The 57671-nt window shown below is 63.5% G+C and carries 53 protein-coding genes, 1 tRNA gene and 1 pseudogene (2 of these 55 only partly in view); 30 read left to right on the forward strand and 25 right to left on the reverse strand.

What is annotated here, in order from left to right:
• From pabB to SVXhr_RS10470, 3 genes are all read right to left on the reverse strand, one after another.
• Positions 1–704 carry the start of an aminodeoxychorismate synthase, component I gene (pabB, locus tag SVXhr_RS10460; protein WP_275737143.1) on the reverse strand. Its footprint begins 835 nt before the window's first position, so 704 of the gene's 1539 nt are visible here — the first part of the coding sequence; the start codon lies at positions 702–704; its stop codon lies off the left edge, out of view.
• Positions 705–781: 77 nt separating this feature from the next.
• On the reverse strand, positions 782–1360 hold the full coding sequence (locus SVXhr_RS10465) for a helix-hairpin-helix domain-containing protein (protein WP_275737144.1): 579 nt from the start codon (positions 1358–1360) through the stop codon (positions 782–784).
• A gap of 24 nt (positions 1361–1384) precedes the next feature.
• Positions 1385–2182: a shikimate dehydrogenase gene (locus SVXhr_RS10470; RefSeq protein WP_275737145.1), complete on the reverse strand. Its 798-nt coding sequence runs from the start codon at positions 2180–2182 to the stop codon at positions 1385–1387.
• A gap of 153 nt (positions 2183–2335) precedes the next feature.
• Between SVXhr_RS10470 and SVXhr_RS10475 the strand changes: the two genes are divergently transcribed.
• Positions 2336–3703: a sodium:calcium antiporter gene (locus tag SVXhr_RS10475; RefSeq protein ID WP_275737146.1), complete on the forward strand. Its 1368-nt coding sequence runs from the start codon at positions 2336–2338 to the stop codon at positions 3701–3703.
• A gap of 27 nt (positions 3704–3730) precedes the next feature.
• A complete protein-coding gene (locus SVXhr_RS10480) occupies positions 3731–5083 on the forward strand; it encodes a D-aminoacyl-tRNA deacylase (RefSeq protein WP_275737147.1) in 1353 nt (450 codons plus the stop codon).
• Positions 5084–5107: 24 nt separating this feature from the next.
• On the opposite strand, the gene SVXhr_RS10485 is transcribed toward SVXhr_RS10480, so the two are convergent.
• Positions 5108–5491 (reverse strand): DUF2237 domain-containing protein, encoded by a 384-nt coding sequence (locus tag SVXhr_RS10485; RefSeq protein WP_275737148.1) that lies wholly within the window; start codon positions 5489–5491, stop codon positions 5108–5110.
• A gap of 200 nt (positions 5492–5691) precedes the next feature.
• On the opposite strand from SVXhr_RS10485, the gene SVXhr_RS10490 reads away from it, so the two are divergent.
• Positions 5692–5943, forward strand: coding sequence for an AbrB/MazE/SpoVT family DNA-binding domain-containing protein (locus tag SVXhr_RS10490; protein ID WP_275737149.1), 252 nt, complete (start codon positions 5692–5694; stop codon positions 5941–5943).
• A complete protein-coding gene (locus tag SVXhr_RS10495; RefSeq protein ID WP_275737150.1) occupies positions 5944–6378 on the forward strand; it encodes a PIN domain-containing protein in 435 nt (144 codons plus the stop codon).
• Positions 6379–6570: 192 nt separating this feature from the next.
• Here SVXhr_RS10495 and thiC read toward each other — a convergent pair whose 3' ends face one another.
• From thiC to SVXhr_RS10510, 3 genes are all read right to left on the reverse strand, one after another.
• Positions 6571–8016, reverse strand: a complete 1446-nt coding sequence (gene thiC, locus SVXhr_RS10500; protein WP_345799486.1) for a phosphomethylpyrimidine synthase ThiC — start codon at positions 8014–8016, stop codon at positions 6571–6573.
• A 125-nt stretch (positions 8017–8141) separates the two neighbouring features.
• Entirely contained in the window at positions 8142–8723 is a 582-nt protein-coding gene (locus SVXhr_RS10505; RefSeq protein ID WP_275737151.1) for a GNAT family N-acetyltransferase, read from the reverse strand.
• A gap of 50 nt (positions 8724–8773) precedes the next feature.
• On the reverse strand, positions 8774–9082 hold the full coding sequence (locus SVXhr_RS10510; protein WP_275737152.1) for a C2H2-type zinc finger protein: 309 nt from the start codon (positions 9080–9082) through the stop codon (positions 8774–8776).
• A gap of 109 nt (positions 9083–9191) precedes the next feature.
• On the opposite strand from SVXhr_RS10510, the gene SVXhr_RS10515 reads away from it, so the two are divergent.
• Positions 9192–9941: a PHP-associated domain-containing protein gene (locus SVXhr_RS10515; protein WP_275737153.1), complete on the forward strand. Its 750-nt coding sequence runs from the start codon at positions 9192–9194 to the stop codon at positions 9939–9941.
• A gap of 8 nt (positions 9942–9949) precedes the next feature.
• On the opposite strand, the gene SVXhr_RS10520 is transcribed toward SVXhr_RS10515, so the two are convergent.
• The 3 genes from SVXhr_RS10520 to SVXhr_RS10530 form a co-directional block, all read right to left on the reverse strand.
• A complete protein-coding gene (locus SVXhr_RS10520) occupies positions 9950–10438 on the reverse strand; it encodes a metal-dependent hydrolase (protein ID WP_275737154.1) in 489 nt (162 codons plus the stop codon).
• 74 nt (positions 10439–10512) lie between these two features.
• A complete protein-coding gene (locus SVXhr_RS10525; RefSeq protein ID WP_275737155.1) occupies positions 10513–11031 on the reverse strand; it encodes a CinA family protein in 519 nt (172 codons plus the stop codon).
• 64 nt (positions 11032–11095) lie between these two features.
• A complete protein-coding gene (locus SVXhr_RS10530; RefSeq protein WP_275737156.1) occupies positions 11096–12121 on the reverse strand; it encodes a phosphotransferase family protein in 1026 nt (341 codons plus the stop codon).
• 172 nt (positions 12122–12293) lie between these two features.
• Between SVXhr_RS10530 and SVXhr_RS10535 the strand changes: the two genes are divergently transcribed.
• Positions 12294–14735: an ATP-dependent DNA helicase gene (locus SVXhr_RS10535; RefSeq protein WP_275737157.1), complete on the forward strand. Its 2442-nt coding sequence runs from the start codon at positions 12294–12296 to the stop codon at positions 14733–14735.
• A 1145-nt stretch (positions 14736–15880) separates the two neighbouring features.
• The gene (locus SVXhr_RS10540; protein WP_275737158.1) at positions 15881–16168 is read left to right on the forward strand and encodes a hypothetical protein; all 288 of its coding nucleotides are present in this window, start codon (positions 15881–15883) and stop codon (positions 16166–16168) included.
• Between the two features lie 123 nt (positions 16169–16291).
• On the opposite strand, the pseudogene SVXhr_RS10545 reads toward SVXhr_RS10540, so the two are convergent.
• Positions 16292–16405 (reverse strand): annotated as a pseudogene (locus tag SVXhr_RS10545) (type II toxin-antitoxin system PemK/MazF family toxin); the annotation flags it as partial.
• Positions 16406–16548: 143 nt separating this feature from the next.
• Between SVXhr_RS10545 and SVXhr_RS10550 the strand changes: the two are divergent.
• Together SVXhr_RS10550 and SVXhr_RS10555 are read left to right on the forward strand one after the other, a co-directional pair.
• Complete coding sequence (locus SVXhr_RS10550) at positions 16549–17586, forward strand: TRC40/GET3/ArsA family transport-energizing ATPase (RefSeq protein ID WP_275737160.1); 1038 nt, start codon at positions 16549–16551, stop codon at positions 17584–17586.
• Positions 17587–17666: 80 nt separating this feature from the next.
• Entirely contained in the window at positions 17667–18365 is a 699-nt protein-coding gene (locus SVXhr_RS10555) for an SDR family NAD(P)-dependent oxidoreductase (protein ID WP_275737161.1), read from the forward strand.
• A gap of 72 nt (positions 18366–18437) precedes the next feature.
• Here the strand turns inward: SVXhr_RS10555 and SVXhr_RS10560 are convergent, their stop codons facing one another.
• From SVXhr_RS10560 to SVXhr_RS10590, 7 genes are all read right to left on the reverse strand, one after another.
• The gene (locus SVXhr_RS10560) at positions 18438–18950 is read right to left on the reverse strand and encodes a hypothetical protein (protein ID WP_275737162.1); all 513 of its coding nucleotides are present in this window, start codon (positions 18948–18950) and stop codon (positions 18438–18440) included.
• Complete coding sequence (locus SVXhr_RS10565) at positions 18951–19253, reverse strand: hypothetical protein (RefSeq protein WP_275737163.1); 303 nt, start codon at positions 19251–19253, stop codon at positions 18951–18953. It lies immediately after the preceding gene.
• Positions 19254–19554: 301 nt separating this feature from the next.
• A complete protein-coding gene (locus SVXhr_RS10570; RefSeq protein WP_275737164.1) occupies positions 19555–20850 on the reverse strand; it encodes a hypothetical protein in 1296 nt (431 codons plus the stop codon).
• Between the two features lie 275 nt (positions 20851–21125).
• Entirely contained in the window at positions 21126–22445 is a 1320-nt protein-coding gene (locus SVXhr_RS10575; protein WP_275737165.1) for a DUF4147 domain-containing protein, read from the reverse strand.
• Positions 22442–23278 (reverse strand): SDR family oxidoreductase, encoded by an 837-nt coding sequence (locus SVXhr_RS10580; protein ID WP_275737166.1) that lies wholly within the window; start codon positions 23276–23278, stop codon positions 22442–22444. Before SVXhr_RS10580 ends, SVXhr_RS10575 begins: the two co-directional genes overlap by 4 nt.
• 387 nt (positions 23279–23665) lie before the next feature.
• Entirely contained in the window at positions 23666–24475 is an 810-nt protein-coding gene (locus SVXhr_RS10585) for an endonuclease V (protein WP_275737167.1), read from the reverse strand.
• Between the two features lie 3 nt (positions 24476–24478).
• Positions 24479–25459: a rhomboid family intramembrane serine protease gene (locus tag SVXhr_RS10590; RefSeq protein ID WP_275737168.1), complete on the reverse strand. Its 981-nt coding sequence runs from the start codon at positions 25457–25459 to the stop codon at positions 24479–24481.
• Between the two features lie 217 nt (positions 25460–25676).
• Between SVXhr_RS10590 and SVXhr_RS10595 the strand changes: the two genes are divergently transcribed.
• The 3 genes from SVXhr_RS10595 (at position 25677) to polX (ending at position 29713) form a co-directional block, all read left to right on the forward strand.
• Complete coding sequence (locus SVXhr_RS10595) at positions 25677–27425, forward strand: RICIN domain-containing protein (RefSeq protein ID WP_275737169.1); 1749 nt, start codon at positions 25677–25679, stop codon at positions 27423–27425.
• Positions 27426–27524: 99 nt separating this feature from the next.
• Positions 27525–27974, forward strand: a complete 450-nt coding sequence (locus SVXhr_RS10600) for a DUF5788 family protein (protein WP_275737170.1) — start codon at positions 27525–27527, stop codon at positions 27972–27974.
• The gene (polX, locus tag SVXhr_RS10605) at positions 27971–29713 is read left to right on the forward strand and encodes a DNA polymerase/3'-5' exonuclease PolX (protein WP_275737171.1); all 1743 of its coding nucleotides are present in this window, start codon (positions 27971–27973) and stop codon (positions 29711–29713) included. Before SVXhr_RS10600 ends, polX begins: the two co-directional genes overlap by 4 nt.
• Before the next feature lie 59 nt (positions 29714–29772).
• Here the strand turns inward: polX and xylB are convergent, their stop codons facing one another.
• Positions 29773–31332 (reverse strand): xylulokinase, encoded by a 1560-nt coding sequence (gene xylB, locus SVXhr_RS10610; protein WP_275737172.1) that lies wholly within the window; start codon positions 31330–31332, stop codon positions 29773–29775.
• A 180-nt stretch (positions 31333–31512) separates the two neighbouring features.
• Positions 31513–33489 (reverse strand): methyl-accepting chemotaxis protein, encoded by a 1977-nt coding sequence (locus SVXhr_RS10615; protein ID WP_275737173.1) that lies wholly within the window; start codon positions 33487–33489, stop codon positions 31513–31515.
• A gap of 350 nt (positions 33490–33839) precedes the next feature.
• Between SVXhr_RS10615 and xylA the strand changes: the two genes are divergently transcribed.
• From xylA to SVXhr_RS10670, 11 genes are all read left to right on the forward strand, one after another.
• The gene (xylA, locus tag SVXhr_RS10620) at positions 33840–35156 is read left to right on the forward strand and encodes a xylose isomerase (RefSeq protein WP_275737174.1); all 1317 of its coding nucleotides are present in this window, start codon (positions 33840–33842) and stop codon (positions 35154–35156) included.
• 129 nt (positions 35157–35285) lie between these two features.
• A complete protein-coding gene (locus SVXhr_RS10625; RefSeq protein WP_275737175.1) occupies positions 35286–35744 on the forward strand; it encodes a universal stress protein in 459 nt (152 codons plus the stop codon).
• Between the two features lie 247 nt (positions 35745–35991).
• Positions 35992–37386 (forward strand): serine hydrolase domain-containing protein, encoded by a 1395-nt coding sequence (locus tag SVXhr_RS10630; RefSeq protein WP_275737176.1) that lies wholly within the window; start codon positions 35992–35994, stop codon positions 37384–37386.
• 81 nt (positions 37387–37467) lie between these two features.
• The gene (locus SVXhr_RS10635; protein ID WP_345799487.1) at positions 37468–38970 is read left to right on the forward strand and encodes an MATE family efflux transporter; all 1503 of its coding nucleotides are present in this window, start codon (positions 37468–37470) and stop codon (positions 38968–38970) included.
• A gap of 118 nt (positions 38971–39088) precedes the next feature.
• Positions 39089–42136 (forward strand): FAD-binding and (Fe-S)-binding domain-containing protein, encoded by a 3048-nt coding sequence (locus SVXhr_RS10640; protein WP_275737177.1) that lies wholly within the window; start codon positions 39089–39091, stop codon positions 42134–42136.
• 131 nt (positions 42137–42267) lie between these two features.
• The gene (locus tag SVXhr_RS10645; RefSeq protein ID WP_275737178.1) at positions 42268–43614 is read left to right on the forward strand and encodes a hypothetical protein; all 1347 of its coding nucleotides are present in this window, start codon (positions 42268–42270) and stop codon (positions 43612–43614) included.
• 82 nt (positions 43615–43696) lie between these two features.
• A tRNA-Glu gene (locus SVXhr_RS10650) sits at positions 43697–43771 on the forward strand.
• A 297-nt stretch (positions 43772–44068) separates the two neighbouring features.
• A complete protein-coding gene (locus SVXhr_RS10655; protein WP_275737179.1) occupies positions 44069–44602 on the forward strand; it encodes a bifunctional nuclease family protein in 534 nt (177 codons plus the stop codon).
• Between the two features lie 130 nt (positions 44603–44732).
• The gene (locus SVXhr_RS10660; RefSeq protein ID WP_275737180.1) at positions 44733–45893 is read left to right on the forward strand and encodes a permease; all 1161 of its coding nucleotides are present in this window, start codon (positions 44733–44735) and stop codon (positions 45891–45893) included.
• Between the two features lie 38 nt (positions 45894–45931).
• Entirely contained in the window at positions 45932–46174 is a 243-nt protein-coding gene (locus SVXhr_RS10665) for a thioredoxin family protein (RefSeq protein ID WP_275737181.1), read from the forward strand.
• A gap of 84 nt (positions 46175–46258) precedes the next feature.
• Positions 46259–46594, forward strand: a complete 336-nt coding sequence (locus tag SVXhr_RS10670; protein ID WP_275737182.1) for a metalloregulator ArsR/SmtB family transcription factor — start codon at positions 46259–46261, stop codon at positions 46592–46594.
• Positions 46595–46609: 15 nt separating this feature from the next.
• On the opposite strand, the gene SVXhr_RS10675 is transcribed toward SVXhr_RS10670, so the two are convergent.
• Positions 46610–47035 carry a low molecular weight phosphatase family protein gene (locus SVXhr_RS10675; protein WP_275737183.1) on the reverse strand — a complete coding sequence of 142 codons (426 nt, stop codon included), beginning with the start codon at positions 47033–47035 and terminating at the stop codon, positions 46610–46612.
• A gap of 83 nt (positions 47036–47118) precedes the next feature.
• On the reverse strand, positions 47119–47631 hold the full coding sequence (locus SVXhr_RS10680) for a redoxin domain-containing protein (RefSeq protein WP_275737184.1): 513 nt from the start codon (positions 47629–47631) through the stop codon (positions 47119–47121).
• A 167-nt stretch (positions 47632–47798) separates the two neighbouring features.
• Between SVXhr_RS10680 and SVXhr_RS10685 the strand changes: the two genes are divergently transcribed.
• Positions 47799–48383, forward strand: coding sequence for a hypothetical protein (locus SVXhr_RS10685; RefSeq protein WP_275737185.1), 585 nt, complete (start codon positions 47799–47801; stop codon positions 48381–48383).
• Positions 48384–48447: 64 nt separating this feature from the next.
• Positions 48448–49122 (forward strand): HAD-IA family hydrolase, encoded by a 675-nt coding sequence (locus tag SVXhr_RS10690; RefSeq protein ID WP_275737186.1) that lies wholly within the window; start codon positions 48448–48450, stop codon positions 49120–49122.
• Between the two features lie 17 nt (positions 49123–49139).
• Here SVXhr_RS10690 and SVXhr_RS10695 read toward each other — a convergent pair whose 3' ends face one another.
• The 3 genes from SVXhr_RS10695 to SVXhr_RS10705 form a co-directional block, all read right to left on the reverse strand.
• Positions 49140–49463, reverse strand: a complete 324-nt coding sequence (locus SVXhr_RS10695; protein ID WP_049941459.1) for a multidrug efflux SMR transporter — start codon at positions 49461–49463, stop codon at positions 49140–49142.
• A 215-nt stretch (positions 49464–49678) separates the two neighbouring features.
• Positions 49679–51208: a (R)-citramalate synthase gene (locus SVXhr_RS10700; protein WP_345799512.1), complete on the reverse strand. Its 1530-nt coding sequence runs from the start codon at positions 51206–51208 to the stop codon at positions 49679–49681.
• Positions 51209–51381: 173 nt separating this feature from the next.
• The gene (locus SVXhr_RS10705) at positions 51382–51753 is read right to left on the reverse strand and encodes a DUF192 domain-containing protein (protein ID WP_275737188.1); all 372 of its coding nucleotides are present in this window, start codon (positions 51751–51753) and stop codon (positions 51382–51384) included.
• A gap of 136 nt (positions 51754–51889) precedes the next feature.
• Here SVXhr_RS10705 and SVXhr_RS10710 point away from each other — a divergent pair, with 136 nt between their 5' ends.
• From SVXhr_RS10710 to SVXhr_RS10730, 5 genes are all read left to right on the forward strand, one after another.
• On the forward strand, positions 51890–52501 hold the full coding sequence (locus SVXhr_RS10710) for a hypothetical protein (RefSeq protein WP_275737189.1): 612 nt from the start codon (positions 51890–51892) through the stop codon (positions 52499–52501).
• A gap of 105 nt (positions 52502–52606) precedes the next feature.
• Positions 52607–53659 (forward strand): ATP-binding protein, encoded by a 1053-nt coding sequence (locus SVXhr_RS10715; protein ID WP_275737190.1) that lies wholly within the window; start codon positions 52607–52609, stop codon positions 53657–53659.
• Positions 53660–53719: 60 nt separating this feature from the next.
• Positions 53720–54268, forward strand: coding sequence for a GMP synthase subunit A (locus SVXhr_RS10720; protein ID WP_275737191.1), 549 nt, complete (start codon positions 53720–53722; stop codon positions 54266–54268).
• Positions 54269–54429: 161 nt separating this feature from the next.
• Entirely contained in the window at positions 54430–56541 is a 2112-nt protein-coding gene (locus SVXhr_RS10725) for a family 43 glycosylhydrolase (RefSeq protein ID WP_275737192.1), read from the forward strand.
• A gap of 84 nt (positions 56542–56625) precedes the next feature.
• Positions 56626–57671: the 5' portion of a DUF2070 family protein gene (locus SVXhr_RS10730; RefSeq protein ID WP_275737193.1), read on the forward strand. It continues 811 nt past the right edge of the window; the window shows 1046 of its 1857 coding nt (coding positions 1–1046); the start codon lies at positions 56626–56628; its stop codon lies off the right edge, out of view.

Here is a 57671-nt window from a genome sequence, read left to right on the forward strand (position 1 = left end):
GAAATGTTCGCCTGAAAGGTGTCGCCCTCGTGAACGTACTCCTTGACGCGTTCGACGCGGTCGGTGAAGGCCTCCCGACCGGTGTCGCTCTCGAAGCGAACCGGCCCCGTCGCCGACGGCTCTTCGACGCCGGGGTCGCCGTCGATGGCGCGGCCAGCCAGCTCCAGCGCGCGCTCGCGCCCACGCTCGAAAGCCGCGTCGGGATCGCCGTCGACCGTCGGACACGCCGTCACGCGGAGCGTCACCGGAGCCTGGGCGGGTTCCTCCCAGGCGACCAGCGTGTCGTAAACGGCCACCTGCAGGCGTGGCAGGTCCCGGTCGCGCTCGGCCGAGCCGGGGAGCGCCTCGATCTCCCGGGCGATGTCGTAGGAGAGCCACCCGATGGCACCGCACGGATAGGGAACGTCCGTCCCGGCGCGATGAAGGTGCTCCTCGCCGAGTCGATCGACGAGCCGTCCGATCGTGTCCTCGCCCGGGTCGACAGTCAGCCACTCGATGGGCTCGACCCCGAAGTAACTCCAGCCCTCGGTGCCGCCGGTAGTTTCCAGCACACAGCCGCCGGTCGACCGGCGCGCGCGCCGGTAGGCTTCGTAGGGATCCGTGACCGTGACGCGAGCCTCGACCGGGACGCGGTCGCCAGGATCCGCCCCGGCCGCACGTGCGCGGAACGTCGCCAGGTCGGTCACGAGTTCCGGGTCCGTCATTATACTCACACAGACGGAGGACTACTAATCGTGTTACGATCGGGGCACAACTCGCAAGACCGACTGCTGGCGAGTGCTCACTCGCCGGCCTGGTCGATCCAGCCTTCGACACGCGAAGTTGCGATGCCGGTCGTCTCGGCGACGGCGTCGGCGTCGGCGGCGGCGAGTTCCCCGACAGTCTCGATATCCGCCTCGGCGAGTCGCTCGGCGTAGGCCGGCCCGATCCCGTTGATCGACTGGACGGGTTCTGTGTTCGCCGACGCTGCCGAGTCAGATTCGGCTCCGTCTGTCGGTTCGTCTGCGGTCGCCGCCGTCGCTTCGCCAGCCGTTTCAGCCTCCTCGGACGCTTCCGCCTCGGCCGACTCGTCCGGCTCGTCGGTTTCCGAATCGGCGGATTCGACAGGTTCGTCGTCTCCCTCGACCGAATCCTCAGCGGCGTCAGTGTCGGCCTCGACATCGGTCGACGTGTCTACGCTCGACTCGCTGGTTGCGACCGCTCTGGTTCCCTTGACGGCATCCTCACTTTCGGTATCCGGTTCGTGCTCGACCGTGACGGCCACGTTCTCGGTGTCCCCCGCGTTCTGGCTTGGCATCTCGGTATCAGACTCCCCCGAGTTGAGACCGAGAAGTTCCTTGATCTGTTGGAAGAGTGCCATACTCCTCAATACACACGCCAGGACTTAAAGGCGTTCACGAAGTGCCTCGTTCATCTCCTCGACAGGAGCGTCCTGCCCACTCCAGCGTTCGAAGGCCTCGACGCCCTGGAACAGCAACATCCAGGCACCGTCGACGGTCGTCGCACCCGCCGCGGCCGCCTCGCGTAACAATCGCGTCTCGATCGGGCTGTAGACTGCATCGAGTACCGCCAGGTCGGCGTGCAGCGCCGTCGCGGGGACTGGCGATCGGTCCTCGTCCATCCCCACGCTCGTCGCGTTGACCAGCACGTCCGCGTCCGCCAGCAAGGAGTCGAGTGCATCGAGGCCATGCCCGCTGGCACCCGGGACCTCCTCGGCGAGGGCGTGGGCCGTCTCGACGGTCCGGTTGGCGATCGCGACGTCCATGCCCTCGTCGGCGAGACCGAAGGCGATCGCCCGCCCTGCGCCGCCGGCCCCGACGACGACCGCCTGCCCGGAGAGCGCCACACCGTGACGTGTAAGTGCCCGCACGGCACCGATCGCGTCGGTGTTGTGCCCCGTCGGTTGATCACCGCTGAAGTCGATGGTGTTGACCGCGCCGATCCGTTCGGCCAGACCGTCGGGTTCGACCGCGTCGATGACGTCCTGTTTGAACGGGATCGTCACGTTGAGTCCCGAGACGCCGAGGGTCTCGGCCGCCTCGACGGCCTCGCGTGCCGCGTCGACCGGTGGTTCGAAGGTGACGTATCGTGCGTCGATGCCGAGTTCGTCGTAGGCCGCCTCGTGCATTGGCGGCGACAGCGAGTGTTTCACGGGGTTGCCAAGGAGTCCGTACACGTCCATAGCGAGGGCGACGGCCGGGAGCGGCAAAACCGCGACGGTCGAGACGGTGGAAAAGACGCCGTCGATGTGAACCAGCGTCAGCTGTCAGTGTAAGTCTCTATCACGGACGTCCGACACCGCAAGACATTATTTTGGCAGGGGTAACCTCTCAGTGTGTCTCGTCTACGCCATCCGTTGACGGCAGTCGCCGCTGCACTGGTACTGACGCTGCCGTGGGTCGTCGTCGAACTGTCACGGCTCGCCGCTGGACTCGACTGGATGCCGGTCGACGCCGGGATCGCGCTCTCGACGGGCCCGACCGTCCTGGTGACTGGACTGGCCGTCGTCGGCGCGTCGTTCCTGCTCGCGTGGGGGGCCGAAACAGCCGAGAAGGACGTCCCCCGGGCGTTCGCCCTCGCCGTCCTCGCGGTCCTCGCCGTCGCCCCGGAGTACGCCGTCGACGCGCTGTACGCCTGGGACGCCGGCGCGCAAGCCGGGACCACCGCGGGCGCGGAGGCCGGCAACCTCGCCATCGCGAACATGACCGGAGCCAACCGGATTCTGATCGGCCTGGGGTGGTCCGGGATCGCGTTGTTCACCGTCTATCGCGCCTACAAGGTTCGGGACGACAACGTCGAGAAGCGATCCGGCTTCCTCGCCGATGTCGTAACCCTGGACAAGGCGCTGACGACCGAGATCACGTTCCTCTGGCTGGCGACGCTGTGGGCGTTTCTGGTCCCACTCGGTGGCGGCATCGACCTGATCGACACCGTCGTCCTCGTCGGCCTGTACGTGAGCTACATCCTGATCATCATCCGCTCCGGCATCGAAACAGAAGAAGAGCAGATCGGTGTCCCGGGCTATCTTCAATCCTACCGCAAACCAAAGCGGATCGCGACCGTCCTCTCGCTGTTCATCTACTCGGGCGTCATGATCCTGATCGCCGTCGAACCGTTCGCCCACGGGCTCGAAAACCTCGGCCTGCAGTACGGCGTGCCGAAGTTCTTCATGATCCAGTGGATCGCCCCGCTGGCAAGCGAGTCACCCGAGTTGATCGTGGTCATCTATCTCGTCAACAAAGCCCGATCCTCGGCCGGGTTCAACGCCCTGATCTCCTCGAAGCTCAACCAGTGGACGCTGTTGATCGGAACGCTCGCGGTCGTCTACTCGATCGCGGCGGGCGGGATCGGCGTCCTCGAATTCGATTACAAACAGCAACTCGAAATCTGGATCACCGCCGCCCAGTCCTTTTTCGCGCTGGCGATCCTGGTCAACTTCAACATCAGCCTCCGGGAGGCTGTCGCGTTGCTCGTGTTGTTCGTCTCGCAGGTGTTCGCCGAGTTCATGGTGTTGAACGTCCTTTCGCTGTCCCATCCCGAAGCACTCAGCCACCAGATCCTGCTCGGGTACACCGCCGTCTACCTCCTCATCGGGCTGGCGATGTTCGTCCACCGCCGGCAGGCAGTCAAGGAGATGCTCGGCATGACCTACGAAGTAGTTCAGACGGCGTTCGGTCGTCGGAGCGACTTCGATATCGAGTAAAGTACCGCGCTCGAAGCAGGGCTATTCATGATCGGCATCGTCGTCTCGACAGCTGATCGCGCCTCGGAACACATTCACGAGCACCTCCTGGAAGTGGCGGACTGGACGACGACCCGTGACGAAGGTCGATCCCCTGGCGAGGGTGGTGGCGAGGTCTCCCGCACCGACGGCTTCGAAATGCGCGTCTTCGACGATTGGCACCTCGAGCTCGACGGCGTGGCCGCGGCCTTCGACGATCCGGATCTCGTCGTCTTCGCCTCGCGTCACTCGGGGGAGACCGGCCCGCTGCTCACGGCTCACCACACCGGCAACTTCGGGCCGGCCGAGTACGGCGGCGCGGATCGCGACCTCGCCCGCGCCGCACCCAATGCCCACAGTCAGGTCCTCGACGCGCTGGCCGAGCACGCGCCGGCGGACTACGAGGTCGGCATGGAGTGCACCCACCACGGCCCGACCGACGTCGGTGCCCCGTCGCTGTTCGTCGAGGTCGGCAGCGGTCCCGACCAGTGGGACGACCCCGACGCCGCCCGCGCGGTCGCACAGGCCATCCTCGACCTGCGGGGAGTCATGGCCGATGCGCCCCGAGAGGACGGCGAGGCAAGCGCCCGCCGGCACCTCGTCGGGTTCGACGGGAACCACTACGTCCCGCGGTTCGAGCGTATCGTCCGCGAGACTGACTGGGCCGTGGGCCACATCGCCGCTGACTGGGGACTCGACGCACTCGGCGATCCACTCGAAAGCGAGGACGTGCTCCGGGCGGCCTTCGAGGAGAGCGCCGCAGACTATGCGCTGATCGACGGTGATCGCCCGCGTCTCGAACGGGCGATCGACGATCTGGGATTCGAGATCGTCGGCGAGTCGTGGCTCCGAGCGGTCGAAGGCGTCCCGCTGCCCGTTGCCCGCCGCGTCGAGAACCGGCTGGCAGCCATCGACGACGGGCTTCGCTTCGGGGAGCCGGCTCGGGGATACGATGGGGCCTTCGAGATCGTCGACATCCCGGGCGAGCTGCTCGACGAAGCACAGGGGATCGACCGCGAGGCGACCCGGGAGGCCGTCGAGGGTGTCGCGCTCGCGTTCACCACCGAGCAGAGCGCCACGCTCGTCGGCGATCGAGCCGCTGTTGTCGATAGTGAAGATCGGGATGCACTGGTCGAAGCACTCGCGGACGTACTCCGCATGGACTACGACGAGGTGACGGTCGGGGACGACCGCGTCGTCGCGAGGAAAGAAGCCTTCGACCCCGGACTGGCCGCGGAGGCAGGCGTCCCGGAAGGGCCGAAGTTCGGCAAGTTGGCGAGCGGGCAGGCCGTCGAGGTGGATGGCGAGCGTGTCGAACCCGGAGAAGTCAGTCGGGAGCGAGAAGCGACGTTCCCGGTCTGATCTGGCGAACGGCCAGTCGGCCAGTCACTCCTCGACCGCGTGGGCTTGCAGGGTCTCCAGTTCGATTTCTTCCAGCACTGTTTCGTTGGTCGCCTTGAGAACGACCGGCGGAGCCACGCCAGCCTCGAGAGCCTCCAGCCAGCGGCCGACACAGAGACACCAGTGATCTTTGGGATTCACGCCCGGAAAGTCCAGTTGCGGCCGCGGCGTGACCAGATCGTTGCCCTGCGCGCGGGAGAACTCCAGAAAGTCCTGGGTCATCTTCGCACAGAGATGGTGGCTGCCGCGGTCGCCGGGGACTGCCGTACAGTGACCGTCGCGTTGGTAGCCTGTCGAGAGTGTCTTGCTGCAGGGTTCGAGTGCCTCGCCCAGCACGTTGCGCTGGGCGTCGGGATCGCTCTGTGACATACCGGCGATTACCGCGAGTGGCGGGTAAGGGTTAGTTTCGGCGGGAGTTTTGCAGTCATCCATACTGTCTCATTGGGTGAGGCGCTCGGGCAACCGTCATCAGTGCAATTGGCCACCTATGTCCAGGGATGGTCATCACCCTGTCCGGGCTAGTGTGAAGGCACACTAGGTTTATCAAGCGCCATCGCTTCCGTTCGTCTATGAGCAGTGAGCAGATCAACTCCGAGAGCAAGGTCTCGGGGAACCAGGCGAACATTCCCGCTCAAATCCGGATGGAACTCGACATCGACGACGGTGACCGACTCCGCTGGCACCTCGAAGACGATGGGACGCTCCGCGTGGAAGTCGTCCAGCAACGAAGCGGCACGTTCAGTGACTTCGACGGCTACGAGGGCGATCAGACGACGACAGCCGAACGCGAACACGACTCGTGGGGCGTTTCCGTCGAATAGATGCCTCGGGTACTCCTCGACACAAGCGTCCTCTTCGCGGCTGCCTACCGCCGTGACAGTGCACACGACGACGCGCTCCCCATTGTACAGGGCATCGACAGTACAGCCCTTCCGGAAGCGGTAGTGCTCGACTACGTGCTCGCGGAGACGATGAACGGGCTGACGACACATGCCGGCCACGACGCTGCGACGGATTTTCTCGATCGGATCGAAGAAAACGCCCGGTTTCACATCGACTCACTGACGGCTGACGAGTTCGCAACGGCGAAAGCACTCTTTCGACAATACAAGCGATTGTCGCTCGTCGACGCCTGCATTGTCGCGTTCATGCGAGCCAATGGACGACAGTACCTCTACGCGTTCGACGACGACTTCGACGCCGCCGAGGACATCAGCCGTCTCGACACCGCGAACAACCCATATCAGCCGGAGTGACTGAGACGCACTGGCTACAGCATGGCCCGAGAAGGAAGGGACAGTCCGTGACTCGGTGGGTCTGTCGGGAACTACCTGCAAAAGATCAGTGGACGGCCAGACAGTCCTTTCATACGGATTGCTCTCAGTCAGTACCATATCGACCGCCCGCAGTCGGGCGGTCGTCACGGTAAACAGTGAGAGCAATCCGTATCAGTCGTCGCCCGGCAAACCCTCGCCCCCGGCGTGGTCACACAACGCCTCGGGCACCGTGGGCAGGCCACTTGTATCGTGTTTGCCCGTCGGCGGCAGGTTGACGTCGGCTGCCGCCGAGTCTGCGAGATCAACATCGGCGTCCAGTCCCGCCATCTCCTCTCCCTCGCGGGCGTCCTGGTCGATCCGCATCGAGCAAAATTCCGCGCCACACATCGAGCAGTAGCGGGCGTCCTTGTAGTTGTCCTCCGGTAGGGTCTGATCGTGGTACTCCTTAGCGCGGTCGGGGTCCAGCGCGAGGTTGAACTGCTCGCGCCAGTCGAAATTGTACCGGGCTTCCGAGATGGCGTCGTCCCAGTCGCGTGCGCCCGGTTTCCCGGCCGCCACGTCGCCCGCATGAGCGGCGATCCGGTAGGCCGCCAGGCCGTCCCGGACGTCCTCGGCGTCGGGCAAACCGAGGTGCTCTTTAGGTGTGACGTAGCAGAGCATCGCCGCGCCGTGACGGGCGGCCTCGGTCGCGCCGATCGCGCTCGTGATGTGGTCGTAGCCCGGTGCAACGTCGGTCACCAGCGGGCCCAGCAGGTAGAACGGCGCGCCGTCACAGACCTCCTGCTGGTGGCGGACGTGCTCGCCGATTTCGTCTAAGGGGACGTGGCCCGGCCCCTCGACCATGACCTGAACGCCCTGATCCTGGGCGCGCTGGGTCAGTTCGCCCAGCGTCTCCAGTTCCGCCAGCTGGGCGTCGTCGTTGGCGTCGGCGAGCGATCCGGGCCGCAGGCCGTCGCCGAGACTGATCGTCACGTCGTACTCGGCGAGGATCGCACAGATCTCGTCGAAATGGGTGTACAGGGGGTTCTGCTCGCCGTGGCGCTCCATCCATTCGGCGAGGATCGACCCCCCACGGGAGACGATCCCGGTGATGCGACCGTCGGTCAGCGGGAGGTGTTCTTTGAGGACGCCGGCGTGGATGGTCTGGTAATCCGTGCCCTGGGCGGCCTGGGACTCGATCACGTCCAGGAGGAGGTCCGCCGTGAGTTCCTCGGGTGATCCGGCCTGCTTTAGCGCCTCGTAGATCGGGACCGTCCCGAGCGGGACCGGCGAGTGTTCGATCTGGCCGGCGCGAAGTTCCGGAATGTCACCACCCGTCGAGAGATCCATCACCGTGTCCGCGCCGTATTCGACGGCCGTGTGGAGTTTCTCCCGTTCGGTTTCGATATCGCTTTCGGGTTCGCTGTTGCCGATGTTGGCGTTGATCTTCGTCGAAAAGTCCTTCCCGATGATCATCGGGTCGATCGACTCGTGCTCGTGGTTGTTCGGAATCACAGCCTCGCCCGCGGCGACCTTTTCGCGGACGTACTCGGGATCGCGGTTCTCCCGCTCGGCGACGCGCTCCATCGCCGGCGTGACCTCACCGTCGCGTGCGCGCTGTAGTTGTGTCGCCATCATCACGTGAACCGTGGTACTACTAGATTATATAACCTAGTGATACGGCGGGCGAAATGGAAGTCACCTGAATCGGCAACAAGAGCACAAAGAAAAACAGCAAGAAGGAGCTAAGAGAGGGCCCGGAGTTAGCTGCCAGTGTCGTACTTGTAGGTCGCCTCGTCGGGATCGATGCCGAAGTCCTCGGCCGACTCCTCGGGTTCGCTTGGCCCCTCGTTTTTCGCGGCAGCCTTGAACGCCTCCCGGAAACGCTGTGGCATGGCAAAGTCCTCGACAGTGAGTTCGACGGGCACGGCGTCCGGAAGGAGCGATTCGCGCTTGGTTTCGAGCCGGTCCTGCAACGACGGCGGGAGATCACTCGAATCGATGGGTTCGAAGCCGAACTTCCGGAGATATTCGGGTTCGTCGGTCAGCGAGTAGACGGTTTCGAAGTCCTGGTCGCTGGCCTCCTGGACCAACCGCTCGACGACGTGTGCGCCGATGCCCTGGCCACGCCAGGCCTCCAGGACGCCGATGCTCGTGAGTTCACAGACATCGTCGTCTTCACCCTTGTGGATACGGATCCGACCGAAGCCTGTCCGGTCGTCGGTCTGTTCGTCGACTGCGATGACGTAATCGCGGGATCGAAAGGCCGTCTCGTCCAGGCCCATCTCCTCGATCCGGTCAAGCAGCCAGACTTCGTCTCGGTTTTTCGCGTCCCGGACGTACATAGAAAATGGTTACGCCGCCGCGGGCAAAAGTATTTGCAGCGAGATCGACCTCAGAAACTCCGCCCGTCGCCACCTTCCAGTCGGTCGACGACCTCTCGAATATCGGCTTTCTCTTCGATGGTCTCCTTGACGTTCTCGCGATGGCGGACCTCGGCGGCGCTGGCGTCGTACGACCGGACATACTCGGCGCGAGTGTGCTCCTCGAAGGCGTGGCGGATGGCGAAATAGCCGTCCGGCAGGACCGTCCCACAGACCTCACACTCGACGCGATCGTGACCCGTCGACTGATGGACGATCAGATCTTCGACCCGGTCGAACGTCTCCCCACATCCCTCGATTGTGCACTCCCAGCGTGACATACCCTGACGTATACCCGGAGAGTGGTATAAAAGCATCTCTTGACGCCAGTCCACAGAGGCGCGTCGCCGAACCAGAACGGATATCTTCGGTGGCTGGTTATCGGACGCCGTGACTGCCGTCGATCCCCACGTCAAGGTCCTCGACGAGGCGATCGTCCGGCGCGCCAAAGCCCGCGGCCTGGACGCGCTCGTCTATGCCCCCCACTTTCAGCGATTCGACGACATCAGAGCGAGGGCTGAACGCTTCTCCGACGACGAACTGCTTGTCGTCCCCGGCAGAGAGGTGTTCACGGGGTCGTGGCGCAATCGCCGGCACGTCCTCGCGATCGGCCTCCAAGCGCCCGTCCCGGACTTCATCACGCTCGAAGCGGCAATGAGAGAGTTCGATCGCCAGGGGGCGGCCGTCCTGGTCCCCCACCCGTCCTTCCTCTCAGTCAGCCTCGGCTCGGAGCAGATCGAACAGTATCGTGACGTGATCGACGCCGTCGAGACGTACAATCCGAAATACTGGCCCCACCACGAGCGCCGCGCCGGGTCGATCGCCCGCGAGTTCGATCTGCCGGCCTTTGCCTCTTCGTACGCACATCTGCCAGGGACCGTTGGCGAGATCTGGACATCCTTCGACCGAGAAATCGACGACGCGGCCGACCTGGTCGAGACATTCCGAACCGGCGTTCCCGGTGACCCAGCGCATCGAACCGGCCTCACGCACTACGGTCAGCGGGCAATCGAGTTCGCACACCTTGGGTGGGAAAACTCCTGGAAGAAGATAGACCGCCTTGTCCTCTCGGGACGGGAGCCGACCCACCCCGAACAACCGGCCTACGAGGGGCGCTTTGACGACGTGAGCGTGTATTGAGCAAGCGGTTACGGGAGGCCGACAGCCTTGAGGCCAGCTTCGAAGGCGTACTGCGGGATCTCATAGACGATCATCGCCGCCAGCGCGAGTTCGAAGCCCGTCACCGCGAGCATCATGGCCTCGGCGTACTTGCTGTCGACCGGGACACCGATCGGGAGGTTGAACTCGTTGTCCGTCAGCGGATACAACAGCGCGAGGCCTCGACGCGATCCCATGATGTCGAGTGCGAAGTGACTCAGGACCCCGATCCAGACGTACTCGAGGTTCCCGTGGTAGTACGGGTAGGCACCGACGACCAGCGGGACGAACAGATTGTGCAGCGTCTTGCGGTGGCGACCGAAGGCCGTGTCGATGTCCGGGACCATCGCACCCAGCACCACCGGGACGGTGACGGCCGCGATCATCTCGAAGGTGGCCACGTCGCCGGCGGGCTCGAGGATGTAGCCGAGGCCGATGCTCAAAAGCAGGGCGTTGAGAACGTGTCCGCGCTTGTTCATCGATCGGAGCGACGTGGTCCGTCCCCGAAAGCGTTTCTCATGTCGGTGACAGTGAGGGTGACCCTGCCCACACCTCACAGGCCGCCTGAATCGACCGCATCGAGTACATCTGTCAACGCCTGCTCGGCGATCCGGCGTTTGATCTCGGTGCGGGAGCCGTCGAACTCGTACCGACGAACTCGCGTCCCCGAGTCGCCGGTGTCCCAGGGGGCGGCGTAGGCCACGCCGATGAAGACGGTGCCGACAGGTTTCTCCTCGGTGCCGCCGGTTGGGCCGGCGATGCCGGTCGTCGAGACGCCCCACGTCACGTCGGCGCGGTCGCGAACACCCCCCGCCATCTGTCGCGCGACGCGTTCACTGACGGCCCCCTCTTCGTCGAGTGCTTCCCGGGAGACGGCCAGTTCCGTTCGCTTTGCGTCATAAGAGTAGGTTACCAGCGATCGGTCGAAGTAGTCACTCGACCCGGGTACGTCCGTCAGCAGGGATCCGATGAGCCCCCCGGTGCAGGATTCGGCGACTGCGACGGTTTCGTCGTGCTCCCGGAGCGCGGTCCCGAGGCGTTCCTGAATCGATCCGTCGGTGTCAGCTGTCATACCTGAACCGTGGCCTTCCGCGGTGAAAAACGCACGTGCCGAGCCGCCGACCGGTCGATCGAACTTACCGACCCTGGCGGTCGGTCTCAAGCGTCCGGGCGAGGTTCGTGAACTGCTCGCGGTAATACGCCTCGGCCCGGGTGCGGGCCAGCGGCGAGGCGTCACCGTAGATCGAGTCGAAGCCCGCCATCCGCCAGACGAGTGTCGAAAACTGATAGAGGGGTTTGCAGGCATCATAGCCCTCATCGACAGCGAACTCCGTCTCGGTGCGATATCCCTCGTGGAGTTGCTCCCGTAACTGTTCGCGCTCGTCCGGATCGCGGAAGACCGAATCGATGAACAGGAGTTCGATCTGGGCGAGATTGTAGAGCGGATCGCCGGCCAGGGTCTTCTCCCAGTCGAGGACAGCCGAGATCTCGGGGCCATCGGGTTCGATCAGGAGGTTCCCCGGTCGGAAATCGTCGTGAACGAGTCGCGGAACGCCCTGCTGGGGGACGGCAGGGAGTCGATCGGCCAGGCGTTCGCGGGCGGTCGGCTGCAGATCCTCGAAGGTCGTCCCGCCAAGCTGGTCGATATGACCGTGGGTGAGCCCCTCGAAGTACTCCCGCCAATCCCACGAGAGGTCCCGAACGATGAGTCGACCGTCGTCCAGATCCAACCGTCCGTATCCTTCGAAGGCAATCGTCGAGTGCATGTCCCCCAGGATCTCACCGATTCGATACATGAGTTGACCCCGATCGTCGGCCGAAAGGCTCTCGAAGTGCTCATCGAGGTTGTCGCCGTGGATGCGTTCGGTGATGAAATACGGCGGGACGTTCTGTTCGGGTTCCTCCTTGAAGACGAGAATTCCGGGGAGGGGTACGTCGGTCCGGTCGGCGACGTACTCGTGGAGAAACGGCTCGACCGCAAACGTCGAATCGATCTCGGGGGCGAGTTTGACCACGACCTCGTAGGACTCGCCCTGGTACTCGACGGTGACGAAGTGACTATCGGTCCGAGTGTCGCCCGGTGTCTCCTCGAAGGAGAACGACTCGTAGTCCGGCCCGGACTCCCCCAATATCGCTTCGATGATCTCGGCGGCCCCCGACACAGGTGCCTATTGATTGGCACACCCTATAAAAATCCCTATCGATGTCAATGAATGAGATTCAGTCCCGGGACACCGACAACTGAACTATAAGCAGATCGATCCCCGTATCGTCCGGCGAGGCGCTGCCCAAATCCGTGGGTTCAAACCCGACCGGGATCCAGTACCCGTATCGATGGGTACGCGGGACGAAACCGACGCGGCCTGGCAAGAGGTGTTCGGGTTTGGCCAGCCCTACGACGATCAGGCCGACGCGATCGAGGCGGCGATCACAGCGGGTCGCCGAAGGGGCTTTCTCGCGATGGAAGGCCCCTGCGGGACTGGCAAGACAATGGCTGCCCTCACCGCCGGCGCGACGCTCGTCCGCGAGGACGACTACGAGCGACTGCTCGTGGTGACGCCGGTCAAACAGCAACGCCGCCAGTTCGTCGCCGACCTCCGCCAACTCAACGCTGGCCTGTCGGAACCACTCGCCGGCGTGGCGCTTGTCGGCAAACGCGACCTCTGTCCCTATGGCCGCGAGGACGTCTTCCCGCCCGACGCCAGCGTCCACGATCGCTGCGAGGATCTCCGGGAGCACACGGCCGATCTCGTCGAGAGCGACGGATCGAGCGACGACCGCCCCGTCGCCGACGCCGTGATCCGCCCGCGGAACGACGACGTGTGGTGGGACCCACAGACGGGCAGCGACCTGGCGAAAGCGGCCCGACCCGGCGGGAGCGGCCAGCAGGCGGTCGCCGGCACACTGTCGACCGGCGGGGCGGAGTCCCCCTATCGCCGCACCCAGCCGACCGCCCCCGACGAGATCGGCGGCGAGGACCCGCCGCTTTACTGCCCCTTCGAGGCCGACTGGTACGCCCGCAACCGCGGCTCGCCGGTCGGCTTTTCCGCCGGCGAAGAGCACGTCGTCACTGCGGCGGAGTACCTGCCCGGAGCCGTCGAGCGCGGGACCTGTCCCCACCGGGCGATGCAGACGCTCGTCGGGGCCGCAGACGTGGTGATCGGCAACTACAACCACCTCTTCGACCCTGCTTCCAGGGGACTGATCGAAGGTATTCTCGACGAGCGGACGTTCGTGATCGTCGACGAGGCCCACCGCCTGGAGGAGCGCGTCCGGGACCTCCTGTCGGACCGACTCGGCCGCCAGACCATCGTCCAGGCACGCAACGACTGCCATCAGTTGCTCTCGCTGGCCCGCCAGAGCGAGGATCACAAACGCGAGGTCCGGGCCCACCTCGGCAGCCAGGACGTGCCACTCGAGGCCGTCGAGCGTGCCCGGGACTTCTACGACGACCTGCTGGGCTGGCTCGACGATCGGATCGCCGAGCACCTCGATAGCGAGGTAGGTCGAAATTGGCGGGCCGACGAGGGCGCGCTGCCGGCCCACGACCTGGAGATACCCCTCCGTGATCCCGACGAGCCCGAACCCGACGAACTCACGCGGTGGGCCGAACAGGCGGGTTACGACGGCGGCCTCTTCCGGCAACTCGACACGATCGGGCTGGCCGTCGAGGACGCGAGCGAAGAACTTGGGATCGGACGGACGCCCGTCGTCGCCGCGGCCGGCGCGATCGCTCGACGGTGGTGGGAGCGCGATCACGCGACGGCGTTCCGGGAGATCGAACTCGATCACTCCCCCCGCGACGACCAGCGCATCGAAGGCTGGCGATCGACCTACACCGCCGGGCTGACGCTGTTCGATTGCTTGCCGGCGGAATCACTGGCATCGACGTTCGACGACGTGGGTGGGGGCATGCTGATGAGCGCGACGCTGGCCCCACTCGACGTGTTCACGCGCGTGGCCGGACTCGACGCGCTGGCAGACGGAAACGAGGACACCAGCGAGCAACCCCCAGACCCAGCCCAGGACGACGGCCGTCCCGTCCTGACGCGCTCCTATGGCCTCTCCTTTCCGCCGGCGAACCGCGCCAGTTGGATCGTCGACGCGACGCCGTTCACCGCGCGAAATCGTGGTGACCCCGCAACGATGGAACCGCTGGGCAACGAGTGGAACTCGACCCGCGACGAGTACGCCCACGTCCTCCGGGCCATCGCGCGCAACCCGGGCAACGTCCTGATCGCGATGCCGAACTACCGCGAGGCGACCTGGGCCGGCGCGTATCTCGATGACACGGTCGAGAAGCCCGTCCTCGTCGACGAGAGTTCCAGCAACGAGGCGACCGAGGATCTCAAAGGCGAGTTTTTCGCCAGCGAGGGGAAAGTACTGGTTACGAGCACGCGGGGCACGCTCACGGAGGGCGTCGACTACGACGGCGCGAAGTTGCGAGCGGCGGCGGTCGTCGGTGTCCCCTTAGTCAACATCGGCTCGCCCCGTGTCCGGGCGGTCCAACGCGCCTACGGCGACGTCTTCGGCGAGGACCACGCCTTCGAGTACGCGCTGACGATTCCCGCGGTCAGGCGCGCCCGCCAGGCGATCGGACGGGTGATCCGCGGGGCTGAGGAGGTCGGCGTCCGGGCGCTGGTCGGGGCGCGGTACACGCCCGACGCTCGGCACTCGGTTTATGGCTATCTCTCGCCGGCCGAACGCGAGGAGTTCGTGACGATGAGCCCGGAGTTCCTCCCCGATCAGATCGATCGGTTCTGGGCGGAGCGGTGACTTGGCGATCGCTGCTCTTGCCGAATGGTTTCAAACTAGGTAGCAAGGCGGATTCTGCGCCCTTCCGAAAACCCGGTTTTCGGCTTTCGCAAATATTCGATTTGCGTCAACACCGTGGGCGGGGAGGAAGTCGACACTGGCCGAACTGTCCACAATTCTTATTATACTTACATCCCATTAATCTGATAGTGGTCGGCGGCCCACAGTTGTCGTCGATCACGGGCCGCAGTCAACCGGCCCTCGAAGTCAGGGATGCCGACCCGTGAACACCGAACAAGACAGTTCGGCACGACGCGGTGAGTCCACTGATAAGCCACGGGCCAGTGCCCGTGGCAGTTGACACCAAAGTGTCTCAGACAACGCTCCGTATGGCTGTCTACCTGGGCCTGGTCGAGAGTGCCGTGCGAGATACAAGGCGTATATCTTGCACCGGTTGTTGCGCAAATCTCAGTGATCGAATCGTTACAGACAGGGGGGCTAGGTTTCAGTGAGTGCCGAGAGATCCACTCGGCAAGTCGTGTAGTACGATGAGGGAGTGCCGTCCGCTTGAATCACTACATGAGCGCTTCCGAAACATTGGTTCGTCTGAATGGTTACCTGCTTAGTTTCATTACGTGCAGTATAGCGGATTTCAAAGGTCTCGAGGCCAGTAGGGGACGCTCTGTCAGTGTTGTAGACCTCTTGCTCTTCGCCGGGGTCAACCTCATAACGCTGATTGTGAACGGTTTCGCCCGTTGCGTTTCGGACAACCGTAATGTCAATTGTTGCGCTCTCGCTGCCAAGGTTCTCGAGATACACTGGATAATCTGAGTGCGTATGTTCCCCGTCGGGAGTCCCCACACAGCCAGTCACGAGTAGTACCACTGCGAAAGCGCAAAACGCCCCCAGCAAGTGATCACGCATTACTCACCCATATAGTACTCAGTATGAATACCTTCTGTTGAATAATCACGTTCGCGCTAACAGCTTCGTCAGCTACGTCTACCTGCATGTATCTCTCGCCGGCCGAACGCGAGGAGTTCGTGACGATGAGCCCGGAGTTCCTGCCCGATCAGATCGATCGGTTCTGGGCGGGGCGGTGAGTCGGCGATCGCTGCGTTCAGTCGTCCAACACACCTAAGATGGTAGATCTATCGTCTTTCGGTATGCCCCAGCTGACGAGATGGATCGAGGAGTTCTTTTATGCGTATCTGTACGGGGACTGGGAATCCGTCTCACACGGTCTCTGGGTGTACGGCCACCTGTCAATCCTCCTCGCCACTGCGCTTGTCGGGTATACGTTCGCCCGACAACGATACCTGTTGACGCTGCTTGTGCTCCCGTTTCCCCTTGTGTACTTCTACAAGCGTCATCAAAAAGCCCGAACGTACAAGGTTCAGTCGGACACGCCGATCGAACCCGGTGAGGATTACGATCCGAACGAACACCGCTGAAGCGCTCTCGGAATGCCGTGCCGTCCGTGTACATCTCGATCTCGATCGGATTCACCAAAACTGCACCGCGGCAACTCATGCACCGTTCGATACCATCTCACGGCACGTAGTCAGTGCGATCGATCAAATCTCGACGAGACCCAGGCTGTATTCGAGTGCGGTATCCACGCCGTCCATGCGCTCGTCCGAGATCGAGCCGAGGTTCTCACGGATCCGATGTTCGATCGAGATCGTCCGACTCAGACTCCAAGCGCGACCGAGTATATACTCGAATTCAGGCGTCGAACTCACGGTGGTGAGTACTGGACAGCAGACGAAGTCGACCCGTACGCGCGTCCCACGACCGGGAAGTTCGTAAGGCCGGGCGGGAAACACCGCCCATGAACGACATCGACGTGGAGCCTGTCGAGGAGATCGACGAGTCGGTCGTCCCGAGCGGGATCGAGGGGTCGGAGTACGTCCTCTACGGTGGAAAAGGCGGCGTCGGAAAGACGACGATGGCGGCGGCAACGGCACTCGCGAGCGCCCGCGACGGCACCTCGACGCTGGTCGTCTCGACGGACCCCGCCCACTCGCTGTCGGACACCCTGGAGACGGACATCCCCGCCGAACCGGCCCAGATCCGCGAGGACATGCCGCTGTACGCCGCCGAGATAGATCCCGAAGCAGCCCTCGGCGACGATCCGCTCGGCCTCGAGGGCGGCGGGCTCGGCGGCCTCGGCGATCTGCTGGGCGAGGACGTCACCGACCCCTTTACGAACGCGATGCCCGGCACCGACGAGGCCGCGGCGATCCGGCTGCTCATCCGGTATCTCGACGACGAGCGCTTCGATCGCGTCGTCGTCGATACGGCTCCCACTGGTCACACCCTTCGATTACTCGAACTCCCGGAGGTCATGGACACGATGGTCGGGAAACTCCTGTCCTTCCGCGAGCGCCTGAGCGGGATGATGGGTACCATCACTGGGATGTTCGGCGACGCCGACGAGGAGGACATCGAGGAGGGGCTTGACGACCTGCGCGTCCTCCGGGAACGGATCGAGCGCCTGCGGACGATCCTTCAGGATCCCGCAAAGACCGACTTCCGAGTCGTCATGGTCCCCGAGGAGTTGAGCGTCATGGAGTCCGAGCGTCTCCTTGAGCGACTCGCTGCCTTCGACATTCCCGTCGGCACTATCGTGGTCAACCGAGTCATGGAGGATCTGGCTGACGTCGCTGACGTCGACGCCGACTGGTACGTCTCGCCAAATCTGGAGACGTGTGAGTTCTGCCAGCGTCGCTGGGACGTCCAGCAGCAGGCACTACAGCGCTCCCAGGACGTCTTCCGGGGCCACGACGTCCGGCGGGTGCCGCTGTTCGCCGACGAGGTCCGCGGCGAGCAGTTGCTGCGGGTCGTCTCTGCCTGTCTGGAGGAGTAGCCGACCGCGTCGTCGATCGATCCGCTTCTCTGTGACCTCTAGTGACAACATCCAAACCGACCCCCGACCAACTGCCAACGATGGAGCCAAATCTGCTGGAAACACTTGATGGACAGGTTGCCCTCGTGACGGGAGCGAATCGGGGCATCGGTCGCGAGATCGCCAGCGGTCTCATCGAACTCGACGCGACGGTCTACGGCGGCGTCCGTGATCCGACGGCGGCCCTTCCGGACGGTGTCGAGGCTGTCGAGATCGACGTGACCGACGAATCCATGATCGAAAGCGCGGTCGAGGAGGTAGTCACCGCCGGCGGTCAGTTGGACGTCCTCGTCAACAACGCGGGCGTCGGCGGGGCCGGAGCGGGTATCGAAGGCATCGACAGCGAGGACTTCGATCGAATCCTGGATGTAAATCTCCGCGGGCCATCACTACTGAGCAAGTACGCGCTCCCGCACTTGCTGGAGACGGACGCCCCACGGATCGTGAACGTCTCCTCCGGCGTAGGCATCCTCGCCGACCCGATCGAGTCCGAAATGCCGGCCTACCGGATCTCGAAGGCCGGCATCAACGCGTTGACGGTCTCGCTAGATCAGACGTACGGCGAAGACGGACTCATCGCCAATTCCGTCGATCCGGGCTGGGTGGCGACCGACCTCGGTGGCGAAGAGGCCCCGCGCGAGCCAAAGAAAGGGGCCGAGACGCCGATCTGGCTGTCGCGCTTCGGTCCGGGATCGCCGAGCGGGCTCTTCTGGAAAGACAAGCAAGTCATCGACTTTTGAGTGGGCGGGCATAGTCCGTCGTTTACCCTCAGTTTCGTGGTTGAAAGCGACGAAGAAAATAGCTGATCAGCGTCACGGCTCTTCGAGCAGCGAGCGAGCGCGTTGCACGTAGCTATTGGCGTCCCAGCTCCGGGCGTCACTGATCTCGTCGAGGAGCCCCTCTGCAGCCGTCGACGATAGTTGCCCGGACCGAACGAGAACCGAAAGCAGCGTCGGGGTCGTCACGAGCCGGGTATCGGCGAGCGACGCGTGGATCAGCCCGAGCTGGTTGAACTCGTCACAGAGGAACAGCGCCGCGTCGAGATCGTTCGCCAGGGTGACGGCGGCGTTCTCGCCGTCATCGAGCGGGAAGTCGACGTCAAGATCGACCGACTGCGTCTCGAACGCGCCAGTCCGATCGAGGACGGCCGTAGCCGCCCGACCGTGCTCGTCATCGTAAGCGGCGATCTCTCGGAGTTCGTCGACGACTACCGTCGGGACGACGACCGCGTATCGATCCAGTGACAGCGCGAGTGGATCGGGATCCGCTTTCGCCACGATCCCGAGGCTGACGAGTGCGGAGGCATCGGCGACGAGGACCGACATCTATGCGTCCGCAACCTCGTCGACGAAGTCCCGGTCGAGTTGCTGTTTCAACACCCGGAGGTTCGCAGCCTCTTCGGCACCGACGAGTGCTTTGAGCTGGTCGAAGGTGATCTCGTCGTCGTAGTAGGCGGCCGCGATCTCCTGGGTGAGCGCGTCGTCGTGGGTCGCGTCCTGCAGGTACTCCCGAAGCGCCGTCACGAGAATGTCCGTCCGGTCCTCGCCGAGAACGTCCGCGAGTGCGTCCGTCCGATCGACGAGTCGATGCGGCGCTCTGAACTGGACGCGCTTCTTGTCGCTACTCATCGTGTGTACATTGTGAGCCAGCTTACTTAGCCCTTGTGAGGGGGTGATGGGCGGTGTTCAGATAAGGATCCAAAACGATGGAAAACCACTCTGAAAGCCCTCGCCAGTTTCGGTCCCGCGCCTTGCTGCGCGCTTCGGGCGCTACGCGCCCTGCAGTGCTTGCGTCGTCGGGGTTCCCGAAACTGGCTCGCCCTTTCAGTCCGCCAGGATTCGGCTGTTTGGCCGGTCGAAATATAGACGTTCTTGGGTACTTTTCTAAACTCCGCCAATCAAAGAGAGCCTAAGTATATCATTATGACTTCTATACCGTTATTGTAGGAAGCTGTCCAATGTGGTCAGACCATCTCAAATAGAAAAGGAAATAGGGGTCTGGAATATGCAATTCCTCTTTTTGCCTGTCCCAGTCTAACGGCCATTCATTTGGCAATTTATCTTCGCATAGATCATCCATGTGTCCGCAACCAGATTTGATTTGATTGGTTGCAGGCGGATCTCCTATACAAATTGAATCCATTCTCTCCTTCAATTCTTTTGCATTAAATGATCGCTGTACTGGATTGCTGCCAATGGCTCTGAGAATACAGTTATAGTAATCACCCTCAGATCCATCTCGAAATTTCCATACTGTCCGACCTTCTCCTCTGGATTCTTTTCCGCTGTCTAAAATATCAACTGTGCGCTCATGTGAAGTATATCCTACTGTTCGTTTATAAATATTTTCAATCTTATCAGATTCAGCTCTGATTATGTTGGTTGAGTTGTGGGAATCAATTACATCATATACATAGCAGGCCTCAAGACATAATCTTTGCATAAGTTGAGGAGAACCTGCAGCCTCTTCCGCTAATTTCGTATTTAAGACATCGTCGACATCAACATTCAATTTTCTGAATCCTTTCTCTGCGATGCGTTTTAAATCTCCTATATCCCAATAGCCAATATCTAGTGGCTGAACTCTTCCACGCAGATCAGGATTTCCTCGTAAGATATCCTCACTTCGATGAGGTACCAGTGCTACTCCAATGGAAATTCCTTGATGTGGTATTTCTTTGATGACTTCAGCTAGATCTTCTTGGACTGATTTATCAATATAATGAAAGTCATCGATCAATAGAAGATAATCGCCATTCTGAAGTTCCTCAATCGTCTTGGAAATGCCAACACGATCATAAACCTCTGTCTCACCAAGAGAATCAATATGAGTATGCTCTGCACTTGTTTCAGCTTCGGCTCCGATAAAGGAGCTTAACCCGAGTTTAGCAAGTACTCTTGTGCTTAATTTATGTTCTTCTGTCGACTCGTGAGTCTCTTCTAATGAATGTGCAACCCCCATTTCGTCCAATACATTCTTCCAAAAGGTGACTTTGGAATCAATGGTTGAACCAAGCACTTTAATTAAAAGATTTTCATCCACTACATTCTCGATTAGTACTGTTTTACCTGATTTTGAAGGGCCAGCAAGAGAGATAACCTCACCATGAGTTTCAAGAGCCTTGTTCAGTTTTTCTTCTAAGTCTTTACCTTCCTGTTCTACGTAAGTATACTTTGGATAAGAATTGGGCGTGAAGACTTCATTACGTTTGTAATTTCGACCCATGGAATATATAAGAGAGTGGTCTTTCATTAAATCTGTTGGGTTATATCCCAATCTGATATAAATTTAGATTTTCGCCAAAGTGTGAATGTAAACCCCTCACTCAACATCTCCCAGGGCTAAAGACGTTTCAATTGATGGGCCACTCAGTTAGCCCTTGAGGTGAGTCAATTCTCACGTTACGCGCTCATTTGTGAGGGAACGGCATTTTGGGTAGGGCCATCCCCCTTAGGAGAGGTGGATCACGAATTCCAGGGAGATCCCACGGATCCACGATATCACGCCTCGACCACGAACACCCGCAGATCGTTGACGTTCGTCCCCGTCGGCCCGGTCTCGATCACGGCACCTGACTCTTCGAGCGCCGGTAGCGCGTCGTTTTCCAGCAGCGCCGCCCGGCCGCGTTGTGGGTTCGACAGCGTCTCGCCGTCGACGATCGCACCCGCGACCTCGGTGCCGCCGTCCGCGCCGTCGGTGTCGACGCTGGCGCAGACGACATCAGTGTGCTGTTCGACGGCGACCCGGAGCGCGAACTCCAGATTGGGGCCGCCGGCCCCGTTGCCCATGACGGTGACCGTGGTCTCGCCGCCCGACAGCAGGACAGCCGGCGGTTCGACGGGCGTCCCGGTGGCCGCACACTCCTCGGCGATGGCGAGCCCCGAGAGCGCGGCCTCGGTCGCCTCGCCGCGAACCCGCGAAGACAGAACCAGCGGCTCGTAGCCTGCTTCCGCCGCGGCGTTGCGGGCCGCCGCGAGTGCCGTCCAGGCGTCGGCGAGGACGTGGTTGTCGACGTGACCCAGCACCCCGGGATCAGCTGGCGTCTCCGCACGCTCGCCGGCCGCACCGGCTTCGAGGTGCTCGCGGACGACCGCGGGGACGGCCACGTCGTAGCGATCCAGGATCTCGAGGGCATCCTCGTAGGTGGTCGCGTCGGGTGCGGTCGGGCCGCTGGCGATCACGCCGGGGTCGTCGCCGACGACATCCGAGAACAGCAGGCCGACGACCGTGGCGGGTGCGGCCGCCCTGGCCAATCCGCCGCCCTTGATCGCCGAGCAGTGTTTGCGAACGGCGTTGATCTCGTTGATCGACGCGCCGCACTCTACCAGTTCCTCGGTGGTAGCCTGGAGGTCGACGAGGGTGATGTCGCCGGCGGGCAACGCCAGCAGCGCGCTCCCGCCGCCCGTGATCGGCGCGAGGACGAGCGTCCCCTCGCCCAGTCCCTGGGCTCGCTGGAAGACCCGGCGAGCACCCGCCAGACTGTCGGCGTCGGGGATCGGATGACTACCTTCGGTTGTCTCGACGGTGTCAGTCGCAACTGGTTTCGTCGAGACGACGAGTCCCCGGTCGATGTAGTCTTCGAGGTGACGTTCGAGTTCGCGGGCCACCACGTCGGCGGCCTTCCCGCCGCCGAGGACGACCACCGAGTCGTAGGCCCCGAGGTCGTACTCGCTCCCGGCGACAGTCAGGACGTCCCCCTCGACCGAGAGCGATTCCCGGAGGACGCGCTGGGGAGTCGCCGCCTCGATCCCGGCCTCGATGCAGGACAGAGCGACGTCGTGAGCCGGCGTCACCGCCAGCCGATCGCGGTCGTCGATCATCGCCCGAGGCCCGCCACGCGCTGGAACAGGCCGAAGGCGGCGTCGCGCCAGTGATCGGGCAGGTACCGGAGCGCGAGGATCAGTTTCGCGCCGTTGCCCACCGCATAGCGGGGATCTGGGTCGGTCATCGCCGCGGCGTCGTAGATCACGGTCGCGACGTCCTCCGGCGGAATGCCCAAGAGTCCGTCGTACTCGATCGCCCGGCGGTCGTCCTGGGCCTCGTAGATCCCGTCGTACGCGCCCGACTGTTCGAGACGCTCGCGGCTCGCGTCGGTCCGGTCGGCAAACGACGTCTCGACGACGCCCGGTTCGACGACGACCACGTCGACGCCGTGGGAATCGACCTCGGCCCGGAGCGAATCGCTCATCGCCTCCAGGGCGAACTTCGAGGCCGCGTAGGCTCCCATGCCAGGGACGGCGAGCCGACCCTGGAGGCTTGAGACGTTGACGATCGTCCCCTCCGCTTGTTCGCGCATGTGCGGCAGAACCGCTCGGATCAGGCGGTGCGGACCGTAGAGATTGACGTCGAACTGGTCCTCGAGGGCATCGGTCGGGACGTCCTCGATCGGGCCGAACTGACCGGTGCCCGCGTTGTTGACCAGGCAGTCGATCCGGCCTTCTTCGTCGATGATCCGGTCGACGACCCGCTCGACGGCGCGGGCGTTGGTCACGTCGAGTTTGGCTGTTTCGGCCCCGGCGTCGGCGAGGTCGGCAATATCGTCGGTGTCACGGGCGGTCGCGTAGACCGTCCAGTCCTCTTCGAGAAAGCGTTCGGCGCTCGCCCGGCCGATACCGGACGAACAGCCGGTGATGAGTGCGATGTGGTCTTCCATACCGACCGCGAGGAGCGGGGTGCAGTAAGCCCTGGCGGTCGATCAGCGGTGGTGTTTAGGTAAGCGAGTCGCGGCTGAGAACAGCCAGAAAGCCCCGAGCGGCTCCGGTCGAAGCCCTCGCTGCGCTCCTCACTCCGTTGCGGTGCTAGCGTCGGCCGTCTTCCCGGAGCCGCTCGCCCCTTTCAGTCCCACCCATGCCGGCTGACCAACCGGTCTCGGGTGGGACTGAAAGGGGCCGCGCTCTCAGCGCACCCCGACGACGCAAGCACCCACTGGAGCGCAGCGAGTCGCGGCAGCTGAGAGCGCGGGGGCTTTCTGGCTGTTGCAGGCGATCCCTGCTAAAGTCAACACGCCCTGATCAGCGGTTCGGAGTTGTCGACCGTGTGGTCACGCCTCGCCGCCTTGGCGTTTCAGCCGATCTGCCTCGCGGTCGGCCAACCGCGTCGGCTCGGGCAGTTTGTACCCGGCCGCACACTGACTCACGAGGTCGACGGTCGTCGCCGCGCTCACGCGGTGGCCGGGGCTGACGTACAGCGGATTGATCGACGTCGAGCCCGACTGGTACTGGCGCGTCTGGACGGCATGACCGATGACGGTTCCGGGCTCAGCAGTCTCGACCCGTTCATCGGCCTCGATCGGGATGCGATCGCCCTCCGCCATGCGATCAGGGATCGATTCGGCCGGCGTGCCACAGAGCAGGTTCTTGGCGACGCCGATGGCAGGAACGTCCACCATGACGCCGATGTGCGTCGCCAGCCCCGCCTCCCGAAAGTGAATGCGGCCGCTCCCGTCGACGACAAGCAGATCGGGTTCGACGGCGAGATTCGACAGCGCCGCGAGGATCGCCCCGCCCTCGCGGAAACTCAGCAATCCAGGAATGTAGGGGATCTCGGTGTCGACGACCGCGTACGCCCGATCGACGACACGCCCGTCCTGTAGGGCGACGACAGCGCTGAGGGCTCGATCGCCATCGTCGAGAAACGCCTGATCGACGCCCGCGACGATCGGGCTGTCGCCGGTGAGTCGGTGCTGATCATCGTCCCCGAGATCGACTGGTGAATCGAATTCGATCGCCGAGGGATCGAAAGCGAAGTCGTCCTCGAAGAGGGCAACGTCGGCGATTTCGCGCTGTAAGGCTTCCATCTCGTCGCGGGAGAGCGAGGGATCGGGGACGAACTCGGGGCGGGAAACGTCCATCGCTCAGAACGGCCCACGGCCACCCGGGCCGCCGGGGCCGCCTGGACCGCCAGGGCCGCGACCGCCGCCGAGTTGGAGTTGGTTCGGGACCCGGATCCGATCGCGGATGTGCTGGCCGTAGGCGAGCCCGATCGCGAGCCCGATCAGGTGAGCGGCGTTGGCAACGCCCTGGCCGCCCGCACCGAACATCCCGAGGACGTTCATCGCGACCAGGCCGATCGTCACCAGCCAGATCGGGACGGGAAAAATGAAGTACACGTACACTCGGAGACTGGGGTTGAGGATGGTCAAGACGCCCATGATCGCGATGGCTGCACCCGACGCGCCGACGACTCCACCAGGGAAGTACCCGACCGCCGCTGCGGACGGTATCCCCTGATAGAGTTGAATGAGGACCTGTCCAAGCCCGGCAAGCGCGCCGCTAGAGAGGAACAGGAGCGTGAAGTCCCGCGAGCCGATGTAGTCCTCGACTAGCCGTCCAAAGAAGAAGATCACGATACTGTTGAATGCAATGTGTGCGAATCCCCCGTGTGAAAGTACCGACGTGAACCACGTCCAGACGTATTCGGGATGCTGTGGAGCCAGGACGAAAATCGATCGATACAACTCCGAAGAAAGCGTTGCAACCTGAAGGTTGGGCGTCCCAATCGCCACGGTGGCAACGAGAAACTGAAAGAGAAAGGTAATCCACATCAGCCCGAGGAACACGTACGTCATATTCCCACGGAAATACGCCAGCGGGCCGCCGGGCCCCGTGTCGATCCCGATCCGATCGAGGAGACTCTTCGAAGAACTCGGATCGCTGCCCGCCGAGACGCTGTCGTCGAACCCGCTGTCGAAGACCCCTTCGGGGTCACCCCAGTCGTCCAGTCCCGGACAGTCGTGGTTCTCCGGGAGCCGATGTTCCGAGCAGAACGTTCCCCCGCAGTGATTGCAGTGATACGGCATATTCATCTCCGTGCCGCACACGTCACAGGTCGTCATTGCCGGTGGGTAACGGACCCTGCGGCAAAGAGATTGTGCTTGCCCCGATTGCAGTCCTCTCCCACTCAAACCGCAGTTCGGAAGCCGATTTGTCTAGTCACCATCCCGTAGAACCACCTGGGCTGGCAAGGGCCAACGGGCACACTCGAATTAGTATCTACAACATCCAGAAAAGAAAACAATTTAATGCGACACACAGCATTGTGCGTGTGAAGCGATGCCACAGAATAGCAACGTGGACGGGGGGCGAAACGGGAACGCAGAACGGGGAGCAACCGATACGGGGGGCGGGCGAGCGACGACGCGACGCCGTGCCCTCGCGCTGGCGGGGACTGGGCTGGTTTCCGGTCTGGTGGGAACCGCGCTGGGGGCCGATCACGACGCAGTCGTCTACGACACCAACGGTCAGTTCATCGCGGAAAACGGTGGACAGGAAGTGTATGCCGGGGACGATTACATCGACGCGATCCAGGCCGCCGTCGACAGTCTTACACCCGGTCGGAGGACGAAGGAAAAGGTCAGAGTCGACGCGACGGGGAGCACCGGCACCGCCTCGGGTCTCCGGGCAGTCGACCTGCCGAGTTACACCATCCTCGACGTTCCCGGCTCGATCGACGTCAACGACACCGGCGAGCCGTGGATCATTCCGGCACGCGCAGAGAACGCCGAGGAAGTCGAAATTCAGCGGTTCAACGTCACCGGAAATCCACGCTACGGAATCCGGATCTCTCACTGCGACGGCGTGGTCATCGACGACGTCACGATGGACCTCTCGGGCGGGCTGGGCATCCGGATCGACGGCCGGAACGGCCCCGACACGACGAACGTCACGCTCAACAGCGCCGACATCAACGGGTCGGGGACCCACGCCGTCGAGACCTACGGCGTCGACGGGCTCGACATTGGAACGGTCAGGGCGACCGATATCGCCACCGGCTGTGGACTGCTGTTGAACGACACCTCGAACGCGACGGTCGAGTACGTCGACGCGACGCGGTGTGACCAGGGCGGCGGCTACGCCGGCTTCCGGTGTGCGAACGACGCCGGGCCGAACATCACCGTCGACAGCGTCGACGCGACTGACTGTGGACGCGGCATCTTCACAGTGTCGGGCAGCAGCGGTATCGAGATCCACGACGTCACCCTTGAGGGCAACGGCGGGAACCTGATTCAGGACACCCGGGAGACGGTCATCGACGGCGGCACGATCACCAACACGGGAAGTGCTGGGATCCGGCTGGATTCCCGCAGCAGTGACCAACATCCATACACCCGAAACGTCACCGTCCGGAACCTGACTATCCGGGACAACGCGGGCTATGGCGTCTACGAAACCGGGCCCGACACCGAAGGGAACGCGATCGTCAACAACGCCTTCTGTGACAACGGGTCGGGAGCCATCGAAACCTACGCGGGTAACACGACGGTCCGCGGGAACACGGACTGCGGTGGCGGTGGTACTGGCGGAGACAGTGGCGGTGGTACTGGTGGGGACAGTGGCAGTGGGGGGGACAATGGCAGCGACAGTGCCGGCCCCATCAGTGACGGCACCTACCAGATCACGAACCTAAACAGTGGCAAACTCCTAGAGGTCGCCAACGCCGAGACGGCTGACGGGGCCAACATCCGGCAGTACGGGGACACCGGCCATCCCTGTCAACACTGGAACGTGACGGCCAACGGGGACGGGACCTACCGGCTCACGAACGCACACAGCGGAAAACTACTCGAAGTCGCCAACGCAGACACCAGCGACGGCGCGAACGTCCGCCAGTACGGAGACACCGATCACCCCTGCCAGGACTGGAACGTTATCGACAACGGCGACGGCACGTATCGCCTGGAGAACGAAAACGGCGGCTCGGTGGCAGACGTCGAGAACGCATCAAGCGAGGACGGGGCAAACGTCCTGCAGTGGCCCTGGCACGGCGGCGACAATCAGCGGTGGCGATTCAATTCGATCTGAGGTCGCGATCCACGCTACGGACGATCCGCGGGGACTCCAGCTGAACGTCCCAGCCGCCACGAGCGGGGATTTTTGTCCGTCGGCCCCGGACGAACAGCCGTGCACGAGTACGAACGCAAACAGCTCCTCGAACGTGTCGAGCGCGAGGGCGCGACCGTGGGCGCGACGATCCCCGACACGATCGAGATCGACGGCGAATCCCTCGATCTTTCGGCGTTCGTCTTCGAAACCAGACGCCAGGAGACCATCCCGGCCGACCACCGCGAGCGGGTCGAGGCCGTCAAGACGAAGCTCCGCCGGGAGCGGAATCGACGGGTCGAACGGCTCGAATCGGGTGACCTGAGTTACGAACAGGGCGAGGACCTCGCCGATTCGATCGTGGGGATCGACCGGGCGCTGGAGGCGCTCGAATCGCTCGAATCCGGAGACATCGAGGCTGAGAAACAAGCCGCCAGGACCGCCGATCGAAAGCGCTGGATGCGCTTCATCCAGCAGGCACTGGGCAAAGACGGCGAGTCGGGCGACCGGCGGGCACGAGGTGGCCCATGACGGACAACGCCGAACTCGCCGCTCGTCTCGAGGAATTCGCCGACCTGCTGGACGCCAAAGACGTCGAATACAAACCACGCGCCTATCGCCGGGCGGCCGAGAACGTCGCCGAATATCCCGGGGACGTGGTCGATCTCGCCGAAGACGGGGTCGAGGCAGTCCAGGAAATCGACCGCGTCGGCGAGGCGATCGCCGACAAGCTCGTCGAGTACGTCGAGACCGGCGCGATCGAGGAACTCGAGGATCTGCGGGCGGAACTCCCCGTCGAGATGGACGCGCTGACGAGCGTCGAGGGCGTCGGGCCGAAGACCGTCGGCACGCTCTATGAGGCACTCGGAATCCAAACCCTCGACGACCTGGAGGCGGCCGCCGAGGCGGGGGAGATCCAGAACGTCTCGGGGTTCGGGGCGAAGACAGAGCAGAACATCCTCGATGGGATCGATTTCGCCAGAGAAGCCCACGAACGCCAGTTGCTGGGCGAGGCCCGGCCGCGGGGCGAGCGCGTGCGCGAGTACCTACGAGCGGTGGAGGCCGTCCAGCAATGTGAACTCGGCGGGTCGCTTCGCCGCTGGAAGCCGACCATCGGGGATGTCGACGCGCTGGTCGCAAGCACCGAGGGTCCGGCCGTGGTCGAAGCATTCACCGACTGGGAGGGGGCCGACCGGGTGATCGAAGCCGGCGACCAGAAGGCCAGCGTCCGGTCGGGGGGCGTCCGGATCGACCTCAGGGTGGTCGATCCAGCCGAATTCGGCGCGGCGTTGCAGTACTTCACCGGAAGCAAGGACCACAACGTCGACCTGCGCAACCGGGCGATCGATCGGGATCTCAAACTCAACGAGTACGGCGTCTTCGATATTTCGGCTGTGGAGGAGGAAGTAGACGATCAGCGGGCTGGCGAGCGCGTCGCCGGCGAGTCAGAGGCCGAGGTCTACGGCGCACTCGATCTGCCCTGGATCCCGCCGGAGTTACGTGAGAACCGTGGTGAGATCGCGGCCGCAGACGCGGGTGAGCTACCAGAGCTGATCGAGACGGACGAGATCCGCGGCGACCTCCACGTCCACACGGAATGGTCGGACGGCAACAACACGATCGAAGAGATGGCCGCGGCTGCCGCCGAACGGGGCGACGAGTACGTCTGCATCACCGATCACGCCACCGGGCCGGGCATGGTCGGCGGCGTCGGGCTCTCGGACGACGAACTCCGCGAGCAGCGCGAGGCGATCGCGGCGGTCGACGAGGCGCGTGACGACATCACCGTCCTCGCCGGTGTCGAAGCAAACATCGATACCGACGGCGGAATCTCTGTCGGTGACGAGGTGCTCGAATCGCTCGACCTGGTCGTCGCCTCGCCACACGCCGGTCTCGACGGCGACGGAACCGACCGCCTGATCGAAGCCGCACGCCACCCCGCAGTGGACGTGATCGGTCATCCGACGGGGCGACAGCTCAACCGCCGCCCCGGCCTCGACGTGGACGTTTCCGCCGTGGCCAAGGTGGCGGCCGAGAACGACACGGCGCTTGAGGTCAACGCCAACCCGCATCGGCTCGATCTCGAAGGGAGCCAGGCCAAGCGGGCGATCGACGCGGGGGCGACGATCGCGATCGACACCGACGCGCACCGACCTGAAGCTCTCGATTACCGGCGCTTTGGCGTCCACACCGCGCGGCGCGGCTGGGCGGAAGACGTGGATGTGCTCAATACTCGATCGGCTGCCGGCCTCAATGACTTTCTCGAGTGATTCCGTCCGGTCGTGGAGAGCGGTTCACTAGTGCCAGAAAGCAGCGGCCTACAGGGCAGTTACGCTTCGTCGAGGATGTCCTGGGCGGACTCGATCGCGGCGCTGTTGGCTGCGAAGGAGTCTTCCAGCGCGGGGTACAGCGACTCATAGATCTCGTAGTACTCGTCGTAGACGCGAGTGTGCTGTTCGATCGGTTCGACGCTGTCGACGATGTCGACCGCCTGTTCGGTGGCGTCCGCGACGCTGTCGTAGACGTCAGCGCCGACGCCGGCCAGCAGTGCCGACCCGTAGGCCGGCCCCTCGTCGACGTTCGGCGTCAGGATCTCCGCGTCGAAGATGTCAGCCTGGATCTGCTTCCACAGCGGGCTCTTCGCGCCGCCGCCGGCCGCCTTCAGCTGCCCGGTGTCGACACCGAGGTCGTCACGGACGATCCGGAAGGAGTCACGCAGACCGTAGGTGACGCCCTCCAGGACCGACCGGACAATGTGGGATTTGTCGTGGCGGGTCGAAAGCCCGAAGAAGGCACCGCGGGCGTCGGCGTCGCGGTGGGGCGTCCGTTCGCCGTTGAGGTACGGCAGGAAGATGAGCCCCTCCGAACCGGGATCGACAGTCGCGGCCTCGTCGGTCAGCACCTCGAAGGCGTCCTTCCCGAGCTGGTCGGCGACGACCTCCTCGGGCCCGCCGAGCGTCTCCGAGAACCAGCTGAACGCACCGCCGGCCGAGAGCATCACGCCCATGACGTGCCACGTGTCGGGGACGGCATGACAGAACGTATGCACCCGGCCCTCGGGGTCCGTCCGCTCGTCGTCGGTCGCGACGAAGATGACCCCCGACGTACCGATCGAACCCCAGACGTCACCGTCCCCGACGACGCCCGAGCCGACGGCACCGGCCGCGTTGTCACCGGCTCCCGCAACGACAGGGGTTCCAACCGGTAGCCCCGTCCGCTCGGCGACGGCGTCCGTGATTGCGCCGGTGACTTCCGGCGACTCGTAGACTTCGGGGAGGAGGTCCCGCGAGATGTCGAGTTCGTCGAGGATCTCGGGCGACCAGTCGCGCTCGCCGACGTCGAGCAGCAGCGTCCCGGAAGCGTCGCTGACGTCCGTCGCGAACGCCTCGGTCAGTTTGTACCGGATGTAGTCTTTCGGCAGCAGGATCGTCTCGGTCTGGTCGTAGACCTCGGGTTCGTGTTCCTGGACCCAGAGAATCTTCGGCGCAGTGAAGCCCTCGAACGGCGGGTTCGAGGCGAGTTCGATGATCCGATCCTCGCCGACGCGTTCCTCGATCTCGTCACACTGAGCCGACGTTCGCGTGTCGTTCCAGAGGATCGCCGGGCGCAGGACCTCACCCTCGTCGTCGAGAAATACCGAGCCGTGCATCTGGCCGGTGAGTCCCAGTGCCTCGACGTCTTCCGGATCGACGGCCGGTTCGGCCAGGACCCCGCTGATCGCGTCGATCGTTGCGTCCCACCAGTCGGCGGGGTCCTGCTCGGCCCATCCCACTTCGGGGTGATGGAGCGGGTACTCCTCGGTCGCCGTCGCGACGACCTCGCCCTCGGCATCGGTGACGAGTACCTTCACGCCGGACGTCCCCAGATCGAGTCCCATCAAAAGGCTCATTGTACGTGTGTGTACTCGCTATTTCTAGGGTTAAATGTTGCTGTTCACCGTGGTGAGCACTTCGGCGCGGATCACAATTCGGGAAGAGAGCGGGTCATAGCCGACGAGCTTGGCGTGGGAAAACGGGCGTCAAAACGAGACCATCACGTCGAAAACGATTCGATCGGTTACAGCCGAGCCTTACTCCCCTGGACCTTCCCCGTCACGTGGACCGGTCGGGAAGTAGAACTCGTGTTCGGACTGGGTTTCGAAGCGATCGAGCACGTCGTGCAGCGGCCCGGCGTAGCGGATGAGGTCATCGGCCCGCTGTGAGACCTCGTTGAGTTCCGCGGCCTGTTCCTCGGCCGCACCCGCGACGCTCTCGGACTCCTCGAGAGTCTCTTCCGCGAGATCGACGACCTCGGCCACCGTCCGAGCGACTTCGTCGATCTGGGCAAGTTGGTCTTCGAAGTCGATGTCCGGGTGTTCGGCGGCGAACTCGTCCAGCCGCGCGGAGATAGCGTCGATCTCCTCGGAGATCTCCTGGAGCCGTTCCTGCTGTTCGTAGGCGTCGTCGGAGATCCGCTGGACCGAGTCGGCCACTTGCTCTGAGGCTTCCTGGACGCTGTCCGAGGAGTTGAGGACGATCTCACCGGCGTCTTCGACCTCGTCGGCGAAGCTCTTGAGCTGGCCCGTGGTCTTTTCGAGTTCGTCGATCATCTCGTTGAACTCGCTGGCGATCCGGTCCATCGCCTCGTTCTCCCCGTCGATCTCCATCCGAGCGGTGAGGTCGCCAGCCGCACACTGTTCCATGGTCTGGCTGTACTCCTCGGCTTTCTCCTGGAGATACTCGTTCATCTCCATGGCCTCGGCGCGGGAGACCTCGGCCTCCTTGCGGGCCTGTTCGGCCTCGTTGATCTGCTCGCGGAGCGCATCCCGCATGTTGTCGAAGCCATCGTACAGCCGGCCGATCGAGTCGATCCGCGTCGAGTGGATCGGAACGTCGAGGTTCCCCTCCTCGATCTCCTCGGCCTTCCGCCGGAGGCGATCGACGGAACTCGCCGTCGAGTAGCCGAGGATCGCCCCAACGCCACCGATCATGATCGCTGCCAGGATAGTGACGATCTGACCCCACCGGGAGATGGTCTGGACAAACCCGAACAGATCGCTGGTCGGGGCGTGTGTGACGATCGTCCACGGCGGGTCGATCACCTCACCGTCGACGGAAGCGTACCCGACAGCGTACGGTTCATCCAGCACGGCCGGATCGTTCTCGATGATCCGGACGCCACTGGTTCGCTGCTGGCCGTCGGCGGGTGCAGCCATCGCTCGCCGGATCGTCTCCTCGTTGCCGTAGGTCCCGAGAATGTTCGACTCCACACCGTCTGCATTGGTGCGGGTGTCAGCTTGCACGGCATTGTCGACGTTGACTACCTGCGAGAAGTGGGTGCTGGCGTCGCCTTCGGTCAGCCCCTGGCTCTCGATCGCCTTGGCCAGGTCCGCAACGCGGAACTCCATGTAGAGGTATCGGTTGGCGACGTTGTGTTCGACGCGTTTGATGAAGCCGACGACCGGCTCCCCCGAGACATCATACACTTCGGTCATCCGGACCTGCGGATAGTCATCGATACCAACCTGAAGATTACTCAGCCATGGATGGGTCGTCTCCGCGACCGGGATGGTCTGTGACTGGAGCAGTCCCCGGTTGACTTCCTCGATGGTGTCACCCGTATACTGCATGGCGAGGATCTCGGTGCCGTTGTCCGGCGAGAGGAGGTAGATCGCGTGTGACCCGTTGGACACCTCCGAGAACAACGGCCGGGCCAGCTGTCGATTGAGCGTCCCAGTATCGGACTTATCAGCCCCCAATCCGTCGTTGGTCGAGGCGAGATCGACTGTCACAGCGTTGCGTTGAATCCATTGCTCGACGATCGACGCCTGCTGTGAGGCGAGACGCTCGTACTCCGCCCGCGTGTCGTCTTCGACTTGATCAGCCAATGCCCCCGTTGCCGTGAACCCGATTCCCGCAAGAATCAGGCCCATGATGACGAGAACCAGGGCAAATTTGAGTGCGAACCGCTTCCTGATGACGTCAGGAACGACCGTCGCCAGGATGCGGCCTATCGCACCACTCTCCGGTTCGTCACCGTTTGCTTCGATGTCTGGATCGTTACTCATAGTTTGTCAAAAGCGACCTGTTGTGTATCGATTATGCCAGTCGTATTCATTGTTTTTATTTCTCGACAACAGTTCCGTTATCGGTATCGATAGCTCCGGGTTCCGGGCCACCGATAAAAAAGAGTCGGGGGCGAATTCAGTATGTGAGGATTCATGCCCAGAAACACGGCAAGAGTCGTCTCCCAGCCGGTCATGGGTTCAGGATGGCCCCGAAGGCACTATCGCGATAGATACGCTGGGCGATCGCTCACAGAACACGGTCAGACAGCCAGCAGCCGAGGAGTACCGCAATCTTCAAGTGGTTACTGAGCGCATTTTTAGCGTGTCTGTCCTACGACACAGGTGATATCATGAGCGAATACTTCCCAGAAATCGACGAGATTACGTACGAGGGACCGGGCTCGGAAGACCCGCTTTCCTTTAGCTATTATGAACCGGATCGAGAAATCGGCGAAAAAACGATGGCGGAGCACCTGCGATTCTCGGTGGCCTACTGGCACACCCTCACCGAGGACGGGTCCGACCCGTTCGGCACGGGGACGATGCAGCGGCCGTGGGACGATATCGACGATCCCATGGAGAAGGCCCACGCCCGGGTCGACGCCGCCTTCGAGTTCTTCGAGAAACTCGGCGTCCCGTACTTCTGTTTCCACGATCGAGACATCGCCCCCAAGGGCGAGGATCTGGCCGAGTCCAACCAAAATCTCGACGAGATCGTCGATCACGTCGAGGAGAAGATGGACGAGACGGGGGTCGAGCTGCTGTGGGGCACCTCCCAGCTGTTCATGGAAGAGAAGTTCATGCACGGCGCGGCGACCTCACCGAACCCCGACGTCTTCGCCCACGCGGCCGGGCAGGTCAAGAAAGCGATGGAAGTCACCGAGCGCCTCGGCGGCGAGAACTTCGTCTTCTGGGGCGGCCGGGAGGGCTACAAGACGCTGCTGAACAGCGACATGGGCCGGGAACTGGACAACATGGGCCGGTTCTTCCGGATGGCGGCCGACTACGCCGACGACATCGGCTTCGACGGCCAGTTGCTCATCGAGCCCAAACCCAAGGAACCCACGAAACACCAGTACGACTTCGACGCCGCGAACGTCATGGCGTTCCTGCGTGAGCACGGCCTGGAGGACCGCTTCAGCCTCAATCTGGAAGCCAACCACGCGACCCTCGCCGGCCACACCTTCCGGCACGAACTCCAGTACGCCCGGATCAACGACGCGCTGGGCAGCGTCGACGCCAACCAGGGCGACAAACTCATCGGCTGGGACACCGACGAGTTCCCGACCGACGTCTACATGACGACCCTGGCGATGTACGAGATTCTGGAGAACGACGGGCTCGCGCCAGGCGGCCTCAACTTCGACGCGAAGGTCCGACGCGAATCCTTCGAGCCGGTCGACCTCTTCTATGGCCACGTCGTCGGCATGGACACCTTCGCCCGCGGGCTCGAAGTCGCCCACGAACTCCGCGAGGACGGCGTCTTCGAGGAGGTTATCGACGACCGGTACGGCTACGACGAAGGAATCGGTGCCGAGATCGCCGCCGAGTCGACGGACTTCGAAGCGCTCGCCGACTACGCGCTGGACAACGACGGTATCGAACTGGAGTCGGGTCGTCAGGAGAAACTCAAGTCGGTCCTCAACCGCTACATCCTCGAATCCTGAGCGGGCGCGGGCAAACCACGCGGTTTTCGCCCGAGCGGAGCGGTCGGTCGTCGACCCAAGGGGCTTCGGTTCGCCGAGACAGATGCGGCGAGGGCAACACTTTAGTGTATTTTGTGCGATGACGCATATATGGAACGAGCACTTGTCGTCGTCGACGACACTGAAGCGAGTGACGAGTTACTCCGGAAAGCCGGCGAGATCGCGGAAGGGGTCGGTGCGAAACTGTACCTCTTTGGGACGCTTGACCCCGAGGAGTTCGACGAGGCCCGGGAAACCCTCGATACGATCGGCGAGGTCGAGAACACGTCCTACACCGATTCGGACATCCTGAAAACAGTTCACAACTCGCTGAACGAAACCATCGAGGCGGTCTTCGATGGGACCGAGTTTGAATACGAGACCGTCGGGGCGGTCGCCGGCGAAGGCGACCGCGCCTCGAAAGTCATCGAGGCCGCCGAGAAGTTCGAATGTGAGCACATCTTCCTGTCGGGCCGAAAGCGCTCGCCGACCGGGAAGGCGCTGTTCGGCGATACGGTCCAGTCCGTGCTGCTCGACTTCGACGGCGAAGTCACCGTCAACCTCCAGTAACGACCGTCGGTTCCCCTTTTTTGCCGCCGTGTCTCAGTCCTGAGCGAGGAGCCGGTCGTCCGATCCGACGCTGCGTGGTGAGTTTCAGTGGCGTACAAGCACCATCCCACAGGACGATGCGGCGGCGAACTGATTGTATGGCGGTCCGGGACAGCTATGAGGAGTAGCGGACGCGACAAAGCGTGTGACGAACTGACCACTGCCGCAGCCCAAACGTTGATTGGGCTCTCGGGAGCACGGACTCCCTATGCGTACGCCCTCCAGACGGTCGTTGCTCGCGAGTCTCGGCGCGGCCGCCAGTGGACTCGCCGGCTGTACGAGCGAGGATCCCACGCCAACCACGACCGAAACGAACTCCCGAGCGTCAACCGAAACGAGCACCGGGACGCCAAGCCGAACACCGCGGGCGACGGGATCGACCACGGAGCCGCCGACCAAGACGACCGAATCGGCGGACGACTTCCCGATGACTGGCCGGCCGGGTGGCGTCGAGGCCTTCGACGACGTGCTTCCGGGCTTTCTGGAACAGTGGGGGATTCCAGGGGCGACAGTGTCGGTGATGGACGGGGAGCGACTCGTGTTTACCCGCGGATACGGGACGGTCGGTCCTGACAGCGACGACGCGGTCCATCCGGACGCCCTGTTCCGTCTCGGAAGCCTCTCGAAGCCGATCACTGCCGTGTCCGTGCTCGATCTCGTCGAGAAGGGAGAGCTATCACTCGACGATCGGGCCGTCGAGATTCTCGCTGAACTGGTCCCCGAAGACGGACCGGTGGACCCACGCGTCGAAGCGATCACGGTCCGACAGCTGCTGACACACACGGCCGGCTGGAGCACGGAGCCCGTCGGCTTCGATCCGGTTTTCGCGCCGATCCAGGTAGCCAAAGCCCAAGAGACCGAACCACCAGCCAGCGCCGAGACGACGGTCGAGTTCATGCTGAGTCAGGAACTCGGCGCGGACCCCGGGACGACCTTCGAGTACTCGAACGTCGGGTATTGCATCCTGGGCCGAATCATCGAAGCCGTGACGGGGAAGCAGTACGAGCGCCACGTGCGTGGGGCGATCCTCTCCTCGCTCGGTGCGGGCGACATGGCGATCGGCGCGACCCGGAAGGAGAATCTGCGGGAAGGGCAAGTCCGCTACCGGAGTCACGGCACGACCGAGTCCCCGTTTTCGGGCGAGGGGACCGTTCCGCGTCCGTATGGCGCTGGTGTGTTGAACGAAGCACTCGACGCAAACGGCGGATGGGTCGGTTCCGCCCCTGACCTCCTGCGGTTCGTCCGCGGTATCGACGGACTGGAGGGTGTGCCGGACGTGCTGAACGCCGAGACGAAAGCGACGATGCTCGCCCGGCCGGACGTAAGTCGCTGGGCGGGAGCCAGCCAGTACTACGGCCAGGGATGGTATGTCACTCCAGGAGAAGGCGGGCCGCTCCTCTGGCACAACGGGTCCCTCCCCGGCAGTTACGCGTTCCTGGCTCACGACCGAGGGTCGGGTCGGACGCTCGTCGGCTTGTTCAACGGCCGATCGCCGGACTCACTCTTCGGGCAGTTCAACGTCGCCGCCCAGCGAACGCTGCTCGGGGCAGCCGGTGCGGTCGAATCCTGGCCGGATCGTGACCACTTCACTGCTGACAGCTGACCCGGCCATCACGGACACCGAAACCCCCGGTGGGAACGGTATCGAAGGGTATTTAGACCACGACAGTTGAACTATTTCTTCGTGGACGATTCCGGGCCGCAGACGAACGTGACGGAAGGGGGACTACTCCGCCCCATGCTCGACATCGCGTGGCCGCTGGTGGTCTTTCAGTTGCTGAACGTCGCGTACAACGTGACGGATACCATCTGGCTGGGGCACTTTTCGGCCGACGCGGTCGGAGCATTGAGTATCGCGTGGCCGCTGGTGTTCCTGTTCATTTCGATCGCCGGCGGGTTCAACTCCGCGGGCGCGATCCTGGTTGCGCAGTACACCGGCGCGGACAGCGAGGGCTCGGCAGGCAAGGTCACGGGGAACCAGCTCACCTTCGTCATCGGGATGGCCGTCGTCCTCGGCATCCTCGGCTTTCTGCTCTCGGACCATCTGCTCGCGCTGTTGCCCTCGAGTGCGGGCACTTCCGAGCGGATCATCCCGATGGCCAACGACTACATGGAGGTCTTCTACCTGGGATTGCCGTTCCTGTTCACGTTTTTCGTCTTCTCGACGGTCATGCGCGGGTACGGCGACACGAAGACGCCGATGTACGTCATGGCCGGCAGCGTCGGGCTCAACCTGGTGATCGACCCGATCCTCATCTTCGGGTTCGCCGGCAACCCGCTGTTCGCGCCGCCAGGACTCGACGTGATCGGCGCGAGGCTGGCCGAGATGACTACCTTCGGCGGGTTCGGGATCCAGGGGGCCGCCATCGCCACCATCTCCTCGCGTGGGCTGGCAGCGGTCGTCGGCATCGGCCTGCTGTTCTTCGGCGGGTACGGCCCCGACGTCCGGGTCCACCACCTTCGTCCTGACCTCGACGTTATCCGGAAGATCGTCGACCTCGGCCTCCCGACGACGGCCGAGCAGTCGGCGGCGGCGCTGGGCCAGATCACGATGACCGCGATGGTATCGATGTTCTCACCCGCGGTCGTGGCGGCCTACGGCCTGACCAACCGGATCGGGACCATCGTCTTCCTCCCGTCGATGGGGCTGGGCCGGGCGACCAACACGATGGTCGGCCAGAACCTCGGGGCCGAAAAGCCCGACCGTGCCGAGCGGGCCACCTGGGTCGCCGCGAAGGCCGCCGTCGCCGTCCTCCTGATCGCGGCGGTCGTGGCCTTCGTCTTCCCCGAGGCGATCGTCGGCGTCTTCCTGGGGACGGGCACTGAGGAGGCGGCGATCACGCTTGCGTTCGCTGCGACGTATCTCCAGGTCAGGGCCGTCGAGTTCGGCTTTATGGGCGTCTTCCAGGTCATCCTCGGGGCGTTCCGCGGCGCGGGCAACACCCGGACGGCGATGGTCCTCTCGATCATCGCGCTGTGGCTCGGCCGCGTCCCGCTAGTGTATCTGCTGGCGGTCAACCCCGGATTCCTGGGTGAGCTAGGGATCTGGATCGGGTTCGCCGCCGGCGACATCATCGGCGGAATCGTCGCCGTCCTCTGGTTCACTCGCGGGACCTGGAAGCAGGCCGTCATCGAAGAGCGCGGGGCGGACACCGGGCCCCCGGCCGACGCGATCGAGACGGACTGACCGGACCCGGCTGTCAACTCGGTTGTGCCGGGTCGACCATCTGGAACAGACACTGCCCGGAGAACGCTGTCGAACAGAGAGCGTGACATTAATCTCGGTCGGGTCGCAGTGTAGGATCATGGGAACCAGTAACCAGGTCGGACCCGGCGTGCCGGACGGTATCGATCCGGCCGCCGACAGTCGGGCCACATACGACTACGTCAGCGACGACGTGCAACGGCCAGGCCTCGTAAGTGACCTGGAGGAACGCATCGAGGGGGACGTTCGCTTCGACGAGTACTCCCGACAGCTGTATGCGACCGACGCCAGCGCCTACGAGGTACTTCCGGTCGGCGTCGTCTTCCCGCAGTCGACGGCCGACGTCGCGAGCGTCGTCGAGTACTGCGCCGCTCGGGAGATCCCGGTCCTGCCACGGGGTGGCGGCACGAGCCTCGCCGGCCAGACGGTCAACGAGGCCGTCGTCCTGGATTTCACCCGCTACATGGACAGCGTGCTCGAAACGGATCCTGACGCTGCCCGGGCACGCGTCCAGGCCGGGACCTACATCGGCGATATGAACGCGGCCTTCGCCGAGCACGATCTGAAGTTCGCGCCCGACCCTGCCTACGGCGATAAGAGCGCCGTCGCGGGCGCGATCGGCAACAACTCTACCGGCTCACATTCACTGAAGTACGGCAAAACCGACGCCTACGTCGAATCCTGTGAGGTCGTCCTCGCCGACGGCACCGTCACGGAATTCGGCGAAGTGACGCTGTCGGAACTCAAAGACCGCGCGGACCCGGACGGCGATCTCGAAGCACAGATCCACGCCGAAGTCGCCCGGATCCTGGACGAAAAGACCGACACCATCGACGAGGTCTTCCCGGACCTGAAGCGGAACGTCTCGGGATACAATCTCGACCGACTCGTCGAGGAGGCCGAGGACGGCTCGGTCAACCTCGCCCGGTTGCTGGCCGGCAGCGAGGGAACCCTTGCAATCATCACCGAGGCCGAGGTCTCCCTGGAGGCAGTGCCCGAAACGAAATCGATCGCGCTGTTGGCGTACGAGGACCTCATCGACGCCATGGAGGACGTCTCGATCATCCTCGAACACGACCCCTCCGCGCTCGAAGTGCTCGACGACACGCTGCTGGAACTCGCGGGCAAGACCGAGGAGTTCGGGCCGCTGGTCGCCGAAATGGTGCCAGAGGGCACCGGCGCGATGCTGCTGGTGGAGTTCTACGCCGACAGCGACGAGGAGGGCAAACAGAAGGTCGCCGACCTGATCGCCGATCGAGTGCCTGACGGCGAGAGTGAACGCGACCCCAGCGAGGGGGCAAGCGAGATTACGGACGACCCGCACTTCGCCTTCCACGCCCAGGAGGCCCACGCGGACGACGAACGCAAGCGCTTCTGGAAACTCCGCAAGAGCGGGAACCCGATTCTCCTGGGCCGGACGACCGACGAGAAACACATCAGCTTCATCGAGGACACCGCCGTCCCGCCGGAGAACCTCCCCGAGTACGTCGCCGACTTCCAGGACCTCCTCGAAGACGTCGGCACCTTCGCGGCCTTCTACGCGCACGCGGGCCCAGGGTGTCTCCATATCCGGCCGCTGGTGAACACAAAGACCACCGAGGGCATGGAACAGTTCGAGGCCATCGCCGAGGGCGCGACCGACCTCGTCGTCGAGTACGGCGGCAGCGTCTCGGGCGAACACGGCGACGGCCGTGCCCGTTCGCAGTTCAACCGCAAACTCTACGGCGACGACCTCTGGGAGACCTTCGAGGAACTGAAGACCGCCTTCGACCCCGACTGGCTGCTCAACCCGGGTAACATCTGTGGCGATCACGATATGACCGAGAACCTCCGGTTCAGTCCGGAGTACGACTTCGAACTCGGGTTCGATCCCGTTCTCGAATGGGACAACGACAACGGCATGCAGGGCATGGTCGAACTCTGTCACGGCTGTGGCGGCTGTCGGGGCCCACAGGACACCACCGGCGGCGTGATGTGTCCGACGTTCCGGGCAAGCGAGGAGGAGATCACCTCGACGCGCGGCCGGGCGAACATGCTCCGGCAGGCCATGAGCGGCGACCTCCCCGAGGACGTGACCGACGAGGAGTTCATGACGGAGGTGCTCGACCTCTGTGTCGGGTGTAAAGGCTGTGCCAAGGACTGCCCGAGCGAGGTCGACATGGCCAAGCTCAAGGCCGAAGTCACCCACCAGTACCATCAGGAACACGGGTCGAGCCTCCGGGACAAGATCTTCGCGAACGTCGACCGCCTGTTCCCGATGGGCAGTGCACTCGCCCCACTCTCGAACTACGCACAGCGGCTGCCGGGCCGCCGCGCGATCCAGGAGAAAGTACTCGGAATCGCCCGCGAGCGAGACTTCCCGACGTTCTACCGGGAGACGTTCGTCGACTGGTTCGCGGGTCACGAGCCCCAGGTTTCGGCGGCCGAAGCCGACCGGAAGGTGCTGTTGTTCCCCGACTCGTTCTCGAACTACAACCGACCACAGGCAGGCAAAGCCGCGGTGCGTGTTCTCGAAGCGGCGGGCGTCCACGTCGACGTCCCGAACGATGTCACCGACAGCGGCCGGGCAGCCAACTCGAAAGGCTTTCTCGACAAGGCCGGCGAACACGCTCGCGAGAACGTCGACGCGCTCGCCCCCCGGGTCGAGGACGGCTGGGACGTCGTCAGCGTCGAGCCCTCGGTCGCCGTGATGTTCCAGCTCGACTACCTTGATCTCCTCTCCGGTCCGGACGTCGAGACGGTCGCGAACAACACCTACGGCATCTTCGAATACCTCGACACCCACGGTCTCGTCGACGACCTCGACGTGACCGCGGCGGATCGGCCGCTGACCTACCACGGCCATTGCCACCAGAAGGCCATCAAAAAGGACCACTACACCGAAAATGTCCTCGAAACGGCCGGGTTTACCGTCGACGCACTGGACAGTAGCTGCTGTGGGATGGCAGGTTCGTTCGGCTACGAGGCCGAGCACTACTCGCTTAGCCAGTCCATGGCCGACATTCTCCTCGATCAGGTCCGGGACAGTTCGGGCGAGCGTGTCATCGCCCCCGGTGCCTCGTGTCGCCACCAGATCGGCGAACACGAGCAAGCAAGCGACGATCCACCCCACCCGGTCGAGGTACTTGCCGAGAACCTAGACGGCTGACAATACCGGAATCGTATCCGACGAGAGGAGTCGAGACGCCGGGAATCGAAGAGTTGCCGGTTGCGTGCGTCGCTCCCGTCTCCGGGTGAGACACAGTGTTTTTATGCTGTCGTAGGGTCAGTTTGAGGTAGATGTCCAGACGGGCAGCGACAGTTGGGTATTTGTTGGTGATCGTCGGTCTGGCAGTCCCGATGGTCGCAGCAGGTGGCCAGCTTGCGGTTGGTTCCGGCCCATCGGTAAGTCTATCTGATGGGCCAGCGCTGGGCGGTGACCGCCCGGCCCAGCAGACCCCGTTCGCCCTCGGAAGCGACCGGTTCGACCGGACGCTGTTCGAGATCACGGTCTACGAGAACCAGTCGGCCCGATGGCGGTTTCAGTACACCCAGCGCCTGGCGAACGATAGCGAAGAGACGAATTTCAAAGCCTACGCGGCCGACTTTCGCGAGAACGAGACCGACCTCTACCGGCAGTTCGTTGCCTATGGTGACGAACTCGCCCGGACCGGCACGAACGTTACCCGACGGCAGATGAACGCCACCGGGTTTGCACGTGACGCCCGCATGGGAACGCTTGACCAACTTGGCATCGTCGAGATGTCGTTCACGTGGACGAACTTCGCCCAGCAGGAGGCGGATGGCGTTCTCGTCAGCGATATCTTCGAGGGCGGGTTGGCCATCCGGTCGGAGCAGCGACTCCGCATCGTCGCCGGGCCGACGCTCACCCTCGACAGTGTCGACCCGCTCCCGTCGAATACATCCGTCCAATCACTGGCCGGCGAAGATTCCGTCGAGTGGGTCGGCGAGTACTCCTTTGCGGATCAGCGGCCGCGGGTCGCCTTCCGTCCCACGGCGGAAACCACGACCGAACCAGGGGTCGTGACGACGAGCGACGGATCGGAGACGACACTCACGGACCGGACGACGAACGAGCGGACAGCGACGACCGACCCGTCGGACTCGACGACCGCGAGTCCGGAAACCGACGCGACCGGGACCACAGCCGCCAGCGGTGGGGCGTTCGGTGGCCTCGGACTCGGCGGCATGCTCGTCGGTCTCGGAGCGATTACACTCGTCGTGGTCGTCGCGACCTGGCGAAGCGGCATTTTCGACGTGAGTGAAGGGGATAGCCCCGCTACCGGCGGTGATGCCAACGGTGGAGCCGGCTCCGGTAGCCAGTCTCAGGGCGGCCAAACTGCTTCGACAGCCGGATCGGAGGGACCAGCGGTCAGCGAGACAGCACTGCTGAGTGACGACGATCGGGTTCGCCAGCTACTCGAGGACAACGGTGGCCGGATGAAACAGACGAAGATCGTCGAGGCGACCGAGTGGTCGAAATCCAAAGTGAGTATGCTACTCTCCGAGATGGAAGACGACGGCGAGATCACGAAGCTTCGGGTCGGTCGGGAAAACATCGTGAGCCTTCCCGGTGACGAGCCCGCGGCTGCGGGGTCACCGTTCGACGATCCCGACGACGAGTGAGTCCCGGATTGCCGTGGGAGCGGCTGGCGTAATCGATCGAAAGCGGAACCGTTAAACCCGTTTCATCGCAACGGTAGAGTACGCTCCGGTGGTGTAGTCCGGCCAATCATCTTGCCCTCTCACGGCAAGGACCAGGGTTCAAATCCCTGCCGGAGCACTTTGCTGCGAACAAATTCGTGAGCAGCAATGCTCGATTTGGATTTGAAGTAGAGAAGTCGCGCGCAGCGAAGCGAGCACGTCTGGGCGTGGTTCAAATTCCGATCGACAGCGTCGATCGGCGTTCGCGGATTCGGAGAATCCGCTCACTCCCTGCCGGAGTCCTCGTGAGCGAAGCGAACGAGGGGTCGGAGACGAACAGCGAGAGTCTCCCGGTACACTTCTGTCGCTCGCAATGTCGCGAGCGACGAATGCGGCCGGGGGAGTACTTTTCACAACGCGTTCCCAACCAGACGGTATGGAACACGAAGCGACCATCGAGGGCGTGGGCGTCGGTGTGGGGGACGAAGGTGCGGGGGCACCTGTGGTCTTGCTACGTGCCCGCGAGCAATTGGTCCCCATCTTCGTCAGTGGCGATCAGGCCCAGTCGATGCAACTCGCCATCGAGAACGAACCGTTTGAGCGCCCGCTCACCCACGATCTGTTGATCGAGATGATCTCCGAATTCGGCGCGGCCATCGACCGCGTTCGGATCGACGACCTCTCTGATGGCACCTTCTACGCGAAGGTCGACGCCGAACAGTACGTCGAGGGCAACCGCAAGAACGCGGTCTTCGACGCCCGGCCGAGCGACGGGATCGCGATTGCCCTTCGGGAGGACTGCCCGGTCGTCGTGAGCGACGAAGTGATCGACGAGGCCGGTCGACCCCCCGAGGCGTTCGAACCGGACGACGACGAGGACATCGGCCCCGACACCGATCCGAACCCCTTCGAGGACCCCTCCTTCGAGGCTGGCGACGATTTCGACGACTCCGAGGACATGGACTTCTGAGCTCGCCGCCGACGCCCACCTCGTCGATCCCGTTTGCGATGGCCCTTCCGTTGGGGACCGTGTGACTTCGTTTTGATTTGCTTTGAAATCGGAAGTCATATATTCCGGAGCCATTCTAATACAGTTTGAAATGGCATCGGAGATCGGCCTCCTCGTCGAGGTGGTCCAAGCGGGGATCGACGAGACGTTGTCGTATTTGACGTTGCACGTCATCACGTGTCTGGTGCCAGCCTTCTTCATCGCCGGCGGGATCTCGGCAGTGTTGTCGGACCATTTCGTCACGAAGTACCTCAGCGGTGATGCCCCCAAGCTACAGGCGTACTCCATCGCATCGGTCTCGGGTATCGCGCTGGCCGTCTGTAGCTGTACGATCCTGCCGATGTTCGCCGGGTTGTACAGGAAGGGGGCGGGGATCGGTCCCGCGACGGCCTTTCTGTTCTCGGGGCCGGCGATCAACGTGCTGGCAGTCGTGTTCACCGCGAGCGCACTCAGCCTCCCGCTGGGCGGCGCGCGAGCGTTTTTCGCGGTAACCATGGCCGCCGCGATCGGGTTGACGATGGCGTTTGTCTTCGGCAGTGGTGAGGACAGCGAGCGCGCAGACGCGAAGCCGGCGATGACCGACGGGGGGCACGTGACCGACCGTCGACCGACATGGGTGACGGCCGGCTTCTTCGGCAGCCAGGTCGCGATCCTCCTGATCGCTGCCACGGGATTGCTCTCGTGGGCAGTCAAGGCACCGCTGCTCGTGCCGCTTTTCGCCCTGTTGGGCTATCTGCTCTGGACGAAGTTCGATCGGGAAGTGATCGAGGAGTGGCTCCAGGAGACGTGGTTCTTCACGCGGACGATCTTCCCGCTGTTGCTTGCCGGGACGTTCGTCATCGGGATCGTCGGCGCGATCGCGGCGATCGCCCAGGGGTTGGGCCCGCTGGAGACGATCACGCGAGGTGGCGAGACGTTCGTCGCCCACCAGGTCGCGCCCGGCCTGCTCACGAAGAGAATCTTCGGGGAGACGACTCTCCTCTCGGCCGGCCTCGGCTCGGTCATCGGCGCGATCCTGTACATGCCGACGCTGCTGGAAGTGCCGATCGTCGGCTCGCTCTTTGGCTACACGCAAGGGCTGATGGCCGACGGGCCGGCGCTGGCGCTACTGTTGGCCGGGCCGTCGCTGTCGCTGCCGAACATGCTCGTCATCTGGAAAACCATCGGCACCAAACAGACGGCGCTGTACGTCAGTCTCGTCGCCGTCTCGGCCACCATCGCGGGCTTGATCTGGGGACTGCTACTGGTGTAACGTATCGAAAGCAACCGAAAACAGGACCAGACACAACCATGAAAATCGAAGTCATCGGCCCTGGCTGCCCCAGGTGCCAGAAAACGGAACAGCGCGTCAAGCAAGCCCTCGAACAAATCGACGGGGGCATCGAGGCAACCGTCGAGAAGGTCGACGCACAGATGGAGATCATCGACCGCGGCGTGATGCATACACCGGCAGTCGCCGTCGACGGCGAGATCAAGACCGAGGGCGAGATTCCGGACGTCGAGCAACTGGTCGGGATCTTCCGGTCCTCGTAGTTCGATCATCCGGGAGGGCATCCGTCGTGACCTGCCGCCGCAGATACTGATTTGTGTCTGGATCCCGTGGACCTACGTACGCGAATGGCATCCCAATCGAACGACTACCGGGTCGCGCCGGAGACGATGGCCGACCTGGAATCGGTTCTCGAACGGGGCGACCTCGAAGCGGCCCTGGAGATCTTCGAGGCGCTGTCGGACGAGCGCCGTCTGAAGGTCATGCGACTGCTTGCTGAGTCTGAGCTCTGTGTCTGTGATCTGGTCGCCCTCTTCGATATCGAATACTCCAAACTATCCTATCACCTCAAGGTACTGAAAGAATCGGGGCTCGTGACGGCCGATCGCGACGGCAATTACGTGACCTACCAACCGACCGAGTGTGGGAACGAGGTCATCGACGTGATCGAGCAGTTCGAATGACCGAAACGAAATCACTCACTCGACAGCCCCGAACAGTTCCTCGAAAAGCGCGGTGACGCGTCCCTCGACCTCGTCGCGGATCTCCCGAACGCGCGCCGGGTCTTGGCCGTCAGGATCAGCCAGCGCCCAGTCGCGAACCTCGACGTCAGCATCGAGTTCCAGCGTCGAACAGCCCATCGTCGCCACGAGGTCACAGTCGTTCAACGCCGCGGTCGAGAGCTCCCGTGGCTCCCGGTCAGTGAGATCGATATCGATCTCGGCCATCGTCTCGACGACTCCGTCGTGGACTGAATCGGCTGGATCGGTCCCGCCGGTGACGATCTCCACCTCGTCTTCGAGTCCCCGACGGTCGCGCTCGCGCTCGGCGAAGGCCGTCGACATCTGGCTGCGGCCCGCGTTCTGGACGCAAACGAATCCCAGCTTCGTGGTCTCTCCCGTCATTGACCAGGGGAAGTGGCCCGTCGGAGGAGTAGCTTTCTATGACGGCTATATAGGGCTCGATAGTCGGCCTGGCACTCGCGACATCACTCGGGGACCGCCGGCAGTTCGATCGGTGCTTCGAGCACTGCCGAAAGCGCGTCGGCCGCACCGACGAGTGTCGACTCCGCGGGTTCCGTGAGTGGATCGTCACTGTTCCAGGCATACTGGATCGTCCAGTCAGGATCGACGACGAAGGCCGCCCGTTTCGGAACGCCAGCGTGACCGCGAAAGTCCTCGTGGACGATGTCGTAGGCGTCGGCGATCGTGGCGTGCAGGTCCGACAGTAGCGGGATCTCGATATCTCGCGTCTCGGCGTATTCCTCGTGAGCGAAGAGGCTATCCGAAGAAATGGCCCACACCACGAGATCATCCCGGTCGAGCCACTCGCCCGCGGCGACGAGATCGGGCGTGATCGTCGGCACGAAATCGACCGGATACCACAGCAAAAGCGCCGCGCGCCCATCCCGGAGAGGATCCATCAGGTTGTAATATTCCGGCTGGCCGTTGACGATTCCTGGCAAGGAGAAGTCCGGGGCCGTGGCTCCGTCCTCGATCATGGTATTCGCTCGTCGGAGCACCGTTAAGAGCGTGGTGCTCGATACACCAGGATGGCTGTGTTGAACGCAGAATGCAGAGAGCCAGCCAACGCTCGGTTCTGACGATACAGTGTTCAGTTGAACCACCAGAACAGGTATTATGTATTACTGACAATGCACACATACTCATGGACCGCCGCAAGTTTCTCGCTGGCGCAGGTCTCAGCCTCTCAGCCACGGTGAGTGGCTGTATCGGACCGGATGGTCCCCCTGTCCAGACTACCAAAGACGACAGCGAGATCAGCGGTGGTACCGAAAGCGACGACGGACCCGACACGCCAGTGCTGACGGGATTCGACGTGAGCGAGCAGTCGGTGACCGTCGACCTGAACGACTGGCGATACGAACCCGGCGGGGTGTTTCTCGGTAGTCGCGACGCCGCACTGAAGTACTTTGGCGACACCACTGCCAAGACGTACGTCGAGGACACGGATTTCGAGAACGGGGAACGACTCGTATACGTCCGTGCGGTCGCTCGCCAGACGTGTTACGAACTCCGTTTGAACAATGACCCCCAGATGACCGATGGCGCGGTGTCGTTCTCGGTCGGGATCAACCGTACGTCCCCCACCGATGAGCCCTGCGGTGACGCGATGACGGCGATCGCAACGTTGCTACGACTGTCTTTCGATCCAGGAGGTCCACCCGCAGACGTGGTGTCGGTCTCGGTAGCTGGTGAGTCGGAAGCGCTTCGGCTGGAAGTCGAAACGTAAGTGGTTGGCCCGATCCCGGCTCGAAACCGCAACGGTTTCGATGCTGCCGGTTCATCTCTCCCCCATGTACGAGGCCGTCGTCTTCGACAACGACGGCGTGCTGATGGAGTTGACGGAGATGGCCCTCCACCGGCGCGCTGCCCGCGACGCCTTCGAAGCCGTCGGCGTCGCCGACCCTGCCGAAGAGCACGTCGAGGCGATGAGCATCGGCGTCACCGTCCCGAAACTGGACGCCGTCTGTGAGTACTACGGCCTCGATCCCCCGGAGTTCTGGCGGACCCGAGATAACTTGATGGCTCGCCGCCAGAAAGAGGCCATCCGCCGCGGAGAGAAAGGCGTCTACGACGACGTCACGGCCCTGGCTGCGCTGGATCGACCCGCCGGAATCGTGAGTTCCAACCAGCAGGCGACCGTCGATTTCGGGCTCGACGCGTTTGATCTTGCCCGGCACTTCGAGACAGTCTACGGTCGGGAACCCACCGTCGAGAGCCTCCGGCGCAAGAAACCCGCGCCCTACTATCTCGAAGCGGCACTCGCAGACATCGGGACGACGGACGCGCTGTACGTCGGCGACAGCGAGACCGACGTCGAAGCAGCCCACGCGGCCGGGATCGACGCGGCGTTCGTCCGCCGCCCCCACCGCGCTGGCGAGAACCTGTCGGTCACGCCCGAGTACGAGATAGACAGCCTCGCGGCCGTGCCACGGATTCTCGAGGGCGAACTACCCGCGAGTGATTGAGAGACGCCCACGAAAAGTCAGGCGCTGCCGGAGACGAGATGCAGACCGACGATGCCGACGACGATCGTCCCGATGAAGAAGATCCGCGCGAGCGTGGCCGGTTCGTCGAAGAGGACGATCCCCAGCGACGCCGTCCCGACGGCCCCGATCCCGGTCCAGACTGCGTAAGCCGTCCCGACCGGGAGTTCTTTGACCGCCTGGGCCAGCAGGACCATGCTGATCACGAGCGCGACGGCTGTCCCGAGTGTCGGCAACGGTTTCGACAGGCCGTCGGAGTACTCGAGGCCGATCGCCCACGCGATCTCGAACAGCCCGGCCACGAACAGGATCCACCAGGACATCATCGCCCAAATAGGCCACTCCGGGAGATGAACGTGGTGGTCTCGACTGTTGATTAAAAGAACCAGAGCGTGCTGCTAGTGAAGCTCCGAAACGAGCATACGCGGCGCGTCGCGCCGCGTTTTCCCGAGCGCCTTTGGCGCTCGGGCGTTTTTGGTCCAGCTTTTTGCAAGTGGGGGTCGCCAACGGCGACCCCCCGCAGTAAAAAGGTGGTCTCTTAGTCGTCAGCGACGAGCGGTTCGGTCTCCGTCTCGACCAGGCGGTCGATGGCCTCGACCATGGCCTCGACGGAGGCCCGGGTGATGTCAGCGTCGCTTCTGGCGACCGTGACCGAGCGGTCGCCGCGGGACATCTCGACCTCGACGGTGACGACGGCGTCGGTCTGGCCGGTGATGGCGTCGACGTGGTAGGAGTCGAGACTCCAGTCGACATCGTGACCGAGGGCGGCCTCGACGGCGTTCATCGCGGCGTCGACGGGGCCGTCGCCGACCGAGGCTTCGGTCCGTTCGACGCCGTCGACCAGTAGGCGGATGCTCGCGGTCGGGGTGCCGCTGCCGGCGACCGTGTTCAGGTCGACGAGTTCGATCCGGCGCTCGCGCTCGCGGTCCTGGACGTCCTCGGCGATGGCGAGCAGGTCGGCGTCGGTGACGCGCTTGTCGCGCTCGCCGAGGTCCTTGACGCGCTCGAAGACGGCGTCGAGTTCGTCGTCGGTGACGTCGACGTCGTGCTCAGCGAGCGCCGCGGCCACGCCGGCCCGGCCGGCGTGTTTGCCCAGCGCGAGCCGGCGTTCCCGGCCCACCTTCTCGGGTGGGTACGGTTCGTACATCGACTCGTCCTTGAGGGTGCCGTCGGTGTGGATGCCGCTCTCGTGGGTGAAGGCGTTCTCGCCGACGACGGCCTTGTTCGGAGCCAGCGGGATGCCGGTCTTGTTCGCGATGAGCTGGGCGAGGTCGTGGACCTGCGTGAGGTCCATCGTCTCGACGCCGTAGCCGTGATCTAAGGCGATGGCGACCTCCTCTAGGGCGACGTTGCCGGCCCGCTCGCCGATGCCGTTGATCGTCCCGTGGACGAGGTCGGCACCCGCCGCCAGCGAGACCAGGGCGTTGGTGACCGCCAGCCCGAGGTCGTCGTGAGTGTGGGTGCTCGTCGGGCCGAGGTCGGCCAGCCGCGAGACGGCGTCCAACGTCCGGTCGGGCGTCGCGTGGCCGACGGTGTCGGCGTAACAGACCCGATCCGCGCCGGCCTCGAGGGCCTCGCCCATGAGTGCCTCGAGGAAATCGAGATCGGCCCGGGAGCCGTCCTCGCCGATCACCTCGACCCAGAGGTCGTGATCGACGGCGTACTCCACGAGGTCGGCGGTGTCGGCGATGACGTCCTCGCGGGTCGTCCCGATCTTGTCCTCGATGTGGCGGTCGCTCGCCGGGACGACCAGGTGGACGCCGTCCACGCCCGTCTCCAGGGCGAGGTCGACGTCACTCTCGACGTTGCGGGCGAAGCTCGTGACCGTCGCGTCGAGATCGAGATCCGTCACGCGGCGGATCGTCTCGCGTTCACCCGGCCCGGTAACGGCGCTGCCGGCCTCGATCACGTCGATGCCGGCGGCGTCGAGTTCGCGGGCGATGTGTGCTTTCTCCGCGGGCGACAGCGATACCCCGGGTGCCTGTTCACCGTCTCGAAGCGTCGTATCGAGCAGCCCGACGTCCGAGAGCGATTCGAGTGGCTCGGTCGCCGGGTGCTCGCCGAACAATCCTGGCAAAATTCGGTCCTCGCTACGCGGGGAGAATTTCACGCCCAGTCGCCTTGCGGCGACTTCCTCTATCCTCGCTCGTCGGGTGTTCCGACATTGTAACCTGAGAAATGTGCTCGACGTTCATGAAGATATTGATCCCGGAACGACACAGGCTCCCACAGGTAGCCACGTTAGCCCGTAGAGTCGTCCTCGCCCTCGACGACGACCCGATCGCCTGCCTCGACGCCATCGGCCGCGTCGGGCGGTAACTCGATGACGCAATCGGCACGTGCCAGCCCGAACCCGATCCAGGGGCGGAGAGTCTTCACCTGCCGAACGCGCTCGTCTTCGAGCCAGAGGACGTCAAGCGGCGTGCGGACGAACAACATGTCGATGTCCCGCCGGCCCGGGTGACTGAACTCGAACACAAGCGCGTAGTGCTCCGGAATCGATCGGCGAAACCGGAGCCCCCGAAACTTGGCCCAGAGCCCCTCGGCCACCTCGACGTCACTCGCCAGCGTTCGAGTCCCGTCGCCCTCGGCAGGCTCGTGTACGACGCGCATACCCGATGGTCGGACAGGCGGCGAATAACGTTGGGGGTTCGACGGGGGCCGAATACCGCCGAGGGATAGTCAATCGGAGTGCGCTTCCCACCGAACCGGCCGTGGCGGTTTTGACCCTCGGCACAAAGGTGAACACATGGAGAAGACGGACGCGGGGACGACAGTCGGTGTCGAAGACCCCTACGCGTACGTCGACCGCTGTGATCACTGTACCGACGACGGCCGGTGTCGCTTCGCCGTCGAACGCGGCGACGTCGACCCCGAGTTCGCCGACGAGTTGAGCGCCCGGGACTTCCGATGTCCCGTCGTCGGTGACCCCCAAGAGTCCGGACTGGCCGGCCCGTGGGAGTGGGGTGATTGTCGACACATGCGGGCGCGAAACCGCGATCGGAAATGTGCACGATGTGGGCTCGAAGAGCGACGATCCGCCCATACTGAGGACCGGCCCTTGCTGGAAGAGCACCATCTCTCGTACGCTGGGGATGGCAATCAATCCGCGAACGCACAGCAAAACGGGCCGAGCGAACCGGTCGATGCGGACGGACTGACCCACGAGATCACGATCTACCTCTGTCGGTGGTGTCACGCGAAGGTCCACGATTCTTGGGCGAGTATCGAGGACCCGGCGTCGCCCGATCCGGAAGCGATCGCAGCCCGGGAAGCTCGTTGGAGTCGAGAGCACGCGGAGTTGGGCTTCGAGTCCGCGGCCGAACGTGTCAATGAAGATTCTGAACTGTCCGACCGGTGAATCAACCCGCAAGACAGTCCCCGATCGCCACACCACGATTATCACGTCCGATAATAGAGAGGTTATCCCTAAGTAGCCAATTCGAGAACACAAAATACCGATAGCATGGCCGTCACGAAACGGGCGCTGGGAACAAATTACGTGACTGGGACGGGGATCCTGCTGTGTGGGCTGTTCGTCCCACTGCTGAGCGTGGATGGAATCACCCCGCCGGCACTGGTCGTCGGTGGGCTCGGAATCGTCGCGGCAGCCACACTGGCGAGTTCGGGCTATTGGCTCGGCCGAGTCGGCCTGGCGGGCGACCAGATCTGGCGGATCGCGATTCACGCCGGACTGGGGATCGGCATCGTCACGCTCGGGTGTCTCATGGTCTTCGCGCTCGCGCAGGGTTCGGATCCGGGGGCATCAACAGCAACGTTGCTCGTGAGTTCCATCGCTCTGGGCGGGACGGGCGGCGCAGTGGCCGGGACGATCCGGGAGTTCGATCGCTCGACGACGACGCTTACCCAGAGCACCGAGGTGCTCTCGCGGGTACTCCGACACAACCTCCGGAATGACATGACGATCATCCTCGGGCAGATCGATCAACTCGACGGCGACGCGGACGCATCCCGGAAACCGAGACGCACGATTCGGACTGCCGTCGACGACATCGCCTCACTCTCCGAGAAGGCTCGGCTGGTCGAGCTCGCGGTCATGCGTGAGGAACGCCAGTGCCACCCCGTCGACGCGGTCGGGTGTGTGAGAGCGGGGGTCGAAACGACGCGAGCCGACGACGACGTCGACGTCAAGACGGACCTCCCCGAGACGGCATGGGTCCGAGCCGACTGGATGCTCGAAATCGCCATCGAAAACGTCCTCCGGACTGTCCGGGCACGCGGTGACGACACGATGGTTTCGGTCAGCGTCGATCGGACCGACACCGGACGGGTATCGATCCGGATCGTCGACGTCGATGGCCACCTCGAGCCCCCGGAAATCCAAACACTGATCGCCGGTACCGAAACACCCCTCCAGCACAGCGAGGGACTGGATCTGTGGATCGTCCGGTGGATCGTCCGGGGATACGGTGGATCGATCAGTGTCGAAAACGGCGACACGTGCGCTGTCACGCTCCGATTGCATCGAACGATGCCGGTCCAGTTTGGCGATCGATAGGACCGGAAACCGTGGCCGCGTTTCCGGGGATATATATCCACTTCTCCGTTAGCCCCGCGCATGACTCGCATCGACGTGATCGACAACCACGGCCAATTTACCCACCTCGAACAGCGGGCACTCCGGGATCTGGGGGTTGACGTCTCGCTGGTGGACAACACCACGCCCCCGGGTGACATCGACGCCGACGGGCTTGTCCTCTCGGGCGGGCCGTCGATGGATCGCATCGGCAACAGCCCGGCGTATCTCGACCTCGACGTCCCGGTCCTCGGCATCTGTCTCGGCATGCAGATCATGGCGGCCGAACTCGACGGGGCAGTCGGCGAAGGCGACTACGGCGGCTACGCCGACGTGACCGTCGAAATCCTCGACGAGGCCGACCCCCTGATCGGCTCGCTTGCACCCGAAACGCGCGTCTGGGCCAGCCACGCCGACGAAGTCACCCAGGTCCCGACCGGCTTCGAGCGAACCGCGACCTCCGACGTCTGTGGCGTCGAAGCGATGAGTGACACGGACCGTGATCTCTACGGCGTCCAGTGGCACCCGGAAGTCGCCCACACCGAGGAGGGCGAGGCAGTCTTCGAGAACTTTCGGGCTCTCTGTGAGTGAGTACCCCATTGTCGCAGCGACCACAATCGACGAGCGTCAAAACGGGTAGGGTTCTGCGTCCGAACCGCGTCCACGCCGCACTCTCAGTCACAGATCCCATTAGTGTAATTCTAATTTTAATAAGGAAAAACCATTTGTAGGTAGGCGGTGTCTGCCGGTGTATGACGGCGGGGGATGACACGCACACGCTGAATCGACGTCACGTACTCAAATCGATCGGGGTTGGGGCGCTCGGTACCACGGGGATACTCGGGGCGTCCGGGTCAGTGATAGCTGACAACGACGGAGCGTACTACTCGAATCCGCTGTACGGCCCGGACTTCGCGGATCCCACGATCCACCGTGCGGACGACGGGACATGGTGGGCGTACGCCTCGAACATGAGCTACTTCGACGACGCCGACGAGGAGTTGGTACCGATTCTCTCCTCGCCGGATCTCGTCAACTGGACGTACGAAGGCGAAGCGTTCAACTCCCGACCTGGCTGGCTGTATGGGTCGATCTGGGCACCCGACGTCCACTACCACGACGGCCAGTGGGTGCTGTTCTATGCCCTCTGGCCGCGCGGAGACGACGACAGTCAGGTGCCCGGCATCGGGGTGGCCACGGCAGACACGCCCGATGGCCCATTCACGGACCATGGGGAGATCCTCTCCAACCCGGATCACCCCTATCCTGGCAACACGATCGACCCGTACTTCGCCTATCACAACGGGACACCGTACCTCTTCTGGGCTAACTTTGCTGGCATTAACGTGGTGGAACTCACCGAGGACCTGCAGGACTACCAGCCCGGGACCTTCGATCAGATCGCCGGAAGCGCCTACGAGGGGCCGGCAATCTTCCAGCGGGGTGACTACTGGTACGTCTTTGGCTCCACTGGCGATTGCTGTGATGGGTTCGACAGCACGTATGAGGTCGAGGTCGGTCGATCGGAGAACCTCCTCGGACCATACCACGACCGGAACGGCACCCCGATGCTCGAGCGTAACGAGTGGAACGCGGGGCCGACTCACCTCGGTGACAACGATCGCTTCGTCGGGCCGGGCCACGGTGACGTGACGGTCGACGACGACGGCACCTACTGGTTCGTCTATCACGCTTACGACACCGAGGGACCGGAGTTCGTCGACAACGGCTGGCCGCCGGCACGGCAGCTGTTCGTCGATCCGATCCAATGGGAGGACGGGTGGCCCATCATCGGCTGTGACGGAACGCCGTCCAGCGAGATGGCCGTCCCCGGCGAAGGAGGCTACTGCAGTGGCGGTGACGACGGGACTGGTGATGGCGGTGGCGATGGGACAGATGACGGAAACGAGACGTGGACCGACACTGACGATCCGTACTACTCGACGCTCGTCAGTGATCTCACGGGATACAACCTCCCCAGCGCGGGCCAGTTCGTCAATGGCAACGAGGAGGCGACGGTCTGGGACACCTACGAGATCGACGGCGGCAACGCCGACCGCCTGGAGCGGTCGTCACTGGCGGTCGGTGACGAGGTGCCGTTCTCGGAGGCGGCCCGCTTCGAGGTGACCGAACCACCGGAGAACCCGTGGGAGATCACCCTCAAGTCCATCGGCGAGCGCGAACTGGAGCGCGGGCAAGTCCTCCTCGGTATCGCGTACATGCGCACGCCCGAAGAGGAGACTTCGGTGACCTACAAGTCGACGGCGTCGGCCAATACACCGGACAACTACGTGACCAGGGCCCAACCGCCACTGGATACCGAGTGGCAGCGGTATTACTTCCCGATCGAGTTCGGCGTTTCGGCCGCCCCTGGCGAGTGGTGGACCGAGATCTGGCTCGGCGCAGCGGCCCAGACGGTCGACATCGGCGGCCTCGCAGTGATCGACTTCGGCCAGGGGGTGCGAGCCGACGACCTTCCAGTCTGGGAAGATCCCGGAGAGGCGGCGGTCGAAACCGATGACGGCACCGATACGGTCACGCCCGGCGATAGCGAGAGTGAACAAGATGACGACGAAGCCGGCGAGAGCGAGGGTGAACAAGATGACGACGAAGCCGGCGAGAGCGAGTGGACGCCGCCCGGTGAGCTGCCCGGCGGCGAGGGACCATCCCAGGATCTGGATAGAGATGGGCTGCACGAAGACGTCGACGGGGATGGCACTGTCGACGTCAGCGATGTCCGGTCGCTGTTGACCAACTGCAACAGCGAGATGGTCCAGAAAAACGCCGACGCCTACGACTTCGACGGCGACGAAGGCGTCGACATCGGTGACGTATTCGCGCTGTACCGGCGCATCCACCAGTAACATCACGGAGACACCGATATTTCAGACCCCGAGTGAGACACAGTCAGGTACTTTTAACCCCTGTCGGGAAAACCATCAGTTGGAATGACGACGACGCAGGGCAATCTCGCCGGCCTCTCGCGATATATCTTCCGTGCTCCGCGGTGGTACTCCAGCATCGGCTTTGCGCTTCTCATCGCCGCCATCGTGGGCGTCGCGGCCTTCGACTCGCGATACGTTCTCGAGGACGCCTGGCAGGGGATCTTCTACATCGGACTGCCGACGCTCGCGGCCGGGGTGCTGACGCCACCGGTCGATCGGTTGATCGGCGGCCAGTTGACGCCGAGCCGGGCGTCGCTGCTCGCACTCGGCTGTGAGTTGCTCGTCATTGCGATCATGACCAGTGCAAGTCTCGTGGCCGCGCTGACGCCACTCGGACAGATCTTCGTCTTCGACGCCCTGGTTTTCTCCCTTGCAGCCATCTTCGCCGTCCGACTGCTGATCGTCATGGCCGTCTCACGCCATCGGCTGGCCGTCGCGGCGATCCCGGCGAGTATCCAGACCCTCGCCGCTGCCGTGTTGCTGTTCGTCTACAGCGGGACGATGCGGTACCTGGAAGTCGGCGGCCCCCTCGCCAGATCGTACCTCTCGCGACCCGAACAGGCTCCACCCGAGCTGCTCGTGATTCTCCCGAGTGACTTCCTCGTGTTGGCGCTTCTCTGTGGTATCTATGCGATCGCCGTCTGGCTGTTCCTCGTCGTGATCGACTGGCCCTGGCGGCGGAGTCTCGGCGTCAGTGCCCTGGATTTCCTCGAGGGCTTCATCGGACACATCGCGGAGGGATCGAACGAACTCGAAGAGTTCTTCGAGGAGATCGGCGAGGAAGCACTCGTACCGGTAAGTGTCCTCGTGTTTCGTCGCCCCGACGGCGACGAGAAGGCGCGGTTCGTCCTGCCGATGATCCATCCCGGACCGATGGGTGAGATCGGCGGCGGAAACCTGCCAAAGCGGATCGCCGAAGAGGCCGACGGCCTCGGATTCCCGCCCCACGCCACGGCCGGACACGACTTCAATCTCGTGACCGAAGGGGAAGTCGAGACGATCCTCGACGCCGCCGAGCGGGCCCACGACCGTATCGCGTATGCAGAGAC

The organism is Halorhabdus sp. SVX81, assembly GCF_029207715.1.
Classification (GTDB): domain Archaea; phylum Halobacteriota; class Halobacteria; order Halobacteriales; family Haloarculaceae; genus Halorhabdus.

Bases quoted from the DNA above. Each gene is read 5' to 3' on its own strand.
- SVXhr_RS10615 (WP_275737173.1), bottom strand. From the start codon at position 33,489: ATGAGTAACGATCCAGACATCGAAGCAAACGGTGACGAACCGGAGAGT.
- SVXhr_RS10580 (WP_275737166.1), bottom strand. From the start codon at position 23,278: ATGGAAGACCACATCGCACTCATCACCGGCTGTTCGTCCGGTATCGGC.
- SVXhr_RS10575 (WP_275737165.1), bottom strand. From the start codon at position 22,445: ATGATCGACGACCGCGATCGGCTGGCGGTGACGCCGGCTCACGACGTC.
- SVXhr_RS10490 (WP_275737149.1), top strand. From the start codon at position 5,692: ATGAGCAGTGAGCAGATCAACTCCGAGAGCAAGGTCTCGGGGAACCAG.
- SVXhr_RS10660 (WP_275737180.1), top strand. From the start codon at position 44,733: ATGGCATCGGAGATCGGCCTCCTCGTCGAGGTGGTCCAAGCGGGGATC.
- SVXhr_RS10625 (WP_275737175.1), top strand. From the start codon at position 35,286: ATGGAACGAGCACTTGTCGTCGTCGACGACACTGAAGCGAGTGACGAG.
- SVXhr_RS10550 (WP_275737160.1), top strand. From the start codon at position 16,549: ATGAACGACATCGACGTGGAGCCTGTCGAGGAGATCGACGAGTCGGTC.
- SVXhr_RS10715 (WP_275737190.1), top strand. From the start codon at position 52,607: ATGGCCGTCACGAAACGGGCGCTGGGAACAAATTACGTGACTGGGACG.
- xylB (WP_275737172.1), bottom strand. From the start codon at position 31,332: ATGAGCCTTTTGATGGGACTCGATCTGGGGACGTCCGGCGTGAAGGTA.
- SVXhr_RS10555 (WP_275737161.1), top strand. From the start codon at position 17,667: ATGGAGCCAAATCTGCTGGAAACACTTGATGGACAGGTTGCCCTCGTG.
- SVXhr_RS10670 (WP_275737182.1), top strand. From the start codon at position 46,259: ATGGCATCCCAATCGAACGACTACCGGGTCGCGCCGGAGACGATGGCC.
- SVXhr_RS10590 (WP_275737168.1), bottom strand. From the start codon at position 25,459: ATGACGACCTGTGACGTGTGCGGCACGGAGATGAATATGCCGTATCAC.
- thiC (WP_345799486.1), bottom strand. From the start codon at position 8,016: ATGATGGCGACACAACTACAGCGCGCACGCGACGGTGAGGTCACGCCG.
- SVXhr_RS10685 (WP_275737185.1), top strand. From the start codon at position 47,799: ATGGACCGCCGCAAGTTTCTCGCTGGCGCAGGTCTCAGCCTCTCAGCC.
- SVXhr_RS10725 (WP_275737192.1), top strand. From the start codon at position 54,430: ATGACGGCGGGGGATGACACGCACACGCTGAATCGACGTCACGTACTC.
- SVXhr_RS10595 (WP_275737169.1), top strand. From the start codon at position 25,677: ATGCCACAGAATAGCAACGTGGACGGGGGGCGAAACGGGAACGCAGAA.
- SVXhr_RS10640 (WP_275737177.1), top strand. From the start codon at position 39,089: ATGGGAACCAGTAACCAGGTCGGACCCGGCGTGCCGGACGGTATCGAT.
- polX (WP_275737171.1), top strand. From the start codon at position 27,971: ATGACGGACAACGCCGAACTCGCCGCTCGTCTCGAGGAATTCGCCGAC.
- SVXhr_RS10645 (WP_275737178.1), top strand. From the start codon at position 42,268: ATGTCCAGACGGGCAGCGACAGTTGGGTATTTGTTGGTGATCGTCGGT.
- SVXhr_RS10540 (WP_275737158.1), top strand. From the start codon at position 15,881: ATGCCCCAGCTGACGAGATGGATCGAGGAGTTCTTTTATGCGTATCTG.
- SVXhr_RS10720 (WP_275737191.1), top strand. From the start codon at position 53,720: ATGACTCGCATCGACGTGATCGACAACCACGGCCAATTTACCCACCTC.
- SVXhr_RS10560 (WP_275737162.1), bottom strand. From the start codon at position 18,950: ATGTCGGTCCTCGTCGCCGATGCCTCCGCACTCGTCAGCCTCGGGATC.
- SVXhr_RS10675 (WP_275737183.1), bottom strand. From the start codon at position 47,035: ATGACGGGAGAGACCACGAAGCTGGGATTCGTTTGCGTCCAGAACGCG.
- SVXhr_RS10680 (WP_275737184.1), bottom strand. From the start codon at position 47,631: ATGATCGAGGACGGAGCCACGGCCCCGGACTTCTCCTTGCCAGGAATC.
- xylA (WP_275737174.1), top strand. From the start codon at position 33,840: ATGAGCGAATACTTCCCAGAAATCGACGAGATTACGTACGAGGGACCG.
- SVXhr_RS10710 (WP_275737189.1), top strand. From the start codon at position 51,890: ATGGAGAAGACGGACGCGGGGACGACAGTCGGTGTCGAAGACCCCTAC.
- SVXhr_RS10705 (WP_275737188.1), bottom strand. From the start codon at position 51,753: ATGCGCGTCGTACACGAGCCTGCCGAGGGCGACGGGACTCGAACGCTG.
- SVXhr_RS10470 (WP_275737145.1), bottom strand. From the start codon at position 2,182: ATGGACGTGTACGGACTCCTTGGCAACCCCGTGAAACACTCGCTGTCG.
- SVXhr_RS10510 (WP_275737152.1), bottom strand. From the start codon at position 9,082: ATGTCACGCTGGGAGTGCACAATCGAGGGATGTGGGGAGACGTTCGAC.
- SVXhr_RS10690 (WP_275737186.1), top strand. From the start codon at position 48,448: ATGTACGAGGCCGTCGTCTTCGACAACGACGGCGTGCTGATGGAGTTG.
- SVXhr_RS10665 (WP_275737181.1), top strand. From the start codon at position 45,932: ATGAAAATCGAAGTCATCGGCCCTGGCTGCCCCAGGTGCCAGAAAACG.
- SVXhr_RS10585 (WP_275737167.1), bottom strand. From the start codon at position 24,475: ATGGACGTTTCCCGCCCCGAGTTCGTCCCCGATCCCTCGCTCTCCCGC.
- SVXhr_RS10520 (WP_275737154.1), bottom strand. From the start codon at position 10,438: ATGAACAAGCGCGGACACGTTCTCAACGCCCTGCTTTTGAGCATCGGC.
- SVXhr_RS10495 (WP_275737150.1), top strand. From the start codon at position 5,944: ATGCCTCGGGTACTCCTCGACACAAGCGTCCTCTTCGCGGCTGCCTAC.
- SVXhr_RS10535 (WP_275737157.1), top strand. From the start codon at position 12,294: ATGGGTACGCGGGACGAAACCGACGCGGCCTGGCAAGAGGTGTTCGGG.
- SVXhr_RS10655 (WP_275737179.1), top strand. From the start codon at position 44,069: ATGGAACACGAAGCGACCATCGAGGGCGTGGGCGTCGGTGTGGGGGAC.
- SVXhr_RS10465 (WP_275737144.1), bottom strand. From the start codon at position 1,360: ATGGCACTCTTCCAACAGATCAAGGAACTTCTCGGTCTCAACTCGGGG.
- SVXhr_RS10480 (WP_275737147.1), top strand. From the start codon at position 3,731: ATGATCGGCATCGTCGTCTCGACAGCTGATCGCGCCTCGGAACACATT.
- SVXhr_RS10695 (WP_049941459.1), bottom strand. From the start codon at position 49,463: ATGTCCTGGTGGATCCTGTTCGTGGCCGGGCTGTTCGAGATCGCGTGG.
- SVXhr_RS10565 (WP_275737163.1), bottom strand. From the start codon at position 19,253: ATGAGTAGCGACAAGAAGCGCGTCCAGTTCAGAGCGCCGCATCGACTC.
- SVXhr_RS10630 (WP_275737176.1), top strand. From the start codon at position 35,992: ATGCGTACGCCCTCCAGACGGTCGTTGCTCGCGAGTCTCGGCGCGGCC.
- SVXhr_RS10505 (WP_275737151.1), bottom strand. From the start codon at position 8,723: ATGTACGTCCGGGACGCGAAAAACCGAGACGAAGTCTGGCTGCTTGAC.
- SVXhr_RS10570 (WP_275737164.1), bottom strand. From the start codon at position 20,850: ATGGGTCGAAATTACAAACGTAATGAAGTCTTCACGCCCAATTCTTAT.
- SVXhr_RS10525 (WP_275737155.1), bottom strand. From the start codon at position 11,031: ATGACAGCTGACACCGACGGATCGATTCAGGAACGCCTCGGGACCGCG.
- SVXhr_RS10485 (WP_275737148.1), bottom strand. From the start codon at position 5,491: ATGTCACAGAGCGATCCCGACGCCCAGCGCAACGTGCTGGGCGAGGCA.